The organism is Paracoccus gahaiensis (genome assembly GCF_005048225.1).
Taxonomy (GTDB): Bacteria; Pseudomonadota; Alphaproteobacteria; order Rhodobacterales; family Rhodobacteraceae; genus Paracoccus; species Paracoccus gahaiensis.
This window is the reverse complement of record NZ_SUNI01000001.1, coordinates 556,572-612,176: the sequence shown is the minus strand read 5'-3', so window position 1 is coordinate 612,176 and position 55,605 is coordinate 556,572. Positions and strand designations below refer to the sequence as shown.

Genomic DNA, 55,605 nt, shown 5'->3' with positions numbered 1-55,605 from the left:
CGCCGAACTGCGCGGCAACCTGGCGCGACAGTGTCATGGCGCAGCTGCAGCCACGCCTGACCCTGCTGGTGGGCGGGCATGCGATGCGCTGGCATCTGGGCGCGCGAACCGTCACCGACACGGTGCGCGACTGGCAGGCCCACGCCCCGGCGGTCTTTCCGCTGCCCCATCCCAGCTGGCGCAACACCGGCTGGCTGCGCGCCAATCCGTGGTTCCAGGCCGACCTGCTGCCCCAGCTGCGCGCCGCCGTCGCGCGCCAGTTCGGCGAACCCGATCCCGCGGTTCCCGCCAGGGTTGCATAGGCGTCCGGCCGGACGACGCGGTACTGGTCAGGCTTGCCTTTCGGACCGATGTCTTTAACCTTAACCGCATCTTGCGGGGCAAGGGCCGGTCGTGCCTGCGCCCCGCCCACATGCTACAGGGAGACGCCGCATGAGCAAACTCAAACCGATCCTGCTGAGCACCGCCTTCGCGCTGTCCGCGACGCCGCTGATGGCGCAGGAGGAACAGTTCATCACCATCGGCACCGGCGGCCAGACGGGCGTCTATTACGTCGTCGGCCAGTCGATCTGCCGCCTCGTGAACCGCGAGACCGCCGAGACCGGCCTGCGCTGCACCGCCCCCGCCACCGGCGGGTCGATCGACAACATCAACCAGATCAAGTCCGGCGGCATGACGATGGGCGTGGCCCAGTCCGACTGGCAGTACCACGCCTATAACGGCAGCTCGGATTACGAGGGCGAGCCCTTCGAGGATCTGCGCGCCGTCTTCGCCGTCCATCCCGAGCCCTTCACCGTCGTGGCCCGCGCCGACAGCGACATCGAGACCTTCGCGGATCTGACCGGCAAGCGCGTGAACGTGGGCAACCCCGGCTCGGGCTCGCGCGGCACCTTCGAGGTCGTGCTGGACGCCATGGGCATGAGCATGGACGATTTCGCCCTGTCCTCGGAACTGCGCCCGGCGGAACAGTCGGCGGCCTTGGGCGACAACCAGGTGGATGCGATCAGCTATACCGTGGGCCATCCCAACGGCTCGATCCAGGAGGCGACCTCGACGGTCGACGCAACGCTGGTCGAGGTGGCAGGCCCCGAGATCGACGCGCTGATCGCGGACAATCCGTTCTATGCCAAGGCGATCATCCCCGGCGGGATGTATGCCAACAATGACGAGGACACCGAGACCTTCGGCGTCAAGGCGACGATGGTGACCTCGGCCGCCGTGCCGGAAGAAACCGTCTATCAGGTCGTCAAGGCGGTCTTCGACAACTTCGACCGCTTCAAGGGCCTGCATCCCGCCTTCGCCACGCTGGAGCCCGAAGAGATGGTGGCCGACGGCAACAGCGCGCCCCTGCACCCGGGCGCCGAGCGGTATTTCCGCGAACAGGGCTGGGTCGAGTGATCCACGCCTGACCGGGGCGGCCCTTCGGGGCCGCCCTTTCATCATGCCAGAATCATAAGAATTGCATCGCAGGGGGTGCCGTGATGAGCGACGAAGACAGGACCAGGGACCGCCAGCAGCAGGCTGCCGCCGTCGAGATGCAGGCCTCGGGCCGCGGAGAGCTCAGCCAGGCGGAGCTGGACGAACTTGTCGCCTCGTCCGACACGGGCGCGCGCACCCCGCCCGGCGCGGTGGGCAAGCTGATCCTGGGGGTGGCGCTGTGCTGGTCGCTGTTCCAGCTGTGGATCGCCTCGCCGCTGCCCTTCATGCTGAACTTCGGAATCATCAGCGCCACCGATGCCCGCGCCGTCCACCTGGCCTTCGCCCTGTTTCTGGCTTTCATGGCCTATCCTGCTGAAAAGTCCCCCTTTCAGCTGGTCCTGGGTGTCGGCGTTCCGGTCCTGCTGTCCGGGCTGTTCATCTATGCCGCCCCAAGCAGCATGCCGATCTGGTGGATCGCTTTGGCCGGGGCGGGCGTGGTCGCGGGCATCCTGCTGGGCAGCCCCAAATCCCGCGTGCCCCCTTGGGAATGGGCGCTGGCGCTGGTGGGCGTGGGCGTCACCATGTATGTCTTCGTCTTCAGCGACGAGCTGGGCGCGCGCGTCGGCGCGCCGATCACCCGCGACCTGATCGTGGCCGTCATTGGCATCCTGCTGCTGCTGGAGGCCACGCGGCGCAGCCTGGGTCCGGCGCTGATGATCGTGGCGACGGTGTTTCTGGTCTATGCCTTCATGGGCCCCTACATGCCCTCGATCATCGCGCATGGCGGCAACTCCCTGACCGAGGTCGCCAACCATCAATGGGTCACGACCGAGGGCGTCTTCGGCATCGCGCTTGGCGTCTCGACCAGCTTCGTGTTCCTGTTCGTGCTGTTCGGCGCGCTCTTGGACAAGGCGGGGGCGGGCAACTACTTCATCCAGGTCGCGTTCTCGCTGATGGGCCATCTGCGCGGCGGACCGGCCAAGGCGGCCGTGGTCAGCAGCGCGATGACCGGCCTGATCTCGGGCTCCTCCATCGCCAACGTGGTCACCACCGGCACCTTCACCATCCCGCTGATGAAGAAGGTGGGCTTTTCTAGCGAGAAGGCCGGCGCGGTCGAGGTCGCCTCGTCCGTGAACGGCCAGATCATGCCGCCGGTGATGGGCGCCGCCGCCTTCCTGATGGTCGAATATGTCGGCATCCCCTATTTCGACGTGGTCCGCCACGCCTTCCTGCCTGCCACGATCAGCTATATCGCGCTGGTCTATATCGTCCATCTGGAGGCGATGAAGGCCGGGATGGAGGGGTTGCCGCGATCTTACACCCCGCCGCCGGTGCTGCAGCGCCTGCTGAGCGCAGCCTTCATCATCGCGGGCGTCTGCGCCCTGTCGCTGATCGTCTATTACACGATGGGCTGGATCCGGCCCGCCTTCGGCAGCAATGCCCCTTACGTGGTCTTCGCGCTGCTGGGCGCCGCCTATGTCGGCCTCCTGTGGGTCGCCTCGCGCGAGGAGCCGCTGCAGATCGACGATCCCAACGCGCCGGTGACGGCCCTGCCGCTGCCGGGGCCGACGGTGCGCTCGGGACTGCACTTCATCCTGCCGGTGGTGGTGCTGGTCTGGGCGCTGATGGTGGACCGGCTGTCGCCGGGCCTGTCGGCCTTCTGGGCCACCGCCTACATGATCTTCATCCTGCTGACGCAGCGCCCGCTGATGGTCCTGCTGCGCGGCATGGACCGCACCGGCAACCGGACCACGGGCCGCGCCCTGCGCTCGGGGGCCGACGATCTGGTCGACGGGCTGATCAGCGGCGCGCGCAACATGATCGGCATCGGCATCGCCACGGCGACGGCGGGCATCATCGTCGGCGCGGTCAGCCAGACCGGCGTCGGATCGGCGCTGGCCGATGTGGTCGAGGTGCTGTCGGGCGGCAACCTGCTGGCCATCCTGGGGCTGACGGCGGTGCTGTCGCTGATCCTGGGGATGGGGCTGCCCACGACCGCGAACTATATCGTCGTCTCGGCGCTGCTGGCGCCGGTCATCGTGACGCTTGGCCAGCAGAACGGTCTGATCGTGCCGCTGATCGCGGTGCATCTGTTCGTCTTCTACTTCGGCATCATGGCCGACGTGACCCCGCCGGTGGGGCTGGCCTCCTTCGCCGCCGCCGCCGTGTCGGGGGGCGACCCGATCCGTACCGGGGTCGTGGCCTTCGGCTACAGCCTGCGGACGGCGGCGCTGCCGTTCCTGTTCATCTTCAACACCGACCTGCTGCTGATCGACGTGGGCTGGCTGCAGGGCATCTTCGTCTTCATCACCGCCACCATCGCCATGCTGCTCTTCGCCGCCGCCACCCAGGGTTGGTTCCTGGTCCGCAACCGCTTCTACGAGACGATCCTGCTCTTGCTGATCGCCTTCACCATCTTCCGCCCCGGCTTCTTCTGGGGCTATGCCTTCCCGCCCTTCGAGGAACGTCCCGGCACCGAGTTCGTGCAGGCGCTGGAGGGCAGCGAGGTCGGCGACGGTCTGCGGCTGCGCATCGCGGGGCTGAACGACATCGGCAACCCGGTCGAGTTCACCGCCCTGCTGCCCGTCCCCCCCGGCGAGACCGGAGAGGATCGGCTGGCCGCCTCGGGCATCGAGCTGATCGCGGATGGCGATCGGGTGATGATTGACAACGTGGCCTTCGACAGCCCCGCGCAGGCGGCCGGTCTGGACTGGGATCAGACCATCCTGGCGGTCAATGCACCGACGGCGGCGCCGTCGCGCTACTGGATCTATATCCCGGCCTTCCTGCTGCTGGCTGTGGTCGTCTGGCTGCAGCGTCGCCGCGAAGGGCCGGGGCCAGCCCCCGCAGACACCCGGAAAGGGCCCCGCCATGCATGAGACCGTGCTTCTGCCCATCGACCTGCAGCATCCCGAAAGCTGGGAAAAGGCCCTGCCTGCCGCCCGGGCCCTGGCCGGGGATCGCGGCGTGATCCACCTGCTGGGGATCGTGCATGACTTCGGTAGCTCGATGGTAGCGACCTTCCTGCCCAAGGGCTATGAACAAAGCGTCCTGCAGCAAATGAAGCAGTCGCTGGACGCCTTCGCCACCAAGCATTTCCCGGACGAGGCGCGGGTGCAGATCCATGTTGGCCACGGCCATGTGGCCGAGACGATCCTCAAGGCGGCCATCCGGCACAAGGCGGATCTGATCGTCATGGCCAGCGACAATCCCGACGAATTGCGCAGCATCCGCGTCAGCCGTGACGTAAACGCGGTGGTGCGGCACTCGCCCGTGTCCGTGATGGTGGTGCGTTAGGGAATGCAGACCGATCTTCAGATTGCCCGCGCCGCCAGCAAGCGGCCCATCGCCGATGTCGCCAAGCGCCTTGGCCTGACCTATGACCAGATCCTGCCCTATGGCCATGACAAGGCCAAGATCACCCACGAGGCGCTGGCCGGGCTATCGGGCCCCGAGGGTCGGCTGATCCTGGTCACCGCCATCAACCCGACCCCTGCGGGCGAGGGCAAGACCACCACCACCGTGGGTCTGGGCGATGCGCTGAACCGCATCGGCCAGCGCGCCACCATCTGCATCCGCGAGGCGAGCCTGGGCCCGAATTTCGGGATGAAGGGCGGGGCGGCTGGCGGCGGCCGCGCGCAGATCGTGCCGATGGAGGACATGAACCTTCATTTCACCGGCGATTTCCACGCCATCACCTCGGCCCACAACCTGCTGGCCGCGATGATCGACAACCACATCCACTGGGGCAACGCGCTGGATCTGGACACGCGCCGGATCAGCTGGCGTCGCGTCATGGACATGAACGACCGCGCGCTGCGCGACGTGGTGGTGGGTCTGGGCGGCCCGGCCAACGGGTTCTCGCGCCAGTCGGGATTCGACATCACCGTGGCCTCCGAGGTCATGGCGATCCTGTGCCTGGCACGCGATCTGGCCGATCTGCAGGATCGGCTTGGCCGCATCGTCATCGGCGAGACGCGCGACCGCCGCCCCGTCACCGCCCGCGACCTGAAGGCCGATGGCGCGATGACCGTCCTGCTGAAGGACGCGCTGCAGCCGAACCTTGTCCAGACGCTGGAGAACAACCCCGCGCTGGTCCATGGCGGCCCCTTCGCCAATATCGCCCATGGCTGCAACAGCGTCATCGCCACCCGCGCCGCCCTGCGCCTGTCCGACTACGTGGTGACCGAGGCGGGCTTCGGCGCCGATCTGGGGGCCGAGAAGTTCCTCAACATCAAGTGCCGTCTGGCGGGCTTGGCCCCGGCGGCGGTGGTGCTTGTGGCGACGATAAGGGCGCTGAAGATGAACGGCGGCGTCGCAAAGGCCGATCTGGGCACCGAGGATGCGGGCGCCGTCCGCGAGGGCTGCGCCAATCTGGGTCGCCATATCGAGAACATCCGCAGCTTCGGCCTGCCCGTCGTCGTGGCGCTGAACCATTTCGACGGCGACACTGAAGCCGAGATCGCCGCCCTGCAGGACTATTGCGCGGGCCAGGGGGTGCAGGCCATCCTGGCGCGGCACTGGGCCGAAGGCGGCGCGGGGGCCGAGGATCTGGCCCGCGCGGTGGTGGATCTGGCCGAAGGGGGCGCACAGTTCGCCACGCTCTATCCCGACGACCTGCCGCTCTGGGACAAGATCGAGACGGTCTGCACCCGCATCCACCGCGCCGGCGGGGTGGAGGCCGCGCCCGGCATCCGCGAGCAGCTGGCGGCGTGGGAGGCTGCGGGCCACGGCCGCATGCCGGTCTGCATCGCCAAGACGCAATACAGCTTCTCGACCGACCCCAGCCTGCGCGGCGCGCCGACGGGCCATGTGATCGGGGTGCGCGAGGTGCGGCTGAATGCGGGCGCGGGCTTCGTCGTGGCGATCTGCGGGCAGATCATGACCATGCCCGGCCTGCCGCGCCATCCGGCGGCCGAGGTGATCGGGCTGGACGATAAGGGCCAGGTCGAGGGGCTGTTCTGACGCGCCGGCCCCGATTGCGCCCCGCGCGCGGGCGCGCTAAAGCCCCTGCATGACAAACCGCCCCGACCTCCCGTCTGAGATCGCCCGCCGCCGGACCTTCGCGATCATCTCGCATCCCGATGCGGGCAAGACCACGCTGACCGAGAAGTTCCTGCTGTATGGCGGCGCCATCCAGATGGCCGGGCAGGTGCGCGCCAAAGGCGAGGCGCGGCGGACCCGGTCGGACTTCATGCAGATGGAGAAGGATCGGGGCATCTCGGTCTCGGCCTCGGCCATGTCCTTCGATTTCGACGGGCACCGCTTCAATCTGGTCGACACGCCGGGTCACAGCGACTTTTCCGAAGACACCTATCGCACCCTGACGGCGGTGGACGCCGCGATCATGGTCATCGACGGCGCCAAGGGTGTGGAATCCCAGACCCGCAAGCTGTTCGAGGTCTGCCGGCTGCGCGACCTGCCGATCCTGACCTTCTGCAACAAGATGGACCGCGAATCCCGCGACACCTTCGAGATCATCGACGAGATCCAGGAGAACCTGGCCATCGACGTGGCGCCGGTCAGCTGGCCCATCGGGGTTGGCCGGGAATTCATCGGCTGCTACGACATGCTGCGCGACCGGCTGGAGCTGATGGACCGCGCCGACCGCAACAAGGTCGCGGAGTCGATCAAGATCAACGGTCTGGACGATCCCGCGCTGGCCGATCACGTGCCCGCCGAGCTGCTGGCCAAGCTGCGCGAAGAGGTCGAGATGGCGCGCGAGCTGCTGCCCGCCTTCGACCGCAAGTCGTTCCTGGAAGGGCACATGACCCCCATCTGGTTCGGCAGCGCGATCAACAGCTTCGGCGTGCAGGAGCTGATGCAGGGCATCAGCACCTATGGGCCGCCGCCCCAGATCCAGAACGCCGCCGAACGCCAGATCGCGCCCGAGGAGACGACCGTCACCGGCTTCGTCTTCAAGGTGCAGGCGAACATGGACCCCAAGCATCGCGACCGCGTGGCCTTCGTGCGCCTCGCCTCGGGGCATTTCGAACGCGGCATGAAGATGGTGCATGTGCGGACGAAGAAGCCGATGTCCGTGTCGAACCCGGTCCTGTTCCTGGCCGCCGACCGCGAACTGGCGGAAGAGGCCTGGGCGGGCGACATCATCGGCATTCCGAACCACGGGCAGCTGCGCATCGGCGATGCGCTGACCGAGGGCGAGGCGCTGCGCTTCACCGGCATTCCCAGCTTCGCGCCGGAACTGCTGAACTCGGTCCGGGCGACCGATCCGATGAAGGCCAAGCATCTGGAAAAGGCGCTGATGCAGTTCGCGGAAGAAGGCGCGGCCAAGGTCTTCAAGCCGACCATCGGCTCGGGCTTCATCGTTGGCGTGGTGGGGGCGCTGCAATTTGAGGTGCTGGCCAGCCGGATCGAGCTGGAATACGGCATTCCCGTCCGCTTCGAGGGCAGCCAGTTCACCAGTGCCCGGTGGGTCGCCGGGCCGAAGCCCAAGGTCGATGCCTTCGTCGAGGTGAACAAGGGCCATCTGGCGTATGACCATGACGGCGATCTGGTCTATCTGACCCGGCTGCAATGGGACATCGACCGCATCGGTCGCGATCACCCCGAGATCAAGCTGACCGCCACCAAGGAGATGATGGTCTGAGGCGCATCGCCTCGGACCCCCTCACGTGCCGAACAGCATCCCGTCCAGCTCGTTGCCTTGCTCGTCGACGGGATGGCACCAGACGGTGAAGCCGGTCAGCTCATGCGCGCCGAAGCTGTTCATCAGCGGCACGTCGGCGGCGTCATGGCCGCGCGCCACGACCACCCGCCCGATCCGGCGTTCGTTGTTGCGCGGATCGAAGGTGTACCACTTGCCCGAGAGATAGACCTCGGTCCAGGCGGCAAAGTCCATCGGTGCATCGGCCTTGGGGATGCCGATATCGCCGACATAGCCGTTGACGTAGCGGGCCGGAATGTTCAGCGCGCGCAGATAGGCCAGCGCCAGATGCGCGAAGTCGCGGCACACGCCGATGCCGCCCTGCCGCGCGCCCGCCGCCGTGCGATAGACCGAGGCCGTGCCGTAATCGAAGGTCAGAAGCCCGTTGACGTGATCCACGATGGCCTGGACCCGGGTCCAGCCCGGCGTCACGCCTCCGAACAGGTCCCACGCTTCCTGGCTGACCAGATCGCTTTCGACATAGCGCGAGGCGGTCAGGAATCCGATGACCACGTCCGGCAGATCCTCGGCGCGCAATTCCTGCGCCGCCGGGTTGACCTCGTCCCAGTTGCCGCTGTCCAGCAGGGTCACGTCGCCCCGCAGCGTGAAGTCACCCGCCGGCGCGACCATGCGCCGGCAGATGTTGTTGTATCGGTCGTAATAGTTGTGGATCGGCACGTGAGGGTTGGTCGACACCATCTCGGGCGCGACGAAGTCGCGGTGCCGCGATATCTCGGGCGCAACCGTGCAGATCAGCGGCGTGGGCTGCGTGACGCGGATGCTGATCTCGTGACCGATCCGGATGCGCATCAGGCCACCGACGCGTCCATGGTGATCTCGGCATTCAAGAGCTTCGAGATCGGGCAGCCCGCCTTGGCTTTTTCGGCGACTTCCAGCACTTTCGCCTCATCCGCATCGGCGGTGATCTTCGTCGTCAGATGGGCCTTCTTCACGGCGAAACCGTCGCCGTCCTTGTCCATCGAGATGTCGCAGGTGGTCTGGATCGAGACGCCCGAAACGCCTTCCTGTTCCAGCATCATGGCCAGCGCCATCGAGAAGCACGAGGCATGGGCGGCGCCGATCAGTTCCTCGGGGTTGGTGCCGGGGCTGTCCTCGAAACGCGTGTTGAAGCCGTAGGGCAGGGCGTTCAGGGCGCCCGATTTGGTCGAAACCTGGCCTTTGCCAGCCTTCAATCCGCCATCCCATTGAGCCGATCCGGTGCGGGTGATCATGTGGTGTCCTTTTCGTTGATCTCACTGTCGCGGGCACAACGCCGCGACACAAGCCAAGGTTCAGATCGACACGGTGAACAGGCGGTGATGTTCCGCGATCGCATAGCGATCGGTCATGCCTGCGACGTAATCCAGCACCAGACGGGCCCGGTCGGTCTGGCTGTCCAGCGCCAGGGCCGCCGCGCGCCACTGGTCGGGCAGGCGGTCGGGATGGTCCAGATACAACGGGAAGAGGTCGTTCAGCATCGCCGTCACGCTGTGGCGTTCCACCACGACCGAGGGCGCGCGATACATGCGCTGGAACAGAAAGGACTTGATCGCCTTGATGTTCTGATAGAGCGGCTTGGAAAAGCGGATGATCGGCCCGTCCATCGCGCGGATGTCGTCGGCGCTTTGCGGCTGCAGCCCGGCCAGCCGGTTCTGCGCCACGGCGATCACATCCTCGACCATGACCCCGAAGACCCGGCGCAGCGCCTCGTAGCGGCGCCGGGTGGGGTCCAGATCGGGATAGCGGCGGTCGACCTCGGCAAAGGCGGGGCCGATGACGGGCAGTTCGGACAGCTCGGCCTCGGTGAACAGGCCCGCGCGCAGCCCGTCATGCAGGTCGTGGTGGTTGTAGGCCACGTCATCGGCCACGGCGGCCACCTGCGCCTCGGCGCTGGCATTGGTGTGCAGTTCCAGATCCCAGAGCGCGTTCACATCGGCCAGCGCATAGGGCAGGTCGCCGGTGATCGGCCCGTTATGCTTGGCGATGCCCTCGAGGCTTTCCCAGGTCAGGTTCAGCCCGTCGAAATCGGCGTAATGGCGTTCCAGCCGCGTCAAAATGCGCAGCGCCTGCGCATTGTGATCGAAGCCGCCATAGGGGGCCATCAGGGCCGCCAGCGCATCCTCGCCGGTATGGCCGAAGGGGGGGTGTCCCAGATCATGGGCCAGGGCCACCGTCTCGGCCAGGTCGGTGTTCAGGCCCAAGGTGCCGGCGATGGTGCGGGCGACCTGAGCCACCTCGATCGTGTGGGTCAGGCGGGTGCGAAAATAGTCGCCGCGATAGGCGTCGCCGTCATGTTCGACAAAGACCTGGGTCTTGTGCTTCAGCCGCCGGAAGGCGCTGGAATGGATGATGCGGTCGCGGTCGCGCTGCCAAGGCGACCGGAAGGTCGACAGGCTTTCGTCATGCAGACGGCCACGGCTGTCCTGAGGCTGGCAGGCAAAGGGCGCGAGTGCGGTCACGGGGTCAGGGCCTTCCTTGCGGGTCGCTGATGCAGACCCTATATTCCAAGTCTACCGCCGCATACGGGAACGCCCCATGAACCTGCCGCCCAAAGTCACCGAACGCGCCTTCGAACGCCTCTCGCAGATCAATGCGGGCAAGGATCCGGTCGCCCTGCGGGTCGCGGTCCTGGGGGGCGGCTGTTCCGGCTTCCAGTATGACATCCGCATGGAGGCTGCCGCCGAGGCCGACGATCTGGTGCTGGAGCAGGCGGGCCAGAAGGTTCTGGTCGATCCGGTCTCGCTGCCCTATCTGGCAGGCGCTGTCATTGATTTCACCGACGAGCTGATCGGCGCGCGCTTCGTGATCGAGAATCCCAATGCGACCAGCAGCTGCGGCTGCGGCACTTCCTTTTCCATCTAGTCGCAGGGCCTACTGCGGGTCGACAGGTCCGGGTCCAGCCAGCGCAGTTCCGTGCCAAGCGGCGTGGTCTTCGTGACGCGCTCGGTCGTCCATTCCGCGATCTGGCAGGTTGTGCGGTCCTGCCGGTCTGTGATGCGCAGCCCCTCCGCGTCCTCCTCCAGCGTGATCGACTGGCCCTCGCGCCGGTTGTTGGCGATGCGGAAGGGCAGGGGGCCGGGCAGGGTCGCGGCGGGGGCGCCGAACAGGTCCTCCGGGCCCTGCCAGTCCTCGGGCGGCCCCGGCGCCACCGTCACGCGATAATCGCCCGGCGGCACCAGCAGGCGCAGCACCGATCCGCCCCGCAGATAGGCGCTGATCACCTGCGCGCCGTCGCCATCGGTCAGCACGATGGCGTAATCCTGCCCCTCGGGGGCGCGGACCTGAAAGGGGATCGTCGCGGGCAAGGGGCTGGCCACCGCCAGCAGCCCCGTCGGCGGGCGGGTCTCGGCCCAGGCCAGCCCGGGCAGCAGCATCAGGATCAGGACGCGGATCATCGGGGCCTTTCAACGGCGCTTCAGGTTGCCAAACGCGCCACGCCCGCTAAAGATGCCGCCATGAAAATCGCAAGCTTCAACATCAACGGCGTCAAGGCCCGCATCCAGGCGCTGACCGACTGGCTGGCCGCGACCGATGCCGATCTGGTCGTCCTGCAGGAAATCAAGTCCGTCGACGAGGGCTTCCCGCGCGAGCATTTCCAGGATCTGGGCTGGCAGGTGGGGACCCACGGCCAGAAGGGCTTCAACGGCGTCGCGATCCTGTCGCGGATGCCCTTGGAGGACGTTACCCGGGGCCTTCCCGGCGACGACACGGACGAACAGGCCCGCTATATCGAGGCGACGGTGGTGGGCGCCCAGGCCGTGCGCATCGCGGGCCTCTATCTGCCCAACGGCAATCCCGCACCGGGGCCGAAATACGACTACAAGCTGGCCTGGATGGAGCGTCTGCGCCTGCGCGCCGCCGAGCTGCTGGCCTCCGAGATGCCGGTCGTCCTGCTGGGCGATTTCAACATCATCCCCGAACCGCGCGACGCCGCCACCCCCGAGGCCTGGACCGAGGACGCGCTGTTCCGGCCCGAAAGCCGCGCAGCCTTCCGCGCCATCGTCAACCAGGGCTGGACGGATGCGGTGCGCATCCGCGATCCGTGGTCCACGCGCGGGCCCTTCACCTTCTGGGACTATCAGGCGGGTGCGTGGAACCGCGACAACGGCATCCGCATCGACCACCTGTTGCTGTCGCCGCAGGCAGCGGATCTGATGATCGAGACCGGCGTGGACCGCGACGCCCGCGCGGGCGAGAAGCCGAGCGACCATGTCCCGGTCTGGGTGCGTCTGGCGGCCTAGATCACCAGCACGCCGGAATGCTTGGCCTTGTGTTCCGGCTCGACATGGATGGTCACCTGCGCGTCGGGCAGGCGGGCCATGATGCTGGCCTCGACCCGGTCGCAGATGTCATGGGCATCGGCGACGGTGGTCTGCCCGTCCACGACCAGATGGAAGTCGATGAAGGTCACCGCGCCCGCGTGGCGGGTGCGCAGGTCATGCGCCTCGAGCGCGCCAGAGGCCTTGTCCGAGATGATCTCGCGGATCACCGCCAGCGTGGTTTCCGGCACCGCCTCGTCCATCAGCCCCGACAGCGACGAGGCCATGACCTTCCAGCCCGACCACAGGATGTTGACCCCCACCAGCATCGCCAGAAGCGGATCCAGCACCGCCCAGCCCGTCGCGACGGCCAGCCCCACGCCCAGCAGCACCCCGGCCGAGGAGATGACGTCCGACAGCAGGTGCTTGCCATCCGCGACCAGCGCGGGCGACCGCAGCCGGCGCCCCTGCCGCAGCAGCACCCAGCACCAGACCGCGTTCAGCACGCCCGCGCTGGCATTGATCGCCATGCCCAGGCCCGCATCGGCAATCTCTCGCGGGTTCTGGAAGGCGTGCCAGGCCTCGCGCAGGATCAGCAGCGCGGCCGAGATGATCAGCACCCCCTCCAGCACGGCGCTGAAGAACTCGGCCTTGTGATGGCCGTAGGGATGGCCCGGATCGGCGGGGCGCTGCGCGACCTTGATCGCCACCAGCGCGGCCATCGCCGTCGCGACGTTGACGATGCTTTCCAGCGCGTCCGACAGCAGCGCGACCGACCCGGTCAGGCGCCAGGCCAAGGTCTTGAGCGCCAGCACGACAAGGCCCACGAGGATGCTGCCGGCGGCGATTTTCAGACTGTTCGACACAGGTTCGGTCCCCTTGTCGCTTCCACGATCCGGTCCGGCCAGCATCTGGCAGAAGCGGCGCCCCGTGCCAAGCGACCTTTTGCCGGCGTCCCGGCCACCGCCCGGCCTGCTGCGGGTTTTTGATTGACTGATCACTCAATTCATATCAAGCTTAGGGGATCAAACAAAGCTGCGGCGCGACAGGGCCGCGCCGGCGGCGATCCGGCAGCCCCGGCGCCTTGCGCGTGGCTGTGCGCCAGCGGGCGGTCGCGGCGCCCATCATTCGGACGACGAAGAAGGATCGCCCATGACGCCCATCATTACCGTCGCCTATCTCAGCGTGCTGGCCTGCGCGCTGTTCGTCCTGATCCGCTGGCCCCGCCTGCGGCTGCAGGGCGAAGAGCCCGTCGGCCTGTTCACCCTGATCGCGCTGCTGTTCACCGCCGGCCTGGACATGGGGCTGGTCATGCTGCCCCTGGCCGAGTTTCCCATCTATGAAGCCGACCCCGCCTTCGGCTTCACCAATGCCCTGGCGGTCGAGTTCGGCATGTGGGGCCCGCTGGTCTGGCTGATGTATTTCGTCGCCACCTTCTATTTCATCGTGCTGGAGCCGCGCCTGCAGCTGTTCCAGATCCCGGCGGTCAAGTGGATCTACAACCTGACGATCATCGCGACCTGCTCCTTCACCTGCTACCTGTTCATGTCGAACCTGCCCACCTATGCGCCCGACCTGTCGCAGGGCGCGGTCTGGGCGCTGGTCGTGGGGGTGATCGCCACGGCCGTCATCTCCAGCGGGAACATGGCGGTGATGAAATGGCTGGCGATCGCGTCCAGCTATGGCTTCGGGATGCTGGCCTTCACCGCGCTGGCGATGATCGCCTTCGTCTACAGCCGGGTGGATCTGGGCGATTTCACCGGCAATATCGGGCTGCTATCCGACTATTTCCTGCATCTGCCGCGCTTCGCGGTACCCATCGCCGACTATCACGAGTTCTACCTGTTCTGGTGGTTCGCCTGGTCGATCATGATCGGGCAGTTCGTCGCGCGATTCGTGGGCGGGATGCAGGTCTGGCAGCTGGCGCTGGCCATGGTGGCGCTGCCCGCGATCCCCTTGGGGCTGTGGTTCTCGGTCCTCTTCGTCTATCACCAGGGAGGCGTCACGATCCCCGGCTGGCTCAACTGGTTCATGATCACGGTCGGCGTGGTCTTCGTCATCAATTCGCTGGACAGCCTGATCCGCCTGTACTCCGCCAATCTGGGCTGGTCGCGCGAGAGGCTGGGCGACCGGGGCTATTATCCGCTGCATTTCGGCCTGCAGCTGGCGCTTGTCGGAGCTTACGTCTTCACGCCGTTCCAGATCCAGTGGGTCGGGCTGATCGTGGCGGGGCTGTACGGTCTGGTCTATCTGCTGCTGGCGCGCAGGCTGGCGCGGCTGAACGGCATCGGCGCCGCCTGAGCGCCCCATGCGAAAGGCGCCGCCCCGGAAACGGGACGGCGCCTGAGGGATCGCCCGGCGTCGAGAGGGCGGGTCAGTTGTCGCCGCGGTCCGAATCGTCGCCGAAGCGGGCATCGTCCGAATACTCGTCCTCGCCCTCGCCGACGAACTTGGCCGACAATGCGATCGAGTGGTTGTCATGGACCGGGTCCATCACGACATCCGACGGGATCTCGCCCACCAGCCATTCGCGCAGCTCTTCGCGGATCTCGGCGGGCTCCTGCCCGGTTGCCTCGGCCAGATAGGTCACGAAGGCGCGCTGGTCGCCGTCCACCTCGTCAAGATCGGCCTCGTCAGCCTCGGGCCATTTGTCGATGATCGCTTCATAGAAGGCCGACCAGTTTTCTTGAACATGGTGCCATTTCATCAGTAACCTCCTGTCGGCAGGCCGCCCTGGAACCAGCGCGCCGCCCCTGTGATATCCTCGCCGACGCCGGCGACGGTGTTGCAGCCTGCCAGAATCGAGCAGGTCAGCAGTGTAACCCAAAACATGCGCATCAGTTCGTCTCCTGCCACCAGACTTCGGGCAGAAAGCCCGGCCAGTCTCCGTAAATGGGAATCGTGTCGGGATATGCCAGATCGGCGGCATGTGCCAGCCGCGACACCGGCGAAAAGCTGACCGGGATCACGTAGCGCCCCGCCATCAGCACCCGGTCCAGCGCCTGGACCGCGGCGGTGAACTCTTCGGCGGTCTCGGATCCGACCATTGCGTCGATCATCGCCTCGGCGGCGGGGCTGTCCATGCCCATCCAGTTGCGGCTGCCGGGCGTCGTGACCCCGTCGCGGCCCCAATACAGCCGCTGCTCGGTGCCCGGCGACAGCGACAGCCCGCGTTCGTACCAGGTCATGTCGAACTGGTAGTTGTTGGTACGTTCCACATATTGCGCGGCATCGGTCAGCGTCACCTGCGGGGTGATGCCCAGGGGCCGCAGCGCCTCGACATAGATGTTCACGATCTGGCGAACCTCGGACCCGCTGCGCATGGCGGTGCCGTTCTGGTTCAGCAGGATCTCGAAGGCGAAGGGCTGGCCGTCGCCGTCGCGCAGCTGGCCGTCCTGGATGGTCCATCCCGCCTCGGCCATCAGCGCCATCGCGCGGCGGATGCCGGCGCGGTCCATCGCGCGGTCGGACCCTTCGGGCAGGGCATAGCCCTCCAGCGCGCCGGGGGGCAGGCTGGCGGCATGAGGCTCCAGCAGCGCGGCCACCGGGCCCGTGGCGGGGTCGTGATCCATGCCGAGGATCGAGTTCGAGAAATACGAGGTGATGCGCGGATCGGCCCCGCCGTTCAGGGTCTGGTTGATGAAGCGGAAATTGAACATCTCGATCATCGCCTGACGCACGCGCCAATCGGCAAAGATCGGGTTGCGGGTGTTCATGGCCAGCCCGACGATCCCCGAGGGCCGTTCGTTCGGGATCTCGGACGTGACCACCTCGCCGCGCGTGACCAGGGGGAAGTCGTACTCGGTCGCCCAGTTCTGCGCCGACAATTCGCGCCAGACGGTGACCTCGCCGGCCTTGAAGGCCTCGAACATGGCATTTGCATCGCCGAAGTAATCATAGCGGATCATGTCGAAATTGTTCACCCCGGCCATCAGGGGCAGGTCGCGGCCCCAATAGTCGGGATTGCGGCGAAAGCTGATCGCGCGGCCCGGATCGACCCGGTCGATGACATAGGCGCCGCTGCCGATCGGCGGCTCCAGCCCGGATGCGCCGAAATCATGCCCCTCCCATTGCGCCTTCTTCAGGACGGGGCGCAGGCCCATCAGCAGGGGCAATTCCCGGTCGGCCTCGGTGAAGGTCAGGCGGACGCCGTGATCGCCCACGGGCGCGATCCGGGCGACCTTGGACCAAGCGCTGTGATAGCGGGGATGCCCTTGGGTCCCGAGCGTCTCGTAGGACCAGATCACATCTTCGACGGTGACCGGGCTGCCATCGGAAAACCGCGCCTCGGGGCGCAGGATGAACTCGACCCAGGTCCGGTCCGGGGCCACCTCGACCGTCTCGGCCAGCAGGCCATAAAGGGTGAAGGGTTCGTCGATGGACCGCATCATCAGTGATTCGGTGACATGCACGCCCACGCCCCAAGCCGCATTTCCCTTGAGAACCCATGGCTTGAGGCTGTCGAATCCCCCCGGTTCGGCCAGGCGAATCATGCCGCCCTGCGGCGCCTCGGGATTGGCATAGGGAAGATGCGCGAATCCCTGTGGCAGGGCAGGTTCTCCATAGATTGCAATGCCATGGGCCGGCGCGGCAAGGCTTGCCAGAGGCATTGCTGCAACACCGCCTGCCACGACCCCCAGACCTGCGACAAGCCCTTTGAGCGCGTGATTGTTCAGCTTTTCAAAGATTCGCATTGCCCGCCGCCTTGCCGTTTCTTGTTTGCCCGCGATAACAACAGGCTTGACCGGCGGGCGTCAACCGATGCTGGAAGATCGCTGTTGGACTCGCGCGTTTCCTCGCGTATAAACAGGACACTGCTCGATAGGTTTCTTGCCTGTATGAAACCTGCCTCATGACTTGCGCCCGCCTTGTGCGGGCGCCTTTTTTTTCGGATGCTGCCCCCGCAAGGCCGATCCTGCGGGGTCCGGCTCATCCGCAAGTCAAGGAGCAGCCGATGTTCGAGAAATTCCTGAAGGGCAAGACCGCCGTGGTGACCGGATCCAATTCCGGGATCGGTCTGGGCGTGGCCGAGCGTCTGGCCCGGGCGGGGGCCGACGTGGTCCTGAACAGCTTCACCGACACGGACGAGGATCACGCGCTGGCCGGGAAGATGGCCGCCGAGCACGGCGTCGCCGTCCGCTATATCCAGGCCGACATGTCCAAGGGCGACCAGTGCCGCGCGCTGATCGAAAAGGCCGGCGCCTGCGATATCCTGGTCAACAATGCGGGCATCCAGCATGTCGCGGCGATCCCTGATTTCCCGGCGGCGAAATGGGATGCGATCATCGCCATCAACCTGTCCTCGGCCTTCCACACCACGGCGGTGGCGCTGCCGATGATGCGGGCGGCGGGCTGGGGGCGGGTGATCAACATCGCCTCGGCCCACGGGCTGACGGCCAGCCCCTACAAGTCCGCCTATGTCGCGGCCAAGCACGGCATCGTTGGCCTGACCAAGGTGACGGGGCTGGAGACCGCGCGCGAGCCGATCACCGCCAATGCGATCTGCCCGGGCTATGTGCTGACCCCGCTGGTGGAAAGCCAGATCCCCGACACGATGGCGAAATACGACATGGGGCGCGAGGAGGTGATCGAGAAGGTGCTTCTGGAACGCCAGCCCTCCAAGGATTTTGCCACCACCGATCAACTGGGCGACACGGCGGTGTTCCTGTGCAGCGACGCGGCGGCGCAGATCACCGGCACGACGATCAGCGTCGATGGCGGCTGGACCGCGCTTTGACCGGAACCTGACGGCAATTCAGCGGGTTGCCGCCCGATCACATCAGGGAGAGGGTCATGAAAGGCATCGTCGCTTGGTTTCTGGGGGTTCCGGTCGTGGTGATCGTGATCCTCTACGTCCTTGGCCTCTTCTGATGCGCAAGGGACGCCCCGCCAACTGCGGGGCGTCCTTCGAGACAGGATCAGAGCAGGCTGTTCTGGATCGCCTGAATGTCGGAATTCGTCAGCGTCTTGGCGATCTCCTTGCGCAGCCGCAGCTGCAATTCCTTGTGATAATGCTTGCGCATCACCCCCAGGGTCGAGGGATCGGCGATGATGGCGATATCCTCCAACCGGTTCTTGAGGACCATCGCGTTCAGGTGACGCGTCAGCTGCAGGGCAAAGCTCGCCTCCTCCTCGTCGCGGGGCGAGATCTCGTCCAGCTGGGCCGTGGGGCCCGAGGTCAGGCTGTCAGGGGTGACCTTCTCGGTTTCGGTCAGTTCCAGCCCGTGCTTGGCGATGTTGCGGAAGATGGTGGCGGAATGGCCGTCCGCGACGACCACCACAGCGTTGTGGGGCAGCATTGTCAGCTCCTTCTTTGTCTGCTCGTCGCGCTTCAACGCGGGCTGGGGCGGGCTAGTTGCAGCCCGCGCAGAACCGGCGGATGCGCGCCATCGCATCCTGAAGGATCTCGTCGGCGGTCGCATAGGAGATGCGGAAATGCGGCGACAGGCCGAAGGCCGCGCCAAAGACCACCGCCACGCCTTCCTCGTCCAGCAGCGCATTGGCGAAGGCCTCGTCGCTGTCGATCAGCGTGCCGCCCGCGCTGGTCTTGCCGATCAGACCGGCCATCGAGGGATAGACATAGAACGCCCCCTGCGGCACCGGGCAATCGAGCCCCTCGCAGGCGTTCAGCCCCGCCACCACCAGATCGCGGCGCCGCTGGAACACCGCCCGGCTGTCGCGCACGTAATCCTGGGGCCCCTCCAGCGCGGCCTCGGCGGCATATTGGCTGACCGAGCAGGGGTTCGAGGTCGATTGCGACTGCAGCTTGGCCATGGCCCGGATCAGCGCCTCGGGCGCCGCGCCATAGCCGATCCGCCAGCCGGTCATGGCATAGGACTTGCTGACCCCGTTCATGGTCAGCACCCGGTCCTTCAGGCGCGGCTCGACCTGGCCCGGGGTGCAGAATTCGAAGCCGTCAAAGACAAGGTGTTCATAGATGTCGTCGGCCAGGATCCAGACCTGCGGGTGGCGCAGCAGCACCTCGCACAGCGCCGCCATCTGCGCCCGGTCATAGCCCGCCCCCGAGGGGTTCGAGGGCGAATTGAGGATCAGCCATTTGGTGCGAAGCGTGATCGCGGCCTCCAGCGCCTCTGGGGTCAGGCGGAACCCTGCCGCCTGGTCGCAGGTCACGACGACCGGGGTGCCGCCCGCCAGCAGCACCATGTCGGGATAGCTGACCCAATAGGGCGCGGGCACGATCACCTCGTCGCCCGCGTCCAGCGTGGCCATCAGCGCGTTGAACAGGATCTGCTTGCCGCCCGTGCCCACGGTGATCTGCGAGGGCGCATAGTCCAGCCCGTTCTCGCGCGCGAACTTGTCCGCGATGGCGCGCTTCAGCGACGGCGTGCCGTCCACCGCCGTATAGCGGGTATGGCCCGCGTCGATGGCGGCCTTGGCGGCGTCGCGCACATGCAGGGGCGTGTCGAAATCGGGCTCTCCGGCGGACAGGCTGATGATGTCGCGCCCCTCGGCGGCCAGTTCGGCGGCGCGCATGCTCATCGCGATGGTGGGCGAGGGCTTGATGCGGGCCAGCCGGTCGGAAATGAACGCCATCGGGGCACCCCTTGCTGTCGGTTTGATCTGTCGGCCCGCATGGCATACGCTGAGCCTTCATGTGCCACAAGCAGGGGATGGAGCGGATGGACAGCTATGCCGAGCCGATGGCGACCCTGGGCGACCGGCTGACCGCCGCGCGCGAGGGGGCGGGCCTCGATGTCGCCGCGATGGCCGAGGCCCTGGGCCTGCGCCCCGAGACGCTGGAAGGGTGGGAGGTCGATCAGGCCGAACCGACCGCCTCGCTGATGGGACGGATCGCCACAGTCACCGGGGTCTCGCCCGTCTGGCTGTTGACGGGGCAGGGCGCGGGACCCAAAGACGACCGTGCGGGTGCCGATCTGCGGGCCGAACTGGCCGATCTGCGCCGACTTCTGGCCGAGGCCAGCGCCCGCGTGGAACGTCTGGAAGAGGCTTTGTCCCATGGCTGAGACGATGGAAACCCCCGAACACCGCCTGAAGCGCCTGCACATGCGCAGCTGGCGGCGCGGCATGAAGGAGATGGATCTGATCCTGGGCCATTTCGCCGACGACTGCCTGACCGGGCTGACCGCCGAGGATCTGGACCTCTACGAGCGGATGCTGGGCGAGAACGATCAGGACCTGTACCTGTGGGTAACCGCGCAGATGGGGCAGGCGGACGGTCCCGATCGCGGCGCGCCGGACATCCTGGCCCCGATGCTGGACCGCATCGCCACCCATGCGGTCGGGCGCCTGTCGGGAAATCCCTAAAATCCAAGCGAACAGGGCGGTGAAACGCGCTGTTTTCGATGCAAAATTAACCGGGTCTTGTCCTTTCCCCTGCAAAGGTCGCATCAGACGAACAGGACAGGACGACCCGCCCCATGCTTGCCCCTGCACCCCGCGATCCGCGCCCGACCGCCCCCGCCGCGTCCGACCCCCTGCCGGACATGACCCAGGCCTATCTGGAATCCCTGCAACTGCTGGAACGGATGCACCGGCTGATGCTGGATCTGGTCAAGGACGAATTCGAACGGCTGCGTCAGGGCGACCTGACACCGGTCCAGGCGATGATCCTCTACAACCTGGGCGAGGCCGAGGTCTCGGCCGGGGAATTGCGCTCGCGCGGGATGTATCAGGGCTCGAATGTCAGCTACAATCTGAAGAAGCTGGTGGCGATGGGCTATGTCCACCACGAACGCTGCGATCTGGACCGCCGTTCGGTCAAGGTGCGGCTGACCCCCGAGGGGCAGGCCATGCGCGAGATGGTCCGCCAGCTGTTCATCCGCCATGCCGAAGGGCTGGCCATGTCCGGCGTGCTGGAGGATCCGCCGCTGCCGCAGGTCAACCTGCAATGCCGCCGGATCGAGCGCTTCTGGGGCGACCAGATCCGCTACATCTACTGACGCCCCGTTTCCGTGTCTGCGGCCATCGCGGGGCTCCGCGACGGCCGCAACGGGTCTTACCAGCTGCCAGCCTTACCAGCTTCCGGTGTTCTCCATGCTGGCCCAGGGCTCCTGCGGCGCCAGCGCGTCGCCCTCCTGCAGCAGTTCGATCGAGATGTTGTCGGGGCTGCGCACGAAGGCCATGTGGCCGTCGCGGGGGGGGCGGTTGATCGTCACACCCGCATCCTGCAGCCGCTGGCACATCTCGTAGATATTGCCGACGCTGTAGGCCAGATGGCCGAAATGCCGGCTGTCCGAGGGCAGGCCCTCGTCGCCGTCCCAGTTGTGGGTCAGTTCGACCGGGCATTCCGGCTGTCCCGGAGGCGCCAGGAAGATCAGGCTGAAGCGGCCCTTGTCATTGTCGATGCGGCGGGTTTCCTCCAGCCCCAGCAGGCGGAAGAAGTCCATCGTCTTGTCCAGGTCCTTCACGCGGACCATCGTGTGCAGATAGCGGATGTTCATGGGGGTCTCCTTTGACGTCTCGCCGGGGACGGTGCCACGGCGGTGCAGCCCCTGCAACAAATTGCCGGTCGGTCGGTTCCTCACCCCGATGCCGCAGCGGACACGCGCCTTCGTCGTTGAACCTGTCGCCGCATTCGTGGCAAGGGAGGCCTGACATTCGCCCATGAGGACTCCGCCATGCCCCTGACCCCCGACCAGCAGGCCGAGATCGACCAGCAGCGCAGCCAGCCGCGCCAGACCCTGCGCGCCGTGTCCGAGGGGATGGAGAAGCACCTTTATGTCGCCCATCCGGTCCTGGATCACGGGCTGGTCCGGGTCGTCGACTACATGGGCGACGATGCGGCGATCTGCCAGGCGGCGCGGGTCAGCTATGGCACCGGCACCAAGTCGGTGCAGAACGACGAGGGGCTGATCCGCTATCTGATGCGGCACTGGCACTCGACGCCCTTCGAGATGTGCGAGGTCAAGTTCCACGTCAAGCTGCCGGTCTTCGTGGCCCGCCAGTGGATCCGCCACCGCACCGCCAATGTGAACGAATATTCCGCGCGCTATTCGATCCTCGACCGCGAGTTCTACATTCCCGCCCCCGAGCAGCTGGCCGCGCAATCGGCGCAGAACAACCAGGGCCGGGGCGAGGTGCTGGCGGGCGACGAGGCGCAGCGCGTGCTGGACCTGCTGCGCGAGGATGCGATGCGCAGCTATGACCATTACGAGGCGATGCTGAGCCAGGACGGCCAGCAGGGGCTGGCGCGGGAATTGGCGCGCATGAACCTGCCCGCCAATATCTATACCCAGTGGTACTGGAAGGTGGACCTGCACAACCTGCTGCATTTCCTGCGCCTGCGCGCCGATGCCCATGCGCAATACGAGATCCGCGCCTATGCCGACCTGATGTGCGACATCACCCGCGATTGGGTGCCCGCCGCCTTCAACGCCTTCCGCGACTACCGGATGGATGCGGTCAGCCTGTCGGCCCAGGGGGCGGCGGCGCTGAAGCGCCGCCTTGCCGGCGAGGCGGTCACGCAGGAGACCTCGGGCATGGGCGCGCGCGAATGGCGCGAGTTCCAGGCCGACTGGGGCTGAGCCCCGCCCTCAGCCCAGAAGGCGGGTGCGGCCCGGGGCCAGCCCCTCGATCCGCACCACCACCTCGTCGCCCGGCTGCAACGCGCCCACGCCGGCGGGCGTGCCGGTGAAGATCAGGTCGCCCGGTTCCAGCCGCACCAGCCGCGACAGATGCGCGATGATCTCGGCCACCGGCCAGATCATCTGCGACAGCCGCCCGTCCTGGCGGACCTGGCCGTTCACCTCGGCCACCAGCCGCGCGTCATCGGCTGGCGCGCCGGGCTGCAGCGGCCCGCAGACCGCCGAGCCGTCGAAGCCCTTGGCCATGTCCCAGGGGCGGCCCATGCGCTTGGCCTCGGCCTGCAGGTCGCGGCGGGTCAGGTCGTTGCCGGCGGCATAGCCCCAGATCAGCCCACCCGCCTTAGCGGCCGCGATGTCGGACCCGCCCGCGCCCAAGGCCACGACCAGCTCGCCCTCGAAATGCAGATCCTGCGTCGCCGGCGGCCAAGGCAGGTCGGCATCCCCGGTCAGCAGGGCATCGGCGGGCTTGGTGAAGAAGAAGGGCGGCTCGCGGTCGGGATCGTGGCCCATCTCGCGGGCATGATCGGCATAATTGCGCCCCACGCAGAAGATGCGCCGGACGGCGAAGCGGTCGGTCGCGCCCTCGACGGGCACCGAGGGCACAGGGGCGGGGGGCAGCACGAACCCGGTCATGCCGCGAAGAGCCCGTCGAAATCCGCGAAGCCCTTGACCTCGATCGGGTTTCCCGAGGGGTCGAAGAAGAACATGGTCCGCTGTTCGCCGGGTTCGCCCTCGAACCGGATCTGCGGGGGGATGTCGAAGCTGACGCCCTGCGCCTGCAGCCGTTCGGACAGGGCCAGCCAGTCGGGCAGCGGCAGCACCACGCCCAGATGCGGCATCATCACCATGTGATCGCCGACCCGGCCCGTGCGCGTGACCGGAAAGGGCGTGCCCAGATGCAGCGACAGCTGGTGGCCGAAGCAGTCGAAATCGACCCAGCTGTCGGTCGACCGCCCCTCGGTGCAGCCCAGCACGTCGCCATAGAAGCGGCGGGCCGCCTCCAGATCGGTGACATGGATGGCAAGGTGGAACAGGGATCTCATGGCGTCCTCCGCATGGGTGCAGGGACAGTCATGCACATCGTGCAAAGCGCCGGCAAGGGAGGGCATGGCTGGGCGCCGAAGATCATGTGCTTCGGGCGGCGACCGAACCGGCGCCGAGGGCGCCCTTCCTCAGGCCAAGGCGTCCAGGACCTCTCCAGCCAGCCGTGCCGTGTCCGGCCAGCCGGGCAGCGCCGCGCCCGCGCGGGCGGCGGCGGCGGCGCAGGCGGCGCGGTCCTGCGGGGACTCCAGCAGGCGGCGCAGGGCCTGCGCCAGGGCGGGGGCATCGTCGGGGGCGACCAGCAGGCCCGCATCCTGCGGCACCGTGTCGGGCACGGCGCCGGTGCGGGTGCTGACGATGGGCAACCCATGGGACAGCGCCTCGTCGAAGACGATGCCATAGCCCTCGTAGCGGGTGGCCAGCGCGAAGATCGAAGCCTGAGAGTAAAGCTGCGCCAGACGCTCGGGCGCGACCCGGCCCGCCAGGTCCAGCCGCGCGCCAAGGCCGCTGTCGCAGATCTGGTCCTCCAGCGCGGCGACATGGGGCATGTCCCAGGGATTGCCCGCGATCACCGCCTGCCAGTCCAGATCGGCCAGCTGCGCCAGTGCCGCGATCAGCACGTCATGGCCCTTGCGCGGATGCAGGATCCCCACCGACAGGATCAGCGGAGGCGCGACCGGCGCCGGGGCGCGTGCCTGTGCAGGGCGGTCGGTGCCGGGGCGGACCACGGTGATGCGGTCGGGGGCGACGCCGTAGCGCTCGACCAGCATGGCGCGGGTATGGGGGCTAGGGACCAGCACATGGCGGGCATGGGCCAGATTGGCGCGCTCGGTCCGCCACAGGTGGTCGGCCAGATCGGCGGGCAGGGCGCTCTCCTGTGCCAGCGGGTGGTGGATCATCGCCACGATGGGCGCCCTGATCGCGGCGACCCCGGCCGGGTCCAGCGCGCCGAAGGCCAGCCCGTCGATGATCACCGGGCGATCCGCCGGCAGGGCCTGCAGATCGGCCAGCGCCTGCGCCATCTGCGAGGGCGAGGGCGTGGGGAAGCTGTCGGGCAGCGCCAGCACCTCGACCTGGCGGCCTTGGGCGCGCAGCCCCTCGACCAGGCGGCGGTCATAGATGTACCCGCCGGTCAGGGTGGTGATGTCGCCCGGCAGGGCGAAGGTCAGATGTCGGGGATCGGTCACGGATCGGCCTGTGCGATGGAGGAGGGATTGGCGATCGGCGCCGCATCCCGGCGCCGCTGGATCAGAAGGACCAGCAGCCCCGGCAGGGTGCTGGCGAGGAACACCAGCCCGAAGGCCAGGCTGGCCGCGAAGCCCGCCTGCGCCGTGGCGCCGACCAAGGGGAAAAGGCCCGCCGCTGCCCCCTCGCGCAAGCCCCATCCGCTGACGGTGACGGGCAGGATCATGGTCAGCAGGATCAGCGGCACCAGAACGGCGGTTTCGGTCGGCGACAGGACGGTGCCGGTCGCGCGGGCGCAGAAGGCGAAGGCGGTCAGGTTCGCGGCCGTGATGGCCAGGTTCAGCGCGATCTGGCGGGGCAGGGCGTCGCGGGTCAGCAGGGTCGCCCGCAGGGCGGCGCGCAGGTCTCGGGCGGCCGCATCGGCCCGGCGCGACAGGCGCCCGGCGCCGGCGATGGCCAGCACCATGCCCAAGGCGGCGACCAGCAGCAGGCCGATCAGCCCCATGACCCATGCGGGCAGGGCCAGCCCGTCGGGATGCAGCGTGACGGCCAGCGCGCCCAGGGCCAGCACCAGAAACAGCGTCACCTGGCCGGCCATCCGCTCGATGGCGACGGCGGCCCCGGCGCGCTTCAGCCCCGCCTCATGGCGGGCGCGGACGGCGCGGCCCGCATCGCCCATGACGCCGCCGGGCAGGGACTGGTTGACCACCTGCGCCAGATAGTACTCGCCCACCGCGCGGGTCATCGGGATGGTCTGGCCCAGCTGCCGCGCGGTGATCCGCCAGCGCAGCGCCGACAGCACGGTCTGCGCCGTCAGCGCCAGCGTCGCGGCGGCCAGCCAGCGCGGGTCCGCCTCGGCCAGCAGGCGCAGGGCCTGCCGCCCGTCCAGCCCGAACCACAGCAAAGACATGACCACCAAGGCCACCAGGATCTGCAGACCATGTGTCACATTCATGAAGGAGATACGTCGCCCGCACCGGAAAAGTTGCGCAGGAAAAGATCCCGCAGGTCTTCCATCGGCAAGGCGGGGCTGCCCGGCCGGGGGATCAACCCCTCCGTCAGCCCCCAGGCGGCGGTGCGCGCGACCAGATGGGGCGGGCCGATGACGTGCAGCGGCACCTCGCGCCGCTCGTCCAGCCCGATCGAGGTCGCGGCCTGGTGATCGCCGACCAGCAGGATCAGCGGCGGATCCTCGCCCTGCCGCAGGGCATAGTCCAGCGCCGCCTGCAGGGTATAGTCGACGCTGTCGCGATACTGCGCGCGCACCCGGTCGCGGTCGCGCCAGACGACATTAGGGGGATCGCCCTCCTGCGCCATCGCGTCGAATTCGGTGCCGTCGCCCAGATCCTCCCATGGCAGCATGCGGGGCACCGGGGTCCAGGGCGCGTGGGACGAGATCAGCGCGATCTGCGCAAACAGGCGGCGCGGATCGTCACCCTCGCGCAGCAGGCGGTCGGTTGCGGCCAAAGTGAACTGGTCGGGCATGGTGACCCAGTTGAAGGGCAGCCCCCGATAGCCCAGGTCGGGGAAGGCCAGGATGCGCTGGAAGCCCATCGTCAGCGCCTCGGGCCAGGGGCGCACGATGGCGGGCATCACGGCGGCGGTACGAAAGCCCGCATCGGCGGCATGGTGATACAGGGTCTTGCGCCCGCTGACGATGGCCGCCTGATAGCGGGTCTGATCGTCGATCCGCAGCCCGTTGGCCAGGGTCGCATGCGCCAGCCAGCTCTGCCCGCCATGGGTGGGCGAGGTCAGAAAGCCCGAGGCCGTGGCCACGCCCTGCGCGGTCAGCTGATCCTCGGCCCGGGCCAGGGTCTGCAGGTGCAGATCCGCGAAGAAGTCCGTGTCGAAGCTGGTGCGGCCATAGCTTTCCAGAAAGATCACCAGCACGTCGCGGTCGATGAGGCCCAGGGGGTTGTCCAGCGTCGCCAGCGCCTCGTGCCCGACATCGGCGCGAAAGCGGCGCAGTTCCGTCAGGGTGCGGGCGGCCAGCTGCGCGCGCTGGAGGGCATAGGTGGAGGTGGCGGGGGTCAGCGCCTCGACCCCGCGCGGCGGGGCGGCGATCATCGCCACGACCAGAACCACGGCCCCCGCCAGCACCGAACGGCGCCGCCACAGGCTGTGCGGGGCCTGCCGCAGGATCCGGCCCATCGCCCACCACAGGCCGACGAAGATCAGGACGATCAGCACGATGGCGCCCAGGACCCCCGCGACGGCGGCGGGCTTGCCCAGGCTGCCCGCGATCAGCCGGACCGAGGCATCCAGCAGCGGCAGGTCCCCGACCGGGTTGAACCGGCGCCCGAGGCTTTCCATCATCGCCAGATCGGCGACCTTGAGGACCGTGACGGTGCCCAGCACCCCCGTGACCAGCGCACGCAGCGCCGTGCCCGCGACCGACCGCCCCGAGGCCAGCGCCGCCAGCAGCAGGGCCAGCAACTCGGGCGCGGGCAGGGCCCAGGCCCGCCAGCTCATCCGCGCCATCTCGGTCGGCAGCGCGGTCAGGGCGTGCAGCAGCAGGATCGCGGCCAGCAGGGACCACAGGGCAGGCGGGTGGCGTCGGATCACCGGGTTCTCCGCAGCCACAGCATGTCGCTGCCGAAGGACCAGAGCAGCGCGGCCGAGACCAGACGCGTCAGCCAGATGGCCAGATCCGGCGGCATCTGCGGCAGCTGCAGCGCGATCAGCGTCGCCAGCTGCAGCACGCAGACGGTCTTGCGCAGATAGCTGACCGGCAGCGGCGCGGTCATCCACGGCCATATCCATCCCAAAGTGATGAAGACATAGCGCATGATGCCCAGGATCAGCACCTCGGCGCCCACAGGGCTGCCGACATAGGCATGCAGCGCCAGGATCAGGGCCAGACCGGCATCGACCTCCATGTCGAAGCGCGCGCCGAAGGCCGAGCACAGTCCGCTGCGCCGGGCCAGATACCCGTCCACGCCGTCCAGCGTCAGGGACAGGGTGGCGATGCCGGCCACGATCCAGCCCGCCGCCCCCACGCCCACCAGCGGCGCCAGCAGCGCGATGGTCAGGGCCATCCGCATCAGCGTCACCGCATTGCAGGCGCCAAGCCGGTCATGCGGGTAATGGCGCAGCATGGCCACGCTGACCAGCGCCGCCGCCGCCAGATAGGCCCCGCCCGCCAGCAACGCGCCGCTGCCCTGATCCAAAACCAGCACCCCCACGGCCAGCGTCAGGGCCAGACCGGCGGGCAGCGCCAGCGCCAGCCCCTCGGGCAGTTGGCGGCGCGCGGCGGCGGGTGGAGTCGAGGCGGTGCGGGGCGGGGAAATCTGCATCGCCAGACAATATGACCGAAACATGACGCGTCAAGCGCCTCGGCAAAGACGCTTGCGTGATCGCCCCGGGCGGCTATCGTGGTCCGGATGAAGGAGGGGACGCCATGGCCTTGGGCGCGAACGGCTACGGAACGACGGCGCGCGTGCTGCACTGGCTGGTCGCGGCGCTGATCCTGGCCATGATCCCGGTGGGTCTGATCATAGTCAGGGAGGGGCTGGATCGGGGCCTTCAGGATGCCTTGTTCATCTTTCACAAGAACGTGGGTAGCCTTCTGATCGCCCTCGTGGCGCTGCGGCTGGTCTGGCGGCTGACCCATCCGCCCGCGCCCCTGCCCGCCCATCTGCCGGGCTGGCAGCGCCGGGTGGCGGGCCTGTCGCATCTGGCGCTGTATGTCCTGATGGTCGTGCTGCCGCTGTCGGGCTATGTCCGGGTCCGCGCCGGGGGCTTTCCGATCGAGGCGCTGGACGCGCTCGGCCTGCCAACCTTCGTGCCACGGTCCGAGGCGCTGGCCGACGCCGCCTCGGCGCTGCATCAGGGGTCGGCTGTCGCGCTGATGGCGGTGCTGGCGCTGCATGTGGGCGCGGGGTTGCATCACGCACTGATCCTGCGCGACGGGGTCTGGCCGCGGATCTGGCCGCCCCGGGCCCCCCGCTGACAGGACAGGCACCGCAACGGCAGGCCGGCCGGGGACTCGACAGGTGGCGCAGGCTTCGGCTAGGGACGGCAGGGCATTGCGTGACCGGACGGTCCGCCCGCCCCGTCCGTTATCATTTGTCGATCCCATTTCCGATGAACCAAACTCCTCTCGCGGGCGTTCGACGGTGCCGTCGAAAAATCACGGCCGGGACAGGCGCTGCAGGAGACTTCGTGATCAAGACCCCCGATGCGGCGATTCTGGTCGCCATCCTGGCCGCCCTTGCCGGCGTCCTCGCGCTGGACCTGCAGTTTCCCCTGGGGACGGCGGTCTGGCTGATCTACATCCTGCCGCTGGCGCTGGCCGTGCGCGCGACCCTGCCGATGCTGCCGGTGGCGGTGGCCGCGGCGGCCTGCGCGGCCATGGCGATCGGTTTCGGCTTCGACCGGGCGGGGATCGATCCCGACGTGGCCGCCCTGAACCGGGTGATGGCGGGGCTGGTCTATCTGACTCTCGGCGGGATCGGGCGCAACCTGATCCTGAACCGCGAACGCCTGACGCGCGGCGAGTGGATCAACCAGGCGCAGATCGACCTGTCCCGCGCCCTGCAGGGCGAGCTGAGTTCCGACCGTCTGGCCCATCAGGTGCTGCGCGTGCTGGCCGACCGGATCGGCGCTCGCGCCGCCGTGGCCTATGCGCGCGACGGGACGGGATATCGCCGCCTGGCCCATTGGGGCGTGGATGCGGCGGGGCTGGCCGAGCGCGTGACCGAGGGCGAGGGCCATCTGGGCCGCGCCATCTCTGAGGCCCGGCCTTTGCATCTGGCCCTGCCGCCGGATCAGGCCCTGGGCTGGGCCTCGGGTCTGGCGCGCGGGCGGGCGCCTCATGCGCTGATCGTGCCGTTGCGCGACGGGCAGCAGGTCAACGGCGTGCTGGAATTCGGGCTGGATGGCCCGCCCTCGGGGCGCATGCTCGAGCTGTTCGACCGTCTCGACGACAGGCTGGGCATCGCCCTGCGATCCGCCCAGTATCGCGAGCAGCTGCGCGAGCTGCTGGAGGAGACCCGCCGCCAGGCCGAGGAGCTGCGCAGCCATGGCGAGGAGCTGGCCGCCTCGAACGAGGAGCTGGAGGAGCAGACCCGCGCCCTGCAGGACAGCCAGCGGCGCCTTGAGATCCAGCAATCCGAGCTGGAGGGCCAGAACGCCCGGCTGGAAAGCCAGACGCAGGAGCTGGAGGAACAGCGCGACGCGCTGGCCCGCTCGCGCCGGCTGCTGGAGGACCAGTCCGAGGCGCTGACCCGCGAAAGCCGCTACAAGTCCGAATTCGTGGCGAACATGTCGCACGAGTTGCGCACGCCCCTGAACGCGCTTCTGATCATGTCGCGCCTGCTGTCGGACAATCGCGCCCGCACCCTGACGGCCGAGCAGGTCCGGTGGGCCGAGACGATCGAGGCCTCGGGCAAGGATCTGCTGGCGCTGATCAACGACATCCTGGACCTGGCCAAGATCGAATCGGGCAAGCTGGATCTGGCCCGTGACGCGGTCGATCCGCAGGACGTGGCGCAAAAGCTGCAGCGCGGCTTCGAGGCGCAGGCCCGCCAGAAGGGCCTGACCCTGACCACCCGCGTGGCGCCGGGCCTGCCCGCCTTCCAGACCGACCGCCAGCGGCTGGAGCAGGTGCTGCGCAACTTCGTCTCGAACGCGCTGAAATTCACCGATGCGGGGCAGGTGGTGCTGCACATCGCCCCGGTGCCGCAGGGCATCGCCTTTTCTGTCGAGGACAGCGGCATCGGCATCGACCCCGACCAGCAGGAGGCCGTCTTCGAGGCGTTCCGGCAGGCCGACGGCACGATCTCGCGCCGCTTCGGGGGGACCGGGCTGGGGCTGTCGATCTCGCGCGAGCTGGCAGATCTGCTGGGCGGGCGCATCACGCTGAGCAGCGAGAAGGGCAAAGGCAGCACCTTCACGCTGATCCTGCCCGCGACCCCGCCGGACCGTCAGCCCGCCGCCGCGCCGCAGTGCCTGCCCGCGCAGCCGGCGGCCATGTCCGTGCCCGCCACGACCGAGCCGATGATGCTGGACGCGCTGCCCGGCCTGACCGACGACCGCGCCGAGATCTCGCCCGGTGACCGGGTCATGCTGATGGTCGAGGATGACCCGGCCTTCGCGCGCATCCTCTATGATCTGGGCCGGGAACTGGGATTCCGCTGCATCTGCGTGGGCCGCGCCGACGATGCGGTGCGCGCGGCGCGCCACTACCTGCCGCAGGCCATCGTCATGGATGTGGGCTTGCCCGACCATTCCGGCCTGTCCGCGCTGGACCGGCTCAAGCGCGACACCACCACCCGGCACATTCCGGTCCACATGGTCTCGGCCAACGACCACGTGAAGGATGCCTTGGCGCAGGGGGCCATCAGCTACATGATGAAGCCGGTCGACCGGGGACAGCTGTCGGACGCGCTGCGCCATCTGGAGGACCGGATGGAACAGCGCCTGCGCCGCGTGCTGATCGTCGAGGACGATCCCGCGCAGATGGAGGGGCTGAAGGCCCTTCTGGCCAGCGACGAGGTCGAGACCGTGGGCGCGGGCACCGCCGCCGATGCGCTGCAGGTCTGCCGCAGCCAGACGGTCGACTGCATCGTGCTGGACATGACGCTGCCCGACGCCTCGGGCTTCGACGTGCTGGAACAGCTGGACGGCGACGGCACCGCCTCCTTCCCGCCGGTCATCGTCTACACCGCCCGCGCCCTGTCCCCCGACGAGGAGCAGCGCCTGCGCCGCTATTCCAAGTCGATCATCATCAAGGGGGCGAAATCGCCCGAGCGGCTGATCAACGAGGTGACGCTGTTCCTGCACCAGGTGGTCAGCGACCTGCCCGACAAGCAGCGCGAGATGCTGGCCGCCTCGCTGAACCGCGACGCCCAGCTGGAGGGGCGCCGGATCCTGGTGGTCGAGGACGACATCCGCAACGTCTATGCCCTGACCGGCGTCTTCGAGCCCCATGGCGCCACCGTGCAGATCGCGCGGAACGGCCGCGAGGCGCTGGAGGCCCTGGGCCGCGTCAATGACGGGGCGGCGCCCAAGGTCGATCTGGTGCTGATGGACGTGATGATGCCCGAGATGGACGGCCTGACCGCCACGCGCGAGATCCGCAAGATCGACCGCTGGAAGACCCTGCCGATCATCATGCTGACCGCCAAGGCCATGGCCGAGGATCAGAACCAGTGCCTGGCCGCCGGGGCCAACGACTATCTGTCCAAGCCGCTGGACGTCGACAAGCTCTTGTCCCTGACCCGCGTCTGGATGCCCCGGTGAGCCTCGATCCCGTACCCCTGCGTCCGGGCGACGCGATCGAGCTGGACCTGTTCCTCGAGGCGCTGAACCGGCGCTATCACTACGATTTCCGGTCCTATTCGCGCAGCTCGCTGGCGCGGCGGGCCGATCTGGCGCGGGAACGCCTCGGCTGCGCGACCCTGTCCGAGGTGCAGGGCCGCCTGCTGCACGATCCCGCCGTGCTGCCCGACATCATCGACGCGATGACCGTGCAGGTCAGCGAGATGTTCCGGGATCCCGGCTATTATCTGGCGCTGCGGCGCGAGGTGATCCCGCATCTGCGGACCTTCCCCTCGCTCAAGGTCTGGGTGGCGGGCTGCGCGGATGGCGAGGAGCTGTATTCGCTGGCCATCCTCTTCCGCGAGGAGGGGCTGTTCGACCGCACCCTGTTCTATGCGACCGAGATCAACCACCGCGCCTTGGCCCGGGCCGAGGGCGGCGTCTATGACATCGACCGCCTGCCGGTCTTCACCCGCAACTATCAGCAGGCGGGGGGGCTGGGATCGCTGGCGGATTACTACGCAACGGGCTACGGGCGGGCGGCCTTCGACCGCGGCCTGCGCGCGCGGACCGTGTTCAGCGAACATAATCTGGCGACCGATCAGGTGTTTTCCGAGGTTCATCTGATTTCCTGCCGCAACGTCTTGATCTATTTTGACAACACGTTGCAAAATCGCGCCGTGGGTCTTTTTGCCGAGTCGCTGGCCCGCGGTGGCTTCCTGGGCCTCGGCTCGCACGAGACGCTGCGCTTTTCCACCCATGCCGCCTCCTTCGCGGCATTCGCCGAACCCGACCGGATCTGGCGCCGGACCGCCGCCCAGGAGACCGCCCATGCCTCATAGACCCATCCGTTTCCTGATCGTCGACGATATCGACCAGAACATCATGGCGCTGGAGGCGCTTCTGCGCCGCGACGGGCTGGTCGTGGACAGCGCCCGCACCGCCAGCGAGGCGCTGGAGCTGATGCTGCAGCACGACTATGCGCTGGCCTTCCTGGACGTGCAGATGCCCGGCACCGACGGCTACGAGCTGGCCGAGCTGATGCGGTCGACCGAACGCACCCGGGGCGTGCCGATCATCTTCGTCACCGCCGCCGAGATGGACGAGGCGCGGCGCTTTCGCGGCTACGAGGCGGGGGCGGTCGATTACATCTTCAAGCCCATCGACCCGGTGGTGCTGCGCTCCAAGGCCGAGGTGTTCTTCCGCATCGGGCGCCAGGCCAAGGATTTGGAACGCCAGCGCGACGAGATGCAGGACATCGCGCGCCACCGCGACCGGGCCATGGCACAGCTGAAGGCCCATGCCGACAACTCGCCCCTGGCCTTCGTGACGCTGGACCGCGATCTGTGCATCCGCAGCTGGTCCAAGGGCGCCGAGCGCATGTTCGGGCGCGCGGCCGGCGACATGCTGGGCATGACCGCCACGCTGTCGGGCTGGCTGGACGATCAGGGCGCCGGCCTGCTGACTGGCTGGCTGGACAGCCGCCAGGACGGCGCGCCGCGCTTTTCGGCCGAGATCAGCCTGGATCACGCCGATATCGGCCCGATTTCCTGCGAGGTCTATGGCTCGGTCCTGTCCGAGGGGCCGGGGCGGCAGTCGCTGTCGCTGCAGGTGCTGGACATCACGGAACGCAAGCAGGCCGAGGAGATCCGGTCCCTGCTGATCGGCGAGCTGAACCACCGCATCAAGAACACCCTGGCCAATGTGCAGGCCATCGCGCGGCAATCGCTGCGCCAGTCGGCCAGCCTGGGCGATTTCGAGACCAGCTTCGGCGGGCGCCTGCAGGCGCTGGCCCGGGCCCATTCGATCCTGTCGGACGCGACCTGGGCCAGCGCGCCGCTGGACCAGCTGATCGATGACCAGATCAGCTCGGGCACGCTGGACGGCGACCGGCTGCTGCGCGACGGCCCGCCGGTCGAGCTTTCGCCCGACACCATGCTGCGGCTGGCCCTGACCCTGCACGAGCTGGGCACCAACGCGGCCAAATACGGTGCCCTGTCGGTCCCGCAGGGGCGCATCGGCCTGTCCTGGCGGCTGGAGGCGGGGCATCTGGTCCTGACCTGGCGCGAGACCGGCGGCCCCGCGGTGACCCCGCCCGAAAACAGCGGCTTCGGCACGACCCTGATCGGCGCGGCCGGGGGCGGCGATTCCGGCGCGGTCGAGGTGGACTGGCGCCCCGAGGGCGTGGTCTGGACCATCCGCCTGGCCGAGGGCGTGACGCGCCTGTCGGCGACGGCGGGGGCGCTGGAGGCGCCAGTGGCGGCGGTGACGGGTCGCCGGTCCACGCTGGAAGGCTGCCGCGTGCTGCTGGTCGAGGACGAGCCGCTGGTGGCGCTGGACCTGCGCTACGAGCTGGAGGATGCGGGCGCCATCGTCACCGGCGTCGCCCGCACCGTGGCCGAGGCCCTGGCGGCGGGGCAGGAGGGGCAGGTCGATCTGGCCCTGCTGGACGGCAACCTCAAGGGCGAGCCGGTGGACGAGGTCGCGCGGATGTTCGACGATCTGTCGGTGCCCTTCTGCTTTGTCTCGGGCTATGGGCGCGAGCATCTGCCGCAGGGCTTCGACCATGCACCGCTGATCGAGAAGCCCTTCCGTCCCGACACGCTGCGCGCCATCCTGACCGCCCTTCTGACCCGCGAGATGCGCCCGGCGGCGGAATAAGAACGGTCATTCGCTGGCCTCGCCCGGCCTGCCGCCCGCGTTTCGCGGCGGCGGGCCCATGCCCTGCCACCGTTCCGCCCCAGGGCGGGGGCGGCGAATGGGCGTCCCGTGCCGCCGGGGGGCAAGAACCCCCGACCGGCTTGCGCCCGCCCGCGCTTTCGGGCAGGACCGCGCCCTGACTTTCGGCAGGCGGGCATCATGACGGGCAGGGCAGAGGACGCGGCGATCATCTTCGAGGGCCTGGGAAAGAGCTTTCCCAAGGCCGGCGGCCGCGTCACGGCGTTGGAGGGGATCGACCTGACCGTGCCCGCAGGCAGCATCACCGGCATCATCGGCCGATCGGGCGCGGGCAAGTCCACCCTCTTGCGCATGGTCAACGGGCTGGAGCGCCCGACCGAGGGCCGGGTCACCGTCACCGGCCAGGATGTCGGACAGGCCCGCGGCCCGGCCCTGCGCGCGATCCGGCGCAATGTCGGGATGATCTTCCAGCACTTCAACCTGCTCTCCTCGCGCACGGTGCGCGGCAACATCGCCCTGCCGCTGCAGATCGCGGGCACGCCCGGCGGCCAGATCCGCGCGCGGGTCGACCAGCTGATCGACCAGGTGGGGCTCGGCCCGCTGGCCGACCGCTATCCGGCGGAACTGTCGGGCGGCCAGAAGCAGCGCGTCGGCATCGCCCGCGCGCTGGCCACCGGCCCTCAGGTCCTCTTGTCGGATGAGGCGACCAGCGCGCTGGACCCCGAAACGACCCAGACCGTGCTGGAGCTGTTGGGCCGGATCAACCGCGATCTGGGCCTGACCATCCTCTTGATCACGCATGAGATGGCCGTGTTGCGCGACATCGCCACCCATATGGCGGTGATCGAGGCGGGTCGCATCGTGGAATCCGGGCCGACCTACGACATCTTCACCAAGCCCACCCATCCGACCACCCGCAGCTTCCTGTCGGGGGTGACCGGCACCACGCTGCCCGCCTTCGTGGCCGGGCGCCTGCAGGACGGCCCGCCCGGCGATCAGGTGATCCGCGTGACCTTTGCCGGCACCCACGCAACCGATCCGATGCTGGCCCGTCTGGCGACCGAGCTGGGCATCAGCGCCAACATCCTCGGCGGCGCCATCGAGGAGATCGGCACGCAGCCCTTCGGCAACCTGCTGATCTCGGTCCCCGCCGATCAGGGTGACCGCGCGCGCGCCTTCCTGGAAACCCACGGGCTGACGACGGAGGTGCTGGGCCATGTCCGCTAACCTGATCCCCCTTTTGTGGGAGGCGACGCTGCAGACCCTGTGGATGGTCGCCGTCTCCTCGGTACTGGGCGCGCTTGGCGGGCTGCCCCTGGGCGTGTTCCTGGCCACCTCGCAGCGCGGCGAGCTGCTGGGCGCCCCTTGGATCAACAAGATCCTGGGGCTGGTGGTCAATGCCACCCGCTCGGTTCCCTTCATCATCCTGGTCGTGGCGATCATCCCCTTCACGCGGCTGATCGCCGGCACCTCGATCGGCACGAATGCGGCCATGGTGCCGCTGACGCTGGCCGCGATCCCCTTCATCGCCCGGCTGGTGGAAAATGCCATCCGCGAGGTCGATCAGGGCCTGATCGAGGCCGCCCGCGCGATGGGCGCCACGCCCTTGCAGATCATCGCCCGGGTGCTGATCCCCGAGGCGCTGCCCGGCATCACGCTTGGCCTGACGCTGGCCGTGGTCAGCCTGATCGGCTATTCCGCGATGGTCGGGGCCGTGGGCGGGCAGGGTCTGGGCGATCTGGGCATCCGTTACGGCTACCAGCGCTTCATGCCCGAGGTGATGGCGGCGGTGGTCGTTATCCTGATCGTGCTGGTGCAGCTGGTCCAGTCGCTTGGCGAATGGATCGCCGCCCGTGTCGACCGCCGCGCCCCGCGCAATCGCGGCCTGTAAGTTTCCCCTTCCGCAGACAAGAAAGGACCAATCCCATGCTGCGTCTGACAACCCTCGTTTCCGCCCTTGCCCTCGGCACCGCCGCGATGGCCTCCACCGCCTTAGCCGAAGACATCACCGTCGGCGTCTCGCCCGGCGAACATGGCGAGATCATGGAGAAGGTGGCCGAAGTGGCCGCCCCCCTGGGCCTCACCATCGAGGTCATCGAGTTCTCGGATTACGTCGTGCCGAACCAGGCGCTGGCGGATGGCGATCTGGATGCCAACAGCTTCCAGCACCGTCCCTATCTGGAAAACCAGATCGCCGATCGCGGCTTCGGTCTGGTCGAGGTCGGCACCACCATCACCACGCCGATGGGCATCTATTCCGATGCCCTGACCTCGATGGAGGACCTGCCCGACGGCGCGCAGGTGGCGATCCCCAACGACCCCACGAATGGCGGCCGCGCGCTGCTGCTGCTGCAGGATCTGGGCCTCATCACCCTGACCGAGGGCACGGGCCTGGTCCCCAGCCCGCTGGACGTGGCCGAAAACCCCAAGGGCCTGCGCTTCCTGGAGCTGGACGCCGCGCAGCTGCCCCGCACGCTGGCCGATGCCGATATCGCGATCATCAACACGAATTACGCGCTGGCCTCGGGCCTGTCGCCCAAGGGCGATTCCATCGCCATGGAACAGGCCGACAGCCCCTATGTGAACATCATCGTGGTGCAGGAAGGCCGCGAGGCCGAGCCTTGGGTCCAGACCCTGGTCGAGGCCTATCACAGCCCCGAGGTGAAGGCCTTCATCGACGAGACCTATGAAGGCGCCGTCCTGACCTCCTGGTAAGACCCCCCAGGGCCGCCCTCAGGGGCGGCCCTGCTCCAGGGCCCGCTGCACCAGCCCCGCGCCCGCGAACAGCGCCACGCCCATCGCCGCCAGCACCATCAGCGCGGCGAACATCAGGTCCGTCTGCCCGCGCCCGTTGGCCATCAGCATCAGATGCCCCAACCCCCGGCTGGAGCCCACCCATTCCCCGATGATCACCGCAAAGGGCGCCTGCACGGCGGCCAGCCGCAGCCCCGACCCAAGCGCGGGCAGCGCATGGGGCAGGCGGATCAGCATCAGCTCGGGCAGGGGCCGCGCCCGCATCATCCGCGCCAGATCCTCCAGCGCGGGCGGCGGGCGCATCAGCGCATCGAACAGGACCGAGGTGACCGGGAAATAGACGACCAGCGCCACCATCACCACCTTGGACGGCGCGCCATAGCCCAGCCACAGCGTCACCACCGGCGCCAAGGCAAAGACCGGCACCGCCTGCGCCACCACCAGCAGCGGCCGCATCAGCCGCCGCGCCACGGGCGACAGCGCCAGGTTCAGCGCCGTGACCACCCCAAGCGCGACCCCCACAGCCAGCCCCATCGCCAGATTGGCCAGGGTGAAGCCCGCATGTTCCGCCAGCATCGGCGCATGGGCCAGCAGCGCCGCCCCGACGCGCCCGGGCCCGGGCAGGATGAAGGGCGGCACCCCGGTCGCCCAGACCACCGCCTGCCACAGCGCCAGCACGACCAGCGGCAGCACGGCAAACCCCGCCCCCCGCCGTGCAAGCACGGGAAACCGCCTCCCCGTCATGGCGCGCCGGTCCCCGACAGCGCCGCGAACAGCGCCGCCTGCGCCGCCAGCACCTCGGGCGCGTCCAGCGGGCGGGGGACGGGACCGGGCGGCAAGGGCAAGGCCCGGCTGCCCGCCGCCCCGATCAGATAGGCCCGATCGCCAAGCCGCGCCGCCTCCAGCGGATCATGGGTGATCAGGATCACCGTCCGCCCGGCCAGCGCCCGCGCCGCCAGATCCTGCATCGCCGCCCGCGTCGCCGCATCCAGCGCCGAGAAGGGCTCGTCCAGAACCACCACCGGGCAATCCTCGATCAGCGTGCGGGCCAACGCCACGCGCTGCCGCTGCCCGCCCGACAGCGCGGCGGGGCGGCGATCCTCCATCCCCGCCAGCCCCAGATCCGCCAGCAGAGCCCGCGCCCGCGCGACATCAGGCCGCGCCCCCCGCAGCCGCGCCCCAAGCGTGACATTCGCCAGCGCCGAGGCCCAAGGCAGCAGCTGGTCCGACTGCCCCATCAGCGCGACCCGCCCCTCCGGCACCCGCAGCACGCCCTCCAGCCGCGCCGCCACCGGCAATCCCGCCACCATCCGCCCCAAAGTCGACTTGCCCACGCCCGAGGCCCCCATCAGACAGGTCCACCCCCCGGCCACAGCCGCAATCTCCAACCCCCGCGCCAGCACCGCAGCATTCAGCCACAGATCCCCCCGGACCCCCACCGCTCCATTCATCTTGGCACAAATATCCCGGGGGGAGTCCGCAGGACGGGGGGCAGCGCCCCCCTGCCACCCGTTCCCGTCATGTCCGGTCCAGCCCCATCTGCCAGAACCCGACCTCCAGCTGCGTGGCCTGGGTGAAATGCCGCGCCAGCGTCGCCGCGCGGGGCAAGGCGGGCCAGTCGGGGCCAAGCCGCGCCTCCAGCGCCGCGTCGGTCAGGGCGCCGACCTCGTGGCAGACGCGCTGATAGTCCGCCCCGCCATAGGTCGCGATCCAGTCGCCATAGGGCCCGCCGCTGGCCGCATGCACCCGCCCGATCTCGCCATAGCCGAAGACGCAGGGCGCCAGCGCCGCCAGCAGATCCAGGATGTCGCCCGAATAGCCCGTCGCCTGCACATAGCGGGTATAGGCCATGTTCGCAGGCGATTCCGGGGTCCGTTCCAGCATCGCCTCGGTGATCCCCTCGGCTCCGCAGATCTCGACATGCAGGGGCATCTCGCCGCTCAGCAGCCCATGCGCGATGGACGAGGCCGCGCGCATCTCGGACAGCCGGTCGGACTTGGCGAAGACCAGCGACCAGCTGCGCGCGAAATGCAGAAGGAACACGTAATCCTGCTGCAGATAATGCAGGAAGCTGTCCCGGGGCAGGCTGCCCGCCGCCAGCTGGCGCACGAAGTCGTGGCCCACATAGCGGTCCCATTCCGCCCCCGCCGCCTGCCGCCACAGAGTGAAGGCCCGGCCATAGTCGGGCGCGCTCATGGCGCGTTCACGTCGAGGGCCAGATCGGACAAGGGCAGCCCGCCCGGCGTGGCGCCCTGCTGGGCCAGAAAGGCCTCGAAGCGCAGATAACGCCCCGCATCCAGCGCGGCAGGGCGGCCGGCAAAGCGCGGCCAAGTGTCGTGCCATGCGGCCTCGTTCAGCGGCGTCTGCAATTCCGATGCGGTGGCCGAGAACATGTCCCAGGCCGCCTCGGGGTCGTTCTTGATGAAGGCGGTGGCGCGTTCGGTGGCGTCCAGGAACCCGGCCACCGCGGCGGCGTCCATGCGGGCGGGATCGGCCAGGTAGATCAGCTCGTCATAGGCGGGGATGCCATGCGCCTCGGGGTAGAGGCACCGCCCCTCGAACCCCTCCAGCCGCAGCTGATTCAGTTCGAAATTGCGGAAGGCGCCGATGACGCCGTCCACCTGCCCCGACATCAGCGCCGGAGAGATCGACCAGCCGATATTGATCTGCTCGACCGCATCGGGGGCCAGCCCGCCCTCGGCCAGCATGGCGTCCAGCATCACCTCCTGCACGCCCGCGACGGCGAAGCCCACCTTGCGGCCTTCCAGATCGGCGGGGCTCTCGATGCCGCTCTCGGCCAGGACCACGAGGCAGGTCAGCGGCGTCTCGACCAGCGTGCCGACGCGGGTCACGGGCAGGTCCTGATGGCGCGACAGGTGCAGCTGCGGCTGATAGCTGACGGCGATGTCCACCCGCCCGGCGGCCACCATGCGCGGCGGATCGTTGGGGTCCGAGGGGGTCACCAGCGCGACCGCCAGCCCGGCCTCGGAGAAATATCCCAGCTCTTGGGCCAGCACGATGGGGGCGTGGTCGGGATTGACGAACCAGTCCAGCATGACGGTCAGGTCCGTTTCGGCAGCAGTGGTCTGGGCATGGGCGGGCAGGGCCAGCGTGGCGAAGGCAAATGTCAGCGCTTTCACAAGGTCTCTCCTAGGTCGAAATCGGTCAGGGCCAGCAGGGCGATCTGCCCCGGCCAGCGCGATTGCAGCACCTGGCCCGCATTCTGCGCGCGCAGGCCGGTGCGGCAGGCCAGCACGACGCGCGGGGCCGTGCCGGGGTCCAGATCGGCGATGCGCTCGGGCGGGACATGGCTCGCGCCGGCAAAGGGTGGCGCCTCGGCCCGCAGGTCGATCAGCAGATCGCCGGGGGCGATCTGGCTGTGGGCGATGAAGGGCAGCGGCGCCTCGGGTTCTGGCGCCGCGTCGAAGCGGAAGCCGCCCATCCGCCAGCTGGCCGCATCAATGCTGATCAGGCGCCCGAGCGGCGAGGGGGCCAGCCCGGCCAGCACCGCAAGCGCCATCTGCGCCTGCAGCGCGCCGATCATCCCCACGACCGGCCCCAGCACGCCCGCCGTGGCGCAGCTGGCACCCTGCCGGGGCAGGTCGGGAAACACCGCCCTCAGGCTGGGCGCCCCCGCGCAGCAGGCCAGCGCATAGCCCGAGAGGTCCAGCGCGGATCCCGAGATCAGCGGCCGGCCCGCCTCGATGCAGGCATCCGACAGGGTCAGGCTGACGGCAAAGGTGTCGGCGCAATCCAGCACCGCATCGGCACCCTCCACCAGCGCGGGCGCATTGGCCGGGGTCAGCCATTCGATGCGGGGGATGACCTGCACCTCGGGGTTCAGCGCGGCCATGACCTCGGCGGCGGCCTTGGCCTTGAACTGGCCGGTCTCGTCGCTGCGATAGAGCGGCTGGCGGTGCAGGTTGGTGACCTCGATCCGGTCGGGATCGACCAGCGTGATCCGCCCCACCCCCGCCGCCACCAGATATTGCAGCGCCGGGCACCCCAAGCCCCCCGCGCCCACGATCAGGACGTGGGAGGCAGCCAGCCGGGCCTGCCCCTCGGGGCCGATCTGCGGCATCTGGCGGGCATAGCGGCTCATGCCGTCACCGCCAGCCAGTCCCGCAGCCGCCCCTCGGGGTCAGGGTTCAGGGTGATGTCGGTCACCGCCGAGACCACATCCGCCCCCGCCGCGAAGGCGCCGGGCGCGCGGTCCACGGACATGCCGCCGATGGCGATCAGGGGGATGTCCCCGACCCGGGCCTTCCATTCGGTGACCCGCGCCAGCCCTTGGCTGTGCCATTTCATCTGCTTGAGGATCGTCGGATAGACCGGCCCGAGCGCCACGTAATCGGGCGCCAGCGCCAAGGCCCGGTCCAGCTCGGCATGGTCATGGGTCGAGATGCCAAGCCGCAGCCCGGCGCGGCGGATGGCGGGCAGGTCGGCGCTGTCCAGATCCTCCTGCCCCAGATGCAGCCAGTCGGCACCCTCGTCGATGGCCAGCTGCCAGTGGTCGTTCACGACCAGCGAGGCGCCGTGATCGCGGCAGATCGCCAGCCCGCGCCGGATCTGGCCCTGCAGATCATGGGCCGCGCGGTCCTTCAGCCGCAGCTGCACCAGACGCACGCCCAGGGGCAGGGCGCGGTCCAGCCAAGCGGCATCGTCGAAGATCGGATAGAATCGGGGCAAGATCACAGCCAGGCCTTTCCCAGAAGGGGGGTCGAGGGCATGCCCATCTCGCGCACCCCCATCGGATCGGCGTCGCGCGCCAGCGCGCCCGCCTGCACGGCAAGTCCGAAGGCGCGGGCCATGGCGACCGGATCGCCCGCCTGCGCGACGGCGCTGTTCAGAAGGACGGCGTCGAAGCCCATCTCCATCGCTTCCGCCGCGTGGCTGGGCAGGCCCAGACCTGCGTCGATGACCATGGGGATGTCGGGAAAGGCCGCCCGCAGGCTGCGCAGACCGTGGCGGTTGTTCAGGCCCATGCCCGACCCGATGGGCGCGCCCCAAGGCATCAGCACCCGGCAGCCCGCATCGACCAGCCGCTGCGCCAGCACCTGATCCTCGGTCGTGTAGGGGAAGACCTGGAACCCCTCGGCACAGAGGGTTTTCGCCGCCTCCAGCAGCCCGAAGGGGTCGGGTTGCAGCGTGTCGGCATGGCCGATCACCTCCAGCTTGATCCAGTCGGTCTGGAAGACCTCGCGGGCCATGCGGGCGGTGGTGACGGCCTCGCGCGCGGTGTGGCAGCCCGCCGTGTTGGGCAGCACGCGCAGGCCCAGCCCCCGGATCAGGTCCCAGAAGGCCTGGCCCCCCCCGGCCTCGCGCCGCAGCGACACGGTGGCGACCGAGGCGCTGCTGGCCTCGAACGCCTCCGCCATGATGGTGGGTGAGGGGTATTGCGCCGTCCCGAGCATCATCGCGCCGGGCAGGGTCACGCCATAGAAGTCGCGCATCGCATCAGCCCCCCTGCATCGGGGCCAGCACTTCCAGCCGGTCGCCATCTCGCAACGTCTGGTCCGCGCGGGCGGCCGAGGGCAGGAAGTCGCCGTTCAGCGCGGTGGCGACGCGGGCCTCCCCCCAGCCCAGTTCCGACAGCGCGCCCTCCACGGTGGTGGCGGCGATGTCGCGTGGCTCTCCGTTGACCTCAATCCTCATGGATCAGCTCTCCCTTGGTTCCGGTGGTCAGGTAGTCGGCGGCCTGGGCGGCCAGCGCGGGCGCCATCAGATAGCCGTGGCGAAAGAGGCCGTTCAGGTGGATCACCCGGCCCCGCAGGGTCACGCGGGGGATGTTGTCGGGGAAGGCCGGGCGCAGGTCGGCGCCCAGCTCCACCACCGAGCTTTCCGCAAAGCGCGGGTCCAGCGCATAGGCCGCCGACAGCAGCTCCAGCACGGATCGCGCGGTGACGGGGGCGCGCGAGGCGCTTTCGATCTGCGTGGCGCCCAGCATGAACAGGCCGCCCGCGCGCGGCACGATGTACAGCGGATGGCGCGGGTGCAGCAGGCGGACGGGCCGCGTCAGGGTGATCTCGGGCGCGTGCAGGATCGCCATCTCGCCGCGCACGGGGCGCAGGCCGGGCAGGGCGGCGGCCAGCCCGCGCGCGTCGATCACCGGGCCGGGGATGTCGGCGGGTTCGGCCTCGGCGCGTTCGACGGTGATGCCTTGGGCGGCCAGTGCGGCCAGCAGGTCGGCCAGCGCGCGACGGGGGTCCAGATGCGCCTCGGCGGCAAAATGCAGGCCCTGCCGGGGGGGCAGGTCGGGTTCCAGATCAACGCTGTCGCAGGGCTGGTGGCCGGTGGCGCGGCGGGCAAAGCGCGCCAGCTCGGCCCGGTCGCGGTCCAGCGCCAGGACCAGCGTGCCGAGGCGGGTGACCGGGGTGATCGCCGCCCATGCATCGGCCGCGGCGGCGCCGAGGCGGGTGATGACGGGCTCGGTCGTCACGCCCTCGCACCACGGCGCCAGCATGCCGCCCGCCCACCAGGAGCAGCCATGGGGCCCCGGCGGGCCGTTGCGGTCGAGGATGCGCGGGATCACACCGCGCCCCAGCAACTTATGCGCGGCAAAGAGGCCCGCGACCCCGGCGCCGATGATGGTGACGTCAGACATGGGCCCAGACCGCATGGAAATGATGGACGGGTCCATGGCCCGAGCCGACGCTCAGCCCGTCCGCCGCAGCGATGGCGCGCTGCAGATAGCGATGGGCGCGGGTGACCGCCTCGGGCAGGTCCAGCCCCCGGGCCAGCCCTGCGGCGATGGCCGCCGAGAGGGTGCAGCCGGTGCCGTGGGTGTTGCGGGTCGGCAGGCGGGGGGCGCTCAGCCGGGTGATGCCCTCTGCGGTGACCAGCAGGTCGGTGCAGACCGGCCCCGCCGCATGGCCGCCCTTCATCAGCACCGCCCTTGCGCCCAGGTCCCGCAGCGCCGCGCCCTGTTCGGCGATCTGCGCATCGGTCGTGGCGGGGGAGGTGTCCAGCAGGCGCGCGGCCTCGGGCAGGTTCGGGGTCAGCAAGGTGGCGCGGGGCAGCAGCAGGTCGCGCAGCGTGGCGATGGCATCGTCGGGCAGCAGCGTGTCGCCGGACTTGGCGACCATGACCGGATCCAGCACCAGCGGCAGGTTGCAGCCTTGCAGCCCCTCGGCAACGGTGCGGATGGCCTCCGGCCCGCCCAGCATCCCCAGCTTGATCGCGGCCACGTCCAGATCGTCCAGCACGGCCGCCATCTGCGCCGCGATCATCGCGGGGCTGGCGGGCTCGATCATCGTCACCGCGCGGGTGTTCTGGGCGGTCAGCGCGGTGATGACGCTGGCACCATAGCAGCCGAGCGCCGAGAAGGTCTTGAGATCCGCCTGGATCCCGGCGCCGCCCCCGGAATCCGAGCCGGCGATGGTCAGGGCAATGGGTGCTGTCACGGTCTCCCCCTCGGCGGCCTCGAGGGTCATGACCGGACAAAGGGGGGGTGGGGACATCTGGCGGACCGAGATCGGGCCGCTCGTCTCTGCACCGTTCCCTCCGCCGGTATGACCCGGATCAGGTTCGATGGGTTGGCTGACGCCTCTCAGCCCCTGGACGGGACACCCCAACGGTTTGCAGCCCAAAGGCTAGACGCGGCGCCGGGCTTGCGCAAGGGGGCTTTCGGGATCCGCGTGCATGTCGCAGGATGGGGGCAGCGACAGACGAGGGACGGATGGACAAGCGCGGACTTGAGATGACGGTACTGATGACGCCGGACATGGCGAATTTCAGCGGCAAGGTGCATGGCGGCGCGCTGCTGGCGCTGTTGGACCGGGTGGCCTATGCATGCGCCTCGCGCTGGTCGGGGGAATATGCGGTGACGCTGTCGGTCGATCAGGTGACCTTCAAGGAGCCGATCAACGTGGGCGAGCTGGTGACCTTCCGCGCCAGCGTGAACCACACCGGCCGCACCTCGATGGAGATCGGTATCCGCGTCGAGGCCGAGAACATCCGCAACGGCACCCGCCGCCACACCAATTCGTGCTATTTCACCATGGTCGCGGTGAACGAGGCCGGCCAGCCGGTCCCCGTGCCGCGCCCCGAGGCGCGCGACGAGGTCGACACGCGCCGCTGGCGGGCCGCCGAGATCCGCCGCACCATGCGCCGCGAGATCGCCGCCCGGCAGGAGGCCGCGCGCACCGCCTCCTGACCCCGACAGGTGATTGGCTGTGGACTTCCGCCGCCCAAGGGCGTAGGGCACCGCCTTTGGCCCCAGACTGTCCGGGGCGGCGGGTGCAGGGTGGGCCGGTCGCAGCGACGAGAGGTGCCACTCATCGGGTGTCGGCCATGGGTCCGGCGCCCCCGCATTTGGCGAATCACATGACCGAACTGAATATCCCCGCACCGTTGCAGGTCGCGCTGGCCGACAAGGGCTATGAGTCCCTGACCAGCGTGCAATCCGCCGTCCTCGCGCCCGAGGCGCAGGGCCGCGACGTGCTGGTCTCGGCCCAGACCGGATCGGGCAAGACCGTGGCCTTCGGCCTGGCCATCGGCGCTGACCTTCTGGACGACGCGGGCCAGATGCTGCAGGGCATGCAGCCCCTGGCGCTGGCCATCGCGCCGACGCGCGAGCTGGCCCTGCAGGTCGCACGCGAGCTGGAATGGCTTTATGCCGGGACCGGCGCGCAGATCGCCACCTGCGTCGGCGGCATGGACTATCGCAACGAAAAGCGCGCCCTGCAGCGCGGCGCCCAGATCGTCGTCGGCACGCCGGGCCGCCTGCGCGACCATATCGACCGCGGCAGCCTGGACCTGACCGACCTGCGGGCCGCCATCCTGGACGAGGCCGACGAGATGCTGGACCTGGGCTTCCGCGAGGACCTGGAATTCATCCTGGGCGCCGCGCCGGTCGAGCGCCGCACGCTGATGTTCTCGGCCACCGTTCCCTCGGCCATCGAGAAGCTGGCCCGCGACTTCCAGCGCGATGCCCTGCGCATCGCCGCCATGGGCGAGGCGCGCCAGCACGGCGACATCGCCTATCGCGCCTATACCGTGACGGCCCGCGACCGCGAGCCCGCGATCTTCAACCTGCTGCGCATCCACGAGGCGCCCAATGCCATCGTCTTCTGCAAGACGCGGGCGAACGTGAACCACCTGCTGGCGCGCATGTCGAACCGGGGCTTCAAATGCGTGGCCCTGTCGGGCGAGCTGTCCCAGCAGGAACGCACCCATGCCCTGCAGGCGCTGCGCGACGGACGTGCGCGTGTCTGCATCGCCACCGACGTGGCCGCGCGCGGCATCGACCTGCCGGGGCTGGAGCTGGTGATCCATGCCGATCTGCCGACCAATCCCGACACGCTGCTGCACCGCTCGGGCCGCACGGGCCGTGCGGGGTCCAAGGGCATCTCGGCGCTGATCGTGCCGTCCTCGGACTATCGCCGCGCGCAGCGGCTGATGCAGAACGCCAAGGTGACCGCCGAATGGCTGGACGCCCCCACCGCCGACGAGGTCCGCGCCCGCGACGACCAGCGGATGCTGGACCATCCGGCGCTGTCCGAGCCCGCCGGCGACGACGCCCCGCTGGCCGCGCAGCTGCTGGAGCAGTTCAGCGCCGAGCAGGTCGCGGTCGCGTTCCTGAAGATGTGGCGCGAAGGCCGCCCCGCCGCCGAGGAGCTGTCCGAGGCGCATGCCCCGCCCGCGCCGATGGCGCCGCGCCCGCAGCGCGAGTTCGGCCCCTCGATCTGGTTCACGCTGTCGGTCGGCCATTCGGGCCGCGCCGAGGCGCGCTGGCTGCTGCCCAAGGTCTGCGATGCGGGCGGGATCACCCGCGACGGCATCGGCGCGATCCGCGTCAAGCAGGACCTGTCCTATATCCAGATCGCCGCCGAGCAGGCGGCCCGCTTCGGTGACTTCATGGAGATCACCCCCGAGGTGACCATGCGCCGGATGGAGGGCGAGCCCGATCTGGATGCGCAGCCCGAACGCGCCCCCCGCGCGCCGCGTGGCGAGACCCGGACGGACAACCGCTCGGAAGGGCGCAAGCCCGCGCCCCGTGCCAAGCCCGCCACAGCGGACGGCGATCACCAGAGCCGCGTGAAGGCCGCCCGCGGCGGATGGGTGCCCGATGACGGCGCCGCCGCCGAGCCGCGCGAGACCGGCCCGCACCCGGCGGTGAAGGCGTGGAAGAAGAAATCCTCGGCCGATGCGGGCAAGCCTGCCTGGGCCAAGGGCAAGCCGCGCACCGACAAGCCCTCGGCCCCCAAGGCCCATCGCAAGGGGCCGCGTCAGCCAGGCTGATCGCAGCCTGCCTGCCGACCCGGATATCTGCCCGCAAAACAGGCAGATACCGATGCCAAACCCTGATTGCCCACGTTGATCGCGCCCGAAGCCCTGACAGGGGTTTCGGGCGCGGCGCGTTGGTCACATGAAAGGTCGCAATTGATGTTGCCAGCCGGGCAGGGCGCCGCTTAACCTGCCTCTGCGCTGAGCAACCAACGACAACAGGGAGAGCGCCCTTTGCTGGACGACCGCCACGGCGATGCTTTCGTCGCCTTCGAGCATGTGCAGAAAAGCTATGACGGCCAGACGCTTGTCGTGAAGGACCTGAACCTGTCCATTGGCAAGGGAGAGTTCCTGACCATGCTGGGGCCGTCGGGATCCGGCAAGACCACCTGCCTGATGATGCTGGCCGGCTTCGAGACCGCCACCCACGGAGAGATCCGCCTGGACGGCCGCCCGATCAACCAGGTGCCCCCCCACAAGCGCGGCATCGGCATGGTGTTCCAGAACTATGCGCTGTTCCCGCACATGACCGTGGGCGAGAATCTGGCCTTTCCCTTGGAGGTCCGGGGCATGTCCTCGGCCGAGCGCAACACCCGCATCGCCCGGGCGCTGGACATGGTGCAGATGGGCAAGTTCGCCAACCGTCGCCCCGCGCAGCTGTCGGGCGGCCAGCAGCAGCGCATCGCGCTGGCGCGCGCGCTGGTCTTCGATCCCGAACTGGTGCTGATGGACGAACCCCTGGGCGCGCTGGACAAGCAGCTGCGCGAGCATATGCAGTTCGAGATCAAGCACCTGCACGAACAACTTGGAATCACCGTCGTCTATGTGACTCATGACCAGGGCGAGGCGCTGACCATGTCGGACCGCATCGCCGTCTTCAACGACGGGCGCATCCAGCAGCTGGCGCCGCCGGCGTCGCTCTACGAGGCGCCCGAGAACAGCTTCGTCGCGGGCTTCATCGGCGAGAACAACGCCCTGCCCGGCACGATCGAGCGGCTGGAGGGCGACAAGGCGCTGGTGCGGCTGGACGGCGGCGGGGTGATCAATGCCACGGCGGTGAACATCCGCGAGACGGGCCAGCGCACCACCGTCTCGATCCGTCCCGAACGGGTCGAGTTCAAGCCCGAGATGATGTCCGAGGGCGCCCATACGATCGAGGCCGAGGTCCTGCAGGTCGTCTATATGGGCGATATCCTGCGCGCCCGGCTGAAGGTCGCGGGCAGCGACAACTTCGTCATGAAGATGCGCAACACGCTTGACCAGACGCGGCTGGTTCCGGGTCAGGCGATCCGCATCGGCTGGCATCCGCAGGATGCCCGCGCGCTCGACCCTGTCTGATCGCGGCGCGGGTCCGGGCCATCGCCCGGCCCCGGCCGCCCCTGCTTTCCTGTTGGAGAAGATGATGACACGACTTCTGATGCTCGGCACCGCCCTCGGCCTCGTCTCCGGCCCGGCCTTGGCCGATGTGAACCTGCTGTCCTGGGGCGGTGCCTATGGCAACAGCCACCTGGAAGCCTATGCCAAGCCCTTCACCGCCGAGACCGGCATCGCCGTGACCATGTCGGACGCCGACAACCCCGCCACGCCCATCAAGGCGCAGGTCGAGGCCGGCAATGTCAGCATCGACGTGGCCTCGGTCGAATATGCCGATGCGGTGCGGCTGTGCGACGAGGGCGCGCTGGAGGTGATCGACCCCGCCATCCTGCTGCCCGCCGAGGACGGCACGGCGGCGATGGACGATTTCATCGAGGGCGCGGTGACTGAATGCTTCGTCGGCACCGATGTCTATTCGATGGTGCTGGCCTTCAACGACGAGCAGTTCCCCGATGCCAAGCCCGCCAGCCCGGCGGATTTCTTCGACATCGAGGGCTTTCCCGGCAAGCGCACGATGCGCAACGGCGCCAAGTTCAACCTGGAACTGGCGCTGATGGCCGATGGCGTGCCCGCCGCCGAGGTCTATGAGGTGCTGGCCACCCCCGAGGGCGTGGACCGCGCCTTCGCGAAACTGGACACGATCAAGGACGAGGTCATCTGGTGGGAGGCGGGCGCCCAGCCCCCGCAGCTGCTGGCGGATGGCGAGGTCAGCATGGCCTATGCCTTCAACGGCCGCATCTTCAACGCGGCGCAGGCCGACGGCCAGCCCTTCGAGATCATCTGGGACGGCCAGATCTACGAGATGGAGGGCTGGGTGATCCCCGCCGGCGCCCCGAACATGGAAGAGGCGCTGGAATTCGTCGCCTGGTCCACCGCCCCCGCGCCGCAGGCCCGGGCCGCCGAATTCATCAGCTATGGCCCGCCGCGCCGGTCCGCCGCCGCGATGGTCGGCAATATCGAGGGCACCGATCAGCCGATGGGCCCGAACCTGCCCACCTCGGAGGCGAACATGGGCGCCGCGCTGGCCTCGGACCTCGAGTTCTGGGTCGACCGCGATGCCGAGCTGAACGAGCGCTTCAACAGCTGGCTGGCCAGCTGATCCCCTTCGGGCCGGGCGATGCGTCGCCCGGCCCCCGCCCCCTTTGGGGGCCAATCACAACGGGCGCAAATGTCCGATCCAACCAACCGGGAGAGACACCATGAAAACCACCCTGATCCTGTCGACCGCGCTCAGCGGCCTCGCCTTCGGCGCCTCGGCGCAGGAATTGAACGTCGTCTCGTGGGGCGGCGCCTACGAGGTGAGCCAGGTCGAGGCCTATAACAAGCCCTTCACCGCCGAGACGGGCATCACCGTCAACATGATCGCCGCCGACAACCCCGCCACGCCGCTGCGTGCGCAGGTCGAGGCGGGCAATGTCACCGGCGACGTCTTCGACATCGAGGTCTCGGACGCGATCCGTCTGTGCGACGAGGGCGCGCTGGTCGAGATCGACCCCGCCGACCTGCCCGCCGCCCCCGACGGCACCGCCGCCGCCGACGATTTCGTGCCCGGCGCGCTGCAGGATTGCGCGGTGGCCAATATCGTCTGGGGCACGGTCATCGCCTACAATACCACCAAGTTCGAGGACGGGGCGCCGACCACGGCCGCCGATTTCTTCGACACCGAGACCTATCCCGGCCAGCGCGGCCTGCCGCGCAACCCCAAGCGCACGCTGTATCTGGCGCTGATCGCGGACGGCGCCGATGCCGACGAGGTCTATGACCTTCTGTCCACCGACGAGGGCGTCGACCGCGCCTTCGCGAAACTGGACACGATCAAGGACCAGACCGTCTGGTGGGAGGCCGGCGCCCAGCCCGTGCAACTGCTGGCCGATGGCGAGGTCACCATGACCACCGCCTATAACGGCCGGGTCTTCGATGCGATGGTGGCCGAGGACCAGCCCTTCGAGATCATCTGGGACGGTCAGTACATGGACATGGACATGTTCGTGATCCCGGTCGATGCCCCGAACCCCGAGGCGGCGATGGAATACCTGAAATTCGCCACCGACACGCAGCGGCTGGCCGATCAGGCGCGCTACATCGCCTATGGTCCGGCGCGGATGTCCTCGGCCTCGCTGGTCGGGCTCTATCAGGACGACGAGACCGAGATGGCGCCGCACATGCCCACCAGCGCCGCCGCGCTGGAGAATGCCGTGCTGGACGACCCGGAATTCTGGGCCGACCACTCCGCCGAGCTGACCGAACGGTTCAACAGCTGGCTGGCCTCCTCCTGATCCGAAACGCCGCCGCCCCCCGTCCGTCGATCGGGCCCCGGGGGTGGCGGCCCTGACTGCCGGGGACGACATGGCGAACGCCGCACTTGATCCACATGCCGCCATCGCCACCACCGCATCCGGGGTGGGGTCGGGGCTCTTGACCACCGAGGACGGCAAGCCGCTGGCGCGGGCGCTGGTGCGCAGCCAGCGCCGCGCCCGCAAGCGGGCCTTCCTGCTGGTGCTGCCGCTGCTGGCCTTCATCCTGGTCACCTTCGTGGTGCCGATCGGGCAGATGCTGACGCGGTCCTTCCACAATGACGGCTTCTCGGCCAACATGCCGCAGGTCTCGGCCTGGTTCGCGGAAACTGAGCGCGGCACGCCCCCGGACGAGGCCGCCTGGACGGCGCTGGCCACCGATCTGGTCGCCAGCGCGGATGCGCGCAGCATCGGCGTGGTCGGCACGCGGATCAACTATGACATGCCGGGCACGCGGTCGCTGTTCACCTCGACCGGCCGTCAGGTGCGCGGCGGGATGGAGCCGCCCTATCAGGCCAACCTGCTGGAGATCAACGAGGACTGGGGCGACCCGCGCCTGTGGTCGGTCATGCGCGAGGCCTCGACGCCGCTGACCGCGAATTTCTACCTGGCCTCGATGGACCGCACCCGGGACGAGACCGGCGCCATCCAGCAGGTCGAGGAACAGCAGCGCATCTATGCCACGCTGTTCTGGCGCACCTTCTGGCTGTCGGCGGTGATCACCGCCCTGACCTTCATCCTGGGCTTTCCCATCGCGCATCTGCTGGCGACCCTGCCGATGCGGAAATCGAACCTGCTGATGATCCTGGTGCTGCTGCCCTTCTGGACCTCGCTTCTGGTGCGCACGACCAGCTGGATGGTGCTTTTGCAGCAGCAGGGGGTGGTCAACGACATCCTGGTCTGGCTGGGCGTGATCGGGGGCGGCCAGCGGTTGCAGATGATCTACAACCAGACCGGCACGATCATCGCGATGACGCATATCCTGCTGCCCTTCATGATCCTGCCGCTGTATTCGGTGATGCGGACGATCAACCCGACCTATGTGCGCGCCGCCCGCAGCCTGGGGGCGACCAGCTGGACGGCGTTTCGCCGGGTCTATTTCCCGCAGACCCTGCCGGGACTGGGGGCGGGCGCGATGCTGGTCTTCATCCTGGCGGTCGGATATTACATCACCCCCGCCCTGGTCGGCGGATCCTCGGGGATGCTGATCTCCAACATGATCGCCCAGCACATGACCGGCACGCTGAACTGGTCGATGGCCGCAGCCCTGGCCGCCCTGCTCTTGGGCGCGGTGCTGGTGCTCTACTGGGTCTATGACCGCCTCGTCGGCGTCGACAACTTGAAACTGGGATAGGCGAATGGCACTTCCAAGCTATGCATCACCGCTGGAGCGCATCTGGCATTACGCCTATCTGGCCGGCTGCGCGGCGATCTTCTTCTTCCTGATCGCGCCCATCGTGGTCATCATCCCGCTGAGTTTCAACGCCGAGCCCTATTTCACCTTCACCGACCGGATGCTGGAATTCGACCCCGAGGGCTACAGCACACGCTGGTATTCCAGCCTGCTGACCTTCGGGATGCAGGACCCCGAGGCCACGGGCTGGGCCTTCTGGTCGGATGCCTGGACCAATGCGAACTGGGTGAAGGCGGCCAAGAACTCGATCATCATCGGGGTCTTCTCGACCATCGTGGCGACCGGGCTGGGGACGCTGGCAGCACTTGGCCTGTCGCGCCCCGAGATGCCCTATCGCCGGGCGATCATGGCGATCCTGATCTCTCCGATGATCGTGCCGCTGATCATCACCGCGACGGGGATGTTCTTCTTCTATTCGAACCCCTGCGAACTGCTGACGCTGGTGGGTCTGGACCCGCAATGCGGGCGGCTGGCGGGCACCTATCTGGGGGTGATCCTGGCCCATGCGACGCTTGGCATCCCCTTCGTCATCATCACCGTGACCGCGACGCTGGTGGGGTTCGACCAGTCGCTGAACCGCGCGGCGGCCAGCCTGGGGGCCAATCCGCGCACGACCTTCTTCAAGGTGACCATGCCGCTGATCCTGCCGGGCGTGGTGTCGGGCGCGCTGTTCGCCTTCGTCACCTCCTTCGACGAGGTGGTGGCGGTGCTGTTCATCGCCGGCCCCGACCAGCAGACCATCCCGCGCCAGATGTGGAACGGCATCCGCGAGCAGATCAGCCCGGCCATCCTGGCGGTGGCCACGCTGCTGGTGATCTTCTCGATCGCGCTTCTGACCACGGTCGAGCTGTTGCGCCGAAGGTCCGAGCGCATCCGCGGCGTCACCCCGCGATGACCGGGGCGACGAGCGGGCCGATGACCTTGGACGAGCTGGAGGACGCGGCGGCGCGCCCCGACCCGCCCGCCTATCCCGCGATCAGCCGGGCCGAGCGCGCCCATGGCCGCCGGCTGGCCGCCATCCACGACATGTACCGGGCCGAATTGGACGGGGTCCGGGATCTGCTGGTCCGGATCCGCGCCGGGACTGCCGCGCCGGGGGTGCTGGCGCCCGCCGTCACCGGCACGCGGCTGGCGCGGAACATGGCGATGTTCGGCACCGCCTGCGGGCGCGATTGCGCGCTGCTGCAGAACCATCATGACATCGAGGAGCAATGGATGTTCCCCGCGCTGTCCTCGGCCGGAGGGGCGGCGCTGGCCCCGGTGATCGCGCGGCTGATGGCCGAGCATCGGCTGATCCACGCGCTGATCGGCGATCTGGCTGCGGCGGCCGGGGCGTTGGTCGCCGCGCCCGACGCAGGCGCCTTCGCGCGCTGCGCCGAGGGCTTCGCGGCGCTCGATCGGGCGATCCGGTCGCATTTCGGCTATGAGGAGCGGGTGCTGGAAGAACCCTTGGGGGCGTTGCGGGTGCCGATCTGAGGGGGGTCTTTGCGTCCCGCGACGGCGGGGGGCCAGCCCCCCGCGCCCCCCGGGATATTTTTGCCAAGATGAAGGGGCGTTAAGGCAGCAGTGCAAGCCACATCCAGATCGTGAGGGTCGAGAGGGCGGTGGCGATCAGCACGCTGGAGGCGGCGACGCGGCGGGCGGCGCCGTAGATATTGGCGAAGAGATAGGCGTTCACGCCCGGCGCCATCGCGGCGGTCATCACCGCCGAGCGGAGCCCGTCGCGGTCGAGGCCCAGCAGGTGGGCGGTGCCGAAGGCGATGGCCGGGTGCAGGATCAGCGAGGCGGCGCAGCAGAGCGCGATGGCCCCCATGTCGCCCTCGGGGCGGTAGCGGTAAAGGACTCCGCCCAGGCCGAAGAGCGCCGCGGGCAGGGCCGCGCGGGCGATCATGTCGGCGGCATCCCAGAAGCCCTGCGGCAGGACCAGACCCGCCTGCATCAGCAGGTTCATCGACAGACCCGACAGGATGCCGATGACCAGCGCCGTGCGCAGCACGCCCGTCAGCGCGCGCAGCGAGATGCGCCCGACCGAGAGGCCGCTGCCCCGGGCACGGGTGAACTCCATCACCGTGATCCCGAAGGTGTAGAGCAGCGGCGAATGCAGCGCGATGATCGCCCAGTTGCCCGCCAGCGCCTCGGGGCCGTAGGCGCGCTCGGTGATCGGGATGCCCAGGAGCAGGCTGTTCGAGAAGAGGCAGACGAAGCCGATCGCCACGCAATCCATCGGGGGGCGGTGGAACAGATAGCGCGCCCCGGCCCAGCCCAGCCCGTAGCCCGCGAAGGCGCCCAGATAGAAGGGGATCAGCAGCTGGGCGCGGAACTCGGTTCCCAGATCCAGCCGCGCCATCGAGACGAAGAGCAGGGTCGGGACCGCGAAGTTCTGCGCGAAATTCATCAGCCCGTCCACGGCGCTGGCCCCGAACCAGCCGCGCCAGGCGACCAGATAGCCGAAGCCCACGATCAG

At 68.7% G+C, this 55,605-nt stretch carries 57 protein-coding genes and 1 riboswitch (2 of these 58 running past the window's edge); of the genes, 29 read left to right on the top strand and 28 right to left on the bottom strand.

Translation table 11 applies throughout. The features are described 5' to 3' along the window. The 6 genes from FA743_RS03005 to FA743_RS02980 all read left to right on the top strand — a co-directional run. Positions 1 to 302 carry the 3' end of a uracil-DNA glycosylase family protein gene (locus FA743_RS03005; protein WP_136884370.1) on the top strand. The gene continues 322 nt to the left of window position 1, outside the view, so only the last 302 of its 624 coding nucleotides appear in the window; its start codon lies beyond the left edge, outside the window; the stop codon is at positions 300 to 302. Between the two features lie 130 nt (positions 303 to 432). Next, positions 433 to 1,398: a TAXI family TRAP transporter solute-binding subunit gene (locus FA743_RS03000; RefSeq protein ID WP_136884369.1), complete on the top strand. Its 966-nt coding sequence runs from the start codon at positions 433 to 435 to the stop codon at positions 1,396 to 1,398. Between the two features lie 83 nt (positions 1,399 to 1,481). Further along, positions 1,482 to 4,298, top strand: coding sequence for a TRAP transporter permease (locus FA743_RS02995; RefSeq protein WP_136884368.1), 2,817 nt, complete (start codon positions 1,482 to 1,484; stop codon positions 4,296 to 4,298). Continuing rightward, positions 4,291 to 4,716 carry a universal stress protein gene (locus FA743_RS02990; RefSeq protein WP_135816234.1) on the top strand — a complete coding sequence of 142 codons (426 nt, stop codon included), beginning with the start codon at positions 4,291 to 4,293 and terminating at the stop codon, positions 4,714 to 4,716. Before FA743_RS02995 ends, FA743_RS02990 begins: the two co-directional genes overlap by 8 nt. 3 nt (positions 4,717 to 4,719) lie before the next feature. Further along, a complete protein-coding gene (locus tag FA743_RS02985; protein ID WP_136884366.1) occupies positions 4,720 to 6,384 on the top strand; it encodes a formate--tetrahydrofolate ligase in 1,665 nt (554 codons plus the stop codon). 49 nt (positions 6,385 to 6,433) lie between these two features. Then, positions 6,434 to 8,029, top strand: coding sequence for a peptide chain release factor 3 (locus tag FA743_RS02980; protein WP_136884365.1), 1,596 nt, complete (start codon positions 6,434 to 6,436; stop codon positions 8,027 to 8,029). Positions 8,030 to 8,050: 21 nt separating this feature from the next. Here the strand turns inward: FA743_RS02980 and FA743_RS02975 are convergent, their stop codons facing one another. From FA743_RS02975 to FA743_RS02965, 3 genes are read right to left on the bottom strand one after another with little or no spacing between them, the layout of a single operon-like run. Next, positions 8,051 to 8,896 (bottom strand): transglutaminase-like domain-containing protein, encoded by an 846-nt coding sequence (locus FA743_RS02975; protein ID WP_136884364.1) that lies wholly within the window; start codon positions 8,894 to 8,896, stop codon positions 8,051 to 8,053. Then, the gene (locus FA743_RS02970; RefSeq protein WP_136884363.1) at positions 8,896 to 9,318 is read right to left on the bottom strand and encodes an OsmC family protein; all 423 of its coding nucleotides are present in this window, start codon (positions 9,316 to 9,318) and stop codon (positions 8,896 to 8,898) included. The genes FA743_RS02975 and FA743_RS02970 overlap by 1 nt, the downstream gene beginning before the upstream one ends. 60 nt (positions 9,319 to 9,378) lie before the next feature. Next, the gene (locus FA743_RS02965; protein ID WP_136884362.1) at positions 9,379 to 10,545 is read right to left on the bottom strand and encodes a deoxyguanosinetriphosphate triphosphohydrolase; all 1,167 of its coding nucleotides are present in this window, start codon (positions 10,543 to 10,545) and stop codon (positions 9,379 to 9,381) included. Positions 10,546 to 10,621: 76 nt separating this feature from the next. On the opposite strand from FA743_RS02965, the gene erpA reads away from it, so the two are divergent. Beyond that, a complete protein-coding gene (gene erpA, locus FA743_RS02960) occupies positions 10,622 to 10,948 on the top strand; it encodes an iron-sulfur cluster insertion protein ErpA (RefSeq protein ID WP_136884361.1) in 327 nt (108 codons plus the stop codon). Here the strand turns inward: erpA and FA743_RS02955 are convergent. After that, positions 10,945 to 11,481 carry a hypothetical protein gene (locus FA743_RS02955; RefSeq protein WP_136884360.1) on the bottom strand — a complete coding sequence of 179 codons (537 nt, stop codon included), beginning with the start codon at positions 11,479 to 11,481 and terminating at the stop codon, positions 10,945 to 10,947. The genes erpA and FA743_RS02955 overlap by 4 nt on opposite strands. Positions 11,482 to 11,541: 60 nt before the next feature. On the opposite strand from FA743_RS02955, the gene xth reads away from it, so the two are divergent. After that, on the top strand, positions 11,542 to 12,327 hold the full coding sequence (xth, locus tag FA743_RS02950) for an exodeoxyribonuclease III (protein ID WP_136884359.1): 786 nt from the start codon (positions 11,542 to 11,544) through the stop codon (positions 12,325 to 12,327). On the opposite strand, the gene FA743_RS02945 is transcribed toward xth, so the two are convergent. After that, positions 12,324 to 13,211, bottom strand: a complete 888-nt coding sequence (locus FA743_RS02945; RefSeq protein ID WP_136884358.1) for a cation diffusion facilitator family transporter — start codon at positions 13,209 to 13,211, stop codon at positions 12,324 to 12,326. The two genes, xth and FA743_RS02945, sit on opposite strands and share 4 nt — an antisense overlap. Before the next feature lie 286 nt (positions 13,212 to 13,497). On the opposite strand from FA743_RS02945, the gene FA743_RS02940 reads away from it, so the two are divergent. Continuing rightward, positions 13,498 to 14,646 carry a BCCT family transporter gene (locus FA743_RS02940; protein ID WP_136884357.1) on the top strand — a complete coding sequence of 383 codons (1,149 nt, stop codon included), beginning with the start codon at positions 13,498 to 13,500 and terminating at the stop codon, positions 14,644 to 14,646. Positions 14,647 to 14,719: 73 nt separating this feature from the next. Here FA743_RS02940 and FA743_RS02935 read toward each other — a convergent pair whose 3' ends face one another. From FA743_RS02935 to FA743_RS02930, 3 genes are read right to left on the bottom strand one after another with little or no spacing between them, the layout of a single operon-like run. Beyond that, positions 14,720 to 15,052: a hypothetical protein gene (locus tag FA743_RS02935; RefSeq protein WP_136884356.1), complete on the bottom strand. Its 333-nt coding sequence runs from the start codon at positions 15,050 to 15,052 to the stop codon at positions 14,720 to 14,722. Further along, positions 15,052 to 15,183 carry a hypothetical protein gene (locus FA743_RS20765; RefSeq protein ID WP_281281757.1) on the bottom strand — a complete coding sequence of 44 codons (132 nt, stop codon included), beginning with the start codon at positions 15,181 to 15,183 and terminating at the stop codon, positions 15,052 to 15,054. The genes FA743_RS02935 and FA743_RS20765 overlap by 1 nt, the downstream gene beginning before the upstream one ends. Next, a complete protein-coding gene (locus FA743_RS02930; RefSeq protein ID WP_136884355.1) occupies positions 15,183 to 17,039 on the bottom strand; it encodes an extracellular solute-binding protein in 1,857 nt (618 codons plus the stop codon). Before FA743_RS02930 ends, FA743_RS20765 begins: the two co-directional genes overlap by 1 nt. Before the next feature lie 260 nt (positions 17,040 to 17,299). On the opposite strand from FA743_RS02930, the gene FA743_RS02925 reads away from it, so the two are divergent. Beyond that, the gene (locus FA743_RS02925; protein WP_136884354.1) at positions 17,300 to 18,082 is read left to right on the top strand and encodes a 3-hydroxybutyrate dehydrogenase; all 783 of its coding nucleotides are present in this window, start codon (positions 17,300 to 17,302) and stop codon (positions 18,080 to 18,082) included. Between the two features lie 181 nt (positions 18,083 to 18,263). Here the strand turns inward: FA743_RS02925 and FA743_RS02920 are convergent, their stop codons facing one another. Both FA743_RS02920 and FA743_RS02915 read right to left on the bottom strand, forming a co-directional pair. Next, positions 18,264 to 18,644, bottom strand: coding sequence for a baeRF12 domain-containing protein (locus tag FA743_RS02920; RefSeq protein WP_169308741.1), 381 nt, complete (start codon positions 18,642 to 18,644; stop codon positions 18,264 to 18,266). Positions 18,645 to 18,696: 52 nt separating this feature from the next. Further along, positions 18,697 to 19,899: a pyridoxal phosphate-dependent aminotransferase gene (locus FA743_RS02915; RefSeq protein WP_136884352.1), complete on the bottom strand. Its 1,203-nt coding sequence runs from the start codon at positions 19,897 to 19,899 to the stop codon at positions 18,697 to 18,699. A gap of 59 nt (positions 19,900 to 19,958) precedes the next feature. On the opposite strand from FA743_RS02915, the gene FA743_RS02910 reads away from it, so the two are divergent. The 3 genes from FA743_RS02910 (at position 19,959) to FA743_RS02900 (ending at position 21,266) form a co-directional block, all read left to right on the top strand. Continuing rightward, positions 19,959 to 20,330 carry a helix-turn-helix domain-containing protein gene (locus tag FA743_RS02910; protein WP_136884351.1) on the top strand — a complete coding sequence of 124 codons (372 nt, stop codon included), beginning with the start codon at positions 19,959 to 19,961 and terminating at the stop codon, positions 20,328 to 20,330. Continuing rightward, complete coding sequence (locus FA743_RS02905; RefSeq protein WP_246054805.1) at positions 20,323 to 20,631, top strand: succinate dehydrogenase assembly factor 2; 309 nt, start codon at positions 20,323 to 20,325, stop codon at positions 20,629 to 20,631. The genes FA743_RS02910 and FA743_RS02905 overlap by 8 nt, the downstream gene beginning before the upstream one ends. A gap of 113 nt (positions 20,632 to 20,744) precedes the next feature. Beyond that, positions 20,745 to 21,266 (top strand): MarR family winged helix-turn-helix transcriptional regulator, encoded by a 522-nt coding sequence (locus tag FA743_RS02900; protein ID WP_169308740.1) that lies wholly within the window; start codon positions 20,745 to 20,747, stop codon positions 21,264 to 21,266. Between the two features lie 72 nt (positions 21,267 to 21,338). On the opposite strand, the gene FA743_RS02895 is transcribed toward FA743_RS02900, so the two are convergent. Beyond that, positions 21,339 to 21,767 carry a VOC family protein gene (locus FA743_RS02895; protein ID WP_136884350.1) on the bottom strand — a complete coding sequence of 143 codons (429 nt, stop codon included), beginning with the start codon at positions 21,765 to 21,767 and terminating at the stop codon, positions 21,339 to 21,341. A gap of 177 nt (positions 21,768 to 21,944) precedes the next feature. On the opposite strand from FA743_RS02895, the gene thyX reads away from it, so the two are divergent. Continuing rightward, on the top strand, positions 21,945 to 22,850 hold the full coding sequence (gene thyX, locus FA743_RS02890) for an FAD-dependent thymidylate synthase (RefSeq protein WP_136884349.1): 906 nt from the start codon (positions 21,945 to 21,947) through the stop codon (positions 22,848 to 22,850). 9 nt (positions 22,851 to 22,859) lie between these two features. Here thyX and FA743_RS02885 read toward each other — a convergent pair whose 3' ends face one another. The 6 genes from FA743_RS02885 to FA743_RS02860 all read right to left on the bottom strand — a co-directional run bounded on the left by FA743_RS02885 (position 22,860) and on the right by FA743_RS02860 (position 28,432). Beyond that, positions 22,860 to 23,543: a fumarylacetoacetate hydrolase family protein gene (locus FA743_RS02885; protein WP_136884348.1), complete on the bottom strand. Its 684-nt coding sequence runs from the start codon at positions 23,541 to 23,543 to the stop codon at positions 22,860 to 22,862. Beyond that, on the bottom strand, positions 23,540 to 23,953 hold the full coding sequence (locus tag FA743_RS02880; RefSeq protein WP_136884347.1) for a VOC family protein: 414 nt from the start codon (positions 23,951 to 23,953) through the stop codon (positions 23,540 to 23,542). The genes FA743_RS02885 and FA743_RS02880 overlap by 4 nt, the downstream gene beginning before the upstream one ends. A gap of 129 nt (positions 23,954 to 24,082) precedes the next feature. Next, positions 24,083 to 25,138 (bottom strand): glycosyltransferase family 4 protein, encoded by a 1,056-nt coding sequence (locus tag FA743_RS02875; protein ID WP_246054804.1) that lies wholly within the window; start codon positions 25,136 to 25,138, stop codon positions 24,083 to 24,085. After that, complete coding sequence (locus tag FA743_RS02870; RefSeq protein ID WP_136884346.1) at positions 25,135 to 26,091, bottom strand: lysylphosphatidylglycerol synthase transmembrane domain-containing protein; 957 nt, start codon at positions 26,089 to 26,091, stop codon at positions 25,135 to 25,137. Before FA743_RS02870 ends, FA743_RS02875 begins: the two co-directional genes overlap by 4 nt. Continuing rightward, complete coding sequence (locus FA743_RS02865; RefSeq protein WP_136884345.1) at positions 26,088 to 27,701, bottom strand: alkaline phosphatase family protein; 1,614 nt, start codon at positions 27,699 to 27,701, stop codon at positions 26,088 to 26,090. The genes FA743_RS02870 and FA743_RS02865 overlap by 4 nt, the downstream gene beginning before the upstream one ends. Further along, complete coding sequence (locus FA743_RS02860) at positions 27,698 to 28,432, bottom strand: CDP-alcohol phosphatidyltransferase family protein (protein WP_136884344.1); 735 nt, start codon at positions 28,430 to 28,432, stop codon at positions 27,698 to 27,700. Before FA743_RS02860 ends, FA743_RS02865 begins: the two co-directional genes overlap by 4 nt. A gap of 104 nt (positions 28,433 to 28,536) precedes the next feature. Here FA743_RS02860 and FA743_RS02855 point away from each other — a divergent pair, with 104 nt between their 5' ends. The 7 genes from FA743_RS02855 to FA743_RS02825 all read left to right on the top strand — a co-directional run bounded on the left by FA743_RS02855 (position 28,537) and on the right by FA743_RS02825 (position 37,793). Then, complete coding sequence (locus FA743_RS02855) at positions 28,537 to 29,088, top strand: cytochrome b (RefSeq protein WP_136884343.1); 552 nt, start codon at positions 28,537 to 28,539, stop codon at positions 29,086 to 29,088. 212 nt (positions 29,089 to 29,300) lie between these two features. Further along, positions 29,301 to 32,381 (top strand): response regulator, encoded by a 3,081-nt coding sequence (locus tag FA743_RS02850; RefSeq protein WP_246054803.1) that lies wholly within the window; start codon positions 29,301 to 29,303, stop codon positions 32,379 to 32,381. Beyond that, positions 32,378 to 33,241 carry a CheR family methyltransferase gene (locus FA743_RS02845; protein ID WP_246054802.1) on the top strand — a complete coding sequence of 288 codons (864 nt, stop codon included), beginning with the start codon at positions 32,378 to 32,380 and terminating at the stop codon, positions 33,239 to 33,241. Before FA743_RS02850 ends, FA743_RS02845 begins: the two co-directional genes overlap by 4 nt. Continuing rightward, positions 33,231 to 35,060: a response regulator gene (locus FA743_RS02840; RefSeq protein WP_136884341.1), complete on the top strand. Its 1,830-nt coding sequence runs from the start codon at positions 33,231 to 33,233 to the stop codon at positions 35,058 to 35,060. Before FA743_RS02845 ends, FA743_RS02840 begins: the two co-directional genes overlap by 11 nt. Positions 35,061 to 35,258: 198 nt before the next feature. Then, positions 35,259 to 36,305, top strand: a complete 1,047-nt coding sequence (locus tag FA743_RS02835) for a methionine ABC transporter ATP-binding protein (RefSeq protein WP_136884340.1) — start codon at positions 35,259 to 35,261, stop codon at positions 36,303 to 36,305. Then, on the top strand, positions 36,295 to 36,969 hold the full coding sequence (locus tag FA743_RS02830; RefSeq protein WP_136884339.1) for a methionine ABC transporter permease: 675 nt from the start codon (positions 36,295 to 36,297) through the stop codon (positions 36,967 to 36,969). The genes FA743_RS02835 and FA743_RS02830 overlap by 11 nt, the downstream gene beginning before the upstream one ends. Positions 36,970 to 37,004: 35 nt before the next feature. Next, positions 37,005 to 37,793, top strand: a complete 789-nt coding sequence (locus FA743_RS02825) for a MetQ/NlpA family ABC transporter substrate-binding protein (RefSeq protein WP_136884338.1) — start codon at positions 37,005 to 37,007, stop codon at positions 37,791 to 37,793. An 18-nt stretch (positions 37,794 to 37,811) separates the two neighbouring features. Here FA743_RS02825 and FA743_RS02820 read toward each other — a convergent pair whose 3' ends face one another. From FA743_RS02820 to thiD, 10 genes are all read right to left on the bottom strand, one after another. Continuing rightward, entirely contained in the window at positions 37,812 to 38,555 is a 744-nt protein-coding gene (locus FA743_RS02820) for an ABC transporter permease (protein ID WP_246054801.1), read from the bottom strand. 17 nt (positions 38,556 to 38,572) lie between these two features. After that, on the bottom strand, positions 38,573 to 39,283 hold the full coding sequence (locus FA743_RS02815; RefSeq protein ID WP_136884336.1) for an ABC transporter ATP-binding protein: 711 nt from the start codon (positions 39,281 to 39,283) through the stop codon (positions 38,573 to 38,575). A gap of 67 nt (positions 39,284 to 39,350) precedes the next feature. Beyond that, the gene (locus FA743_RS02810; RefSeq protein WP_136884335.1) at positions 39,351 to 40,028 is read right to left on the bottom strand and encodes a TenA family protein; all 678 of its coding nucleotides are present in this window, start codon (positions 40,026 to 40,028) and stop codon (positions 39,351 to 39,353) included. Then, the gene (locus FA743_RS02805; RefSeq protein WP_425467159.1) at positions 40,025 to 40,972 is read right to left on the bottom strand and encodes an ABC transporter substrate-binding protein; all 948 of its coding nucleotides are present in this window, start codon (positions 40,970 to 40,972) and stop codon (positions 40,025 to 40,027) included. Before FA743_RS02805 ends, FA743_RS02810 begins: the two co-directional genes overlap by 4 nt. After that, positions 40,969 to 41,934, bottom strand: coding sequence for a HesA/MoeB/ThiF family protein (locus FA743_RS02800; protein ID WP_136884334.1), 966 nt, complete (start codon positions 41,932 to 41,934; stop codon positions 40,969 to 40,971). Before FA743_RS02800 ends, FA743_RS02805 begins: the two co-directional genes overlap by 4 nt. Further along, positions 41,931 to 42,527, bottom strand: coding sequence for a thiamine phosphate synthase (locus FA743_RS02795; protein ID WP_136884333.1), 597 nt, complete (start codon positions 42,525 to 42,527; stop codon positions 41,931 to 41,933). The genes FA743_RS02800 and FA743_RS02795 overlap by 4 nt, the downstream gene beginning before the upstream one ends. Beyond that, positions 42,524 to 43,285: a thiazole synthase gene (locus tag FA743_RS02790; protein ID WP_136884332.1), complete on the bottom strand. Its 762-nt coding sequence runs from the start codon at positions 43,283 to 43,285 to the stop codon at positions 42,524 to 42,526. Before FA743_RS02790 ends, FA743_RS02795 begins: the two co-directional genes overlap by 4 nt. Positions 43,286 to 43,289: 4 nt before the next feature. Beyond that, complete coding sequence (gene thiS, locus FA743_RS02785) at positions 43,290 to 43,487, bottom strand: sulfur carrier protein ThiS (RefSeq protein WP_136884331.1); 198 nt, start codon at positions 43,485 to 43,487, stop codon at positions 43,290 to 43,292. After that, positions 43,477 to 44,436, bottom strand: a complete 960-nt coding sequence (locus FA743_RS02780; protein WP_136884330.1) for an FAD-dependent oxidoreductase — start codon at positions 44,434 to 44,436, stop codon at positions 43,477 to 43,479. The genes thiS and FA743_RS02780 overlap by 11 nt, the downstream gene beginning before the upstream one ends. After that, a complete protein-coding gene (thiD, locus tag FA743_RS02775; RefSeq protein ID WP_246054800.1) occupies positions 44,429 to 45,235 on the bottom strand; it encodes a bifunctional hydroxymethylpyrimidine kinase/phosphomethylpyrimidine kinase in 807 nt (268 codons plus the stop codon). Before thiD ends, FA743_RS02780 begins: the two co-directional genes overlap by 8 nt. A 78-nt stretch (positions 45,236 to 45,313) precedes the next feature. Next, positions 45,314 to 45,415: riboswitch (TPP riboswitch) on the bottom strand. Between the two features lie 95 nt (positions 45,416 to 45,510). Between thiD and FA743_RS02770 the strand changes: the two genes are divergently transcribed. From FA743_RS02770 to FA743_RS02735, 8 genes are all read left to right on the top strand, one after another. Next, positions 45,511 to 45,987, top strand: a complete 477-nt coding sequence (locus FA743_RS02770; RefSeq protein ID WP_136884328.1) for an acyl-CoA thioesterase — start codon at positions 45,511 to 45,513, stop codon at positions 45,985 to 45,987. Between the two features lie 170 nt (positions 45,988 to 46,157). Next, entirely contained in the window at positions 46,158 to 48,074 is a 1,917-nt protein-coding gene (locus FA743_RS02765) for a DEAD/DEAH box helicase (protein ID WP_136884327.1), read from the top strand. 219 nt (positions 48,075 to 48,293) lie between these two features. After that, the gene (locus FA743_RS02760; protein ID WP_136884326.1) at positions 48,294 to 49,397 is read left to right on the top strand and encodes an ABC transporter ATP-binding protein; all 1,104 of its coding nucleotides are present in this window, start codon (positions 48,294 to 48,296) and stop codon (positions 49,395 to 49,397) included. Positions 49,398 to 49,461: 64 nt separating this feature from the next. Beyond that, entirely contained in the window at positions 49,462 to 50,532 is a 1,071-nt protein-coding gene (locus FA743_RS02755; protein ID WP_136884325.1) for an ABC transporter substrate-binding protein, read from the top strand. Between the two features lie 100 nt (positions 50,533 to 50,632). Further along, on the top strand, positions 50,633 to 51,709 hold the full coding sequence (locus FA743_RS02750; RefSeq protein ID WP_136884324.1) for an ABC transporter substrate-binding protein: 1,077 nt from the start codon (positions 50,633 to 50,635) through the stop codon (positions 51,707 to 51,709). 70 nt (positions 51,710 to 51,779) lie between these two features. Beyond that, a complete protein-coding gene (locus tag FA743_RS02745; RefSeq protein WP_136884323.1) occupies positions 51,780 to 53,081 on the top strand; it encodes an ABC transporter permease in 1,302 nt (433 codons plus the stop codon). A 4-nt stretch (positions 53,082 to 53,085) separates the two neighbouring features. Beyond that, positions 53,086 to 54,036: an ABC transporter permease gene (locus FA743_RS02740; RefSeq protein ID WP_136884322.1), complete on the top strand. Its 951-nt coding sequence runs from the start codon at positions 53,086 to 53,088 to the stop codon at positions 54,034 to 54,036. Positions 54,037 to 54,056: 20 nt separating this feature from the next. Further along, positions 54,057 to 54,617 carry a hemerythrin domain-containing protein gene (locus tag FA743_RS02735; RefSeq protein WP_169308739.1) on the top strand — a complete coding sequence of 187 codons (561 nt, stop codon included), beginning with the start codon at positions 54,057 to 54,059 and terminating at the stop codon, positions 54,615 to 54,617. 79 nt (positions 54,618 to 54,696) lie between these two features. Here the strand turns inward: FA743_RS02735 and FA743_RS02730 are convergent, their stop codons facing one another. Then, positions 54,697 to 55,605: the 3' portion of an AEC family transporter gene (locus tag FA743_RS02730; RefSeq protein ID WP_136884320.1), read on the bottom strand. Its footprint extends 36 nt past the window's final position; 909 of the gene's 945 nt are visible here — the last part of the coding sequence; its start codon lies off the right edge, out of view; the stop codon is at positions 54,697 to 54,699.

Coding starts and splice junctions, on each gene's coding strand:
- FA743_RS03000 (WP_136884369.1), top strand. CDS start 433: ATGAGCAAACTCAAACCGATCCTGCTGAGCACCGCCTTCGCGCTGTCC.
- FA743_RS02995 (WP_136884368.1), top strand. CDS start 1,482: ATGAGCGACGAAGACAGGACCAGGGACCGCCAGCAGCAGGCTGCCGCC.
- FA743_RS02990 (WP_135816234.1), top strand. CDS start 4,291: ATGCATGAGACCGTGCTTCTGCCCATCGACCTGCAGCATCCCGAAAGC.
- FA743_RS02985 (WP_136884366.1), top strand. CDS start 4,720: ATGCAGACCGATCTTCAGATTGCCCGCGCCGCCAGCAAGCGGCCCATC.
- FA743_RS02980 (WP_136884365.1), top strand. CDS start 6,434: ATGACAAACCGCCCCGACCTCCCGTCTGAGATCGCCCGCCGCCGGACC.
- FA743_RS02975 (WP_136884364.1), bottom strand. CDS start 8,896: ATGCGCATCCGGATCGGTCACGAGATCAGCATCCGCGTCACGCAGCCC.
- FA743_RS02970 (WP_136884363.1), bottom strand. CDS start 9,318: ATGATCACCCGCACCGGATCGGCTCAATGGGATGGCGGATTGAAGGCT.
- erpA (WP_136884361.1), top strand. CDS start 10,622: ATGAACCTGCCGCCCAAAGTCACCGAACGCGCCTTCGAACGCCTCTCG.
- FA743_RS02955 (WP_136884360.1), bottom strand. CDS start 11,481: ATGATCCGCGTCCTGATCCTGATGCTGCTGCCCGGGCTGGCCTGGGCC.
- xth (WP_136884359.1), top strand. CDS start 11,542: ATGAAAATCGCAAGCTTCAACATCAACGGCGTCAAGGCCCGCATCCAG.
- FA743_RS02940 (WP_136884357.1), top strand. CDS start 13,498: ATGACGCCCATCATTACCGTCGCCTATCTCAGCGTGCTGGCCTGCGCG.
- FA743_RS02935 (WP_136884356.1), bottom strand. CDS start 15,052: ATGAAATGGCACCATGTTCAAGAAAACTGGTCGGCCTTCTATGAAGCG.
- FA743_RS20765 (WP_281281757.1), bottom strand. CDS start 15,183: ATGCGCATGTTTTGGGTTACACTGCTGACCTGCTCGATTCTGGCAGGC.
- FA743_RS02930 (WP_136884355.1), bottom strand. CDS start 17,039: ATGCGAATCTTTGAAAAGCTGAACAATCACGCGCTCAAAGGGCTTGTC.
- FA743_RS02925 (WP_136884354.1), top strand. CDS start 17,300: ATGTTCGAGAAATTCCTGAAGGGCAAGACCGCCGTGGTGACCGGATCC.
- FA743_RS02920 (WP_169308741.1), bottom strand. CDS start 18,644: ATGCTGCCCCACAACGCTGTGGTGGTCGTCGCGGACGGCCATTCCGCC.
- FA743_RS02915 (WP_136884352.1), bottom strand. CDS start 19,899: ATGGCGTTCATTTCCGACCGGCTGGCCCGCATCAAGCCCTCGCCCACC.
- FA743_RS02910 (WP_136884351.1), top strand. CDS start 19,959: ATGTGCCACAAGCAGGGGATGGAGCGGATGGACAGCTATGCCGAGCCG.
- FA743_RS02905 (WP_246054805.1), top strand. CDS start 20,323: ATGGCTGAGACGATGGAAACCCCCGAACACCGCCTGAAGCGCCTGCAC.
- FA743_RS02900 (WP_169308740.1), top strand. CDS start 20,745: ATGCTTGCCCCTGCACCCCGCGATCCGCGCCCGACCGCCCCCGCCGCG.
- FA743_RS02895 (WP_136884350.1), bottom strand. CDS start 21,767: ATGAACATCCGCTATCTGCACACGATGGTCCGCGTGAAGGACCTGGAC.
- thyX (WP_136884349.1), top strand. CDS start 21,945: ATGCCCCTGACCCCCGACCAGCAGGCCGAGATCGACCAGCAGCGCAGC.
- FA743_RS02885 (WP_136884348.1), bottom strand. CDS start 23,543: ATGACCGGGTTCGTGCTGCCCCCCGCCCCTGTGCCCTCGGTGCCCGTC.
- FA743_RS02880 (WP_136884347.1), bottom strand. CDS start 23,953: ATGAGATCCCTGTTCCACCTTGCCATCCATGTCACCGATCTGGAGGCG.
- FA743_RS02870 (WP_136884346.1), bottom strand. CDS start 26,091: ATGAATGTGACACATGGTCTGCAGATCCTGGTGGCCTTGGTGGTCATG.
- FA743_RS02860 (WP_136884344.1), bottom strand. CDS start 28,432: ATGCAGATTTCCCCGCCCCGCACCGCCTCGACTCCACCCGCCGCCGCG.
- FA743_RS02855 (WP_136884343.1), top strand. CDS start 28,537: ATGGCCTTGGGCGCGAACGGCTACGGAACGACGGCGCGCGTGCTGCAC.
- FA743_RS02840 (WP_136884341.1), top strand. CDS start 33,231: ATGCCTCATAGACCCATCCGTTTCCTGATCGTCGACGATATCGACCAG.
- FA743_RS02835 (WP_136884340.1), top strand. CDS start 35,259: ATGACGGGCAGGGCAGAGGACGCGGCGATCATCTTCGAGGGCCTGGGA.
- FA743_RS02830 (WP_136884339.1), top strand. CDS start 36,295: ATGTCCGCTAACCTGATCCCCCTTTTGTGGGAGGCGACGCTGCAGACC.
- FA743_RS02825 (WP_136884338.1), top strand. CDS start 37,005: ATGCTGCGTCTGACAACCCTCGTTTCCGCCCTTGCCCTCGGCACCGCC.
- FA743_RS02815 (WP_136884336.1), bottom strand. CDS start 39,283: ATGAATGGAGCGGTGGGGGTCCGGGGGGATCTGTGGCTGAATGCTGCG.
- FA743_RS02810 (WP_136884335.1), bottom strand. CDS start 40,028: ATGAGCGCGCCCGACTATGGCCGGGCCTTCACTCTGTGGCGGCAGGCG.
- FA743_RS02800 (WP_136884334.1), bottom strand. CDS start 41,934: ATGAGCCGCTATGCCCGCCAGATGCCGCAGATCGGCCCCGAGGGGCAG.
- FA743_RS02790 (WP_136884332.1), bottom strand. CDS start 43,285: ATGCGCGACTTCTATGGCGTGACCCTGCCCGGCGCGATGATGCTCGGG.
- thiS (WP_136884331.1), bottom strand. CDS start 43,487: ATGAGGATTGAGGTCAACGGAGAGCCACGCGACATCGCCGCCACCACC.
- FA743_RS02780 (WP_136884330.1), bottom strand. CDS start 44,436: ATGTCTGACGTCACCATCATCGGCGCCGGGGTCGCGGGCCTCTTTGCC.
- FA743_RS02770 (WP_136884328.1), top strand. CDS start 45,511: ATGGACAAGCGCGGACTTGAGATGACGGTACTGATGACGCCGGACATG.
- FA743_RS02765 (WP_136884327.1), top strand. CDS start 46,158: ATGACCGAACTGAATATCCCCGCACCGTTGCAGGTCGCGCTGGCCGAC.
- FA743_RS02755 (WP_136884325.1), top strand. CDS start 49,462: ATGACACGACTTCTGATGCTCGGCACCGCCCTCGGCCTCGTCTCCGGC.
- FA743_RS02750 (WP_136884324.1), top strand. CDS start 50,633: ATGAAAACCACCCTGATCCTGTCGACCGCGCTCAGCGGCCTCGCCTTC.
- FA743_RS02745 (WP_136884323.1), top strand. CDS start 51,780: ATGGCGAACGCCGCACTTGATCCACATGCCGCCATCGCCACCACCGCA.
- FA743_RS02740 (WP_136884322.1), top strand. CDS start 53,086: ATGGCACTTCCAAGCTATGCATCACCGCTGGAGCGCATCTGGCATTAC.
- FA743_RS02735 (WP_169308739.1), top strand. CDS start 54,057: ATGACCTTGGACGAGCTGGAGGACGCGGCGGCGCGCCCCGACCCGCCC.